Annotated in this window: 38 protein-coding genes and 2 pseudogenes (2 of these 40 only partly in view); 21 read left to right on the top strand and 19 right to left on the bottom strand. The window is 70.8% G+C overall.

Annotation, left to right across the window (positions count from 1 at the left end; all coding sequences use genetic code 11):
- The 4 genes from KM933_RS07205 to KM933_RS07190 all read left to right on the top strand — a co-directional run.
- Nucleotides 1-739, top strand: partial view of a glycoside hydrolase family 2 protein gene (locus KM933_RS07205; protein WP_221349312.1) — the final stretch only. The gene continues 1,739 nt to the left of window position 1, outside the view; 739 of the gene's 2,478 nt are visible here — the last part of the coding sequence; its start codon lies beyond the left edge, outside the window; the stop codon is at nt 737-739.
- A complete protein-coding gene (locus KM933_RS07200; protein WP_221349310.1) occupies nt 736-1,767 on the top strand; it encodes a LacI family DNA-binding transcriptional regulator in 1,032 nt (343 codons plus the stop codon). The genes KM933_RS07205 and KM933_RS07200 overlap by 4 nt, the downstream gene beginning before the upstream one ends.
- A 308-nt stretch (nt 1,768-2,075) precedes the next feature.
- Nucleotides 2,076-3,302 (top strand): thiolase family protein, encoded by a 1,227-nt coding sequence (locus KM933_RS07195; protein ID WP_221349308.1) that lies wholly within the window; start codon nt 2,076-2,078, stop codon nt 3,300-3,302.
- Nucleotides 3,299-5,425, top strand: a complete 2,127-nt coding sequence (locus KM933_RS07190; RefSeq protein WP_221349306.1) for a 3-hydroxyacyl-CoA dehydrogenase NAD-binding domain-containing protein — start codon at nt 3,299-3,301, stop codon at nt 5,423-5,425. Before KM933_RS07195 ends, KM933_RS07190 begins: the two co-directional genes overlap by 4 nt.
- Before the next feature lie 110 nt (nt 5,426-5,535).
- Here KM933_RS07190 and KM933_RS07185 read toward each other — a convergent pair whose 3' ends face one another.
- A complete protein-coding gene (locus tag KM933_RS07185) occupies nt 5,536-6,501 on the bottom strand; it encodes a glycoside hydrolase family 6 protein (RefSeq protein ID WP_221349304.1) in 966 nt (321 codons plus the stop codon).
- Between the two features lie 510 nt (nt 6,502-7,011).
- Between KM933_RS07185 and KM933_RS07180 the strand changes: the two genes are divergently transcribed.
- A complete protein-coding gene (locus tag KM933_RS07180) occupies nt 7,012-8,709 on the top strand; it encodes a glycoside hydrolase family 27 protein (RefSeq protein WP_221349302.1) in 1,698 nt (565 codons plus the stop codon).
- Nucleotides 8,710-8,835: 126 nt separating this feature from the next.
- Here KM933_RS07180 and KM933_RS07175 read toward each other — a convergent pair whose 3' ends face one another.
- Nucleotides 8,836-9,867, bottom strand: a complete 1,032-nt coding sequence (locus KM933_RS07175; protein WP_221349300.1) for a PLL family lectin — start codon at nt 9,865-9,867, stop codon at nt 8,836-8,838.
- Between the two features lie 56 nt (nt 9,868-9,923).
- Here KM933_RS07175 and KM933_RS07170 point away from each other — a divergent pair, with 56 nt between their 5' ends.
- The gene (locus tag KM933_RS07170; RefSeq protein WP_221349298.1) at nt 9,924-10,298 is read left to right on the top strand and encodes a PIN domain-containing protein; all 375 of its coding nucleotides are present in this window, start codon (nt 9,924-9,926) and stop codon (nt 10,296-10,298) included.
- A gap of 36 nt (nt 10,299-10,334) precedes the next feature.
- On the opposite strand, the gene KM933_RS07165 is transcribed toward KM933_RS07170, so the two are convergent.
- The 9 genes and pseudogenes from KM933_RS07165 to ngcE all read right to left on the bottom strand — a co-directional run bounded on the left by KM933_RS07165 (nt 10,335) and on the right by ngcE (nt 22,814).
- On the bottom strand, nt 10,335-11,846 hold the full coding sequence (locus KM933_RS07165) for an amino acid permease (RefSeq protein WP_221349296.1): 1,512 nt from the start codon (nt 11,844-11,846) through the stop codon (nt 10,335-10,337).
- Between the two features lie 168 nt (nt 11,847-12,014).
- Nucleotides 12,015-13,949 carry a 1-deoxy-D-xylulose-5-phosphate synthase gene (gene dxs / locus KM933_RS07160; protein WP_221349294.1) on the bottom strand — a complete coding sequence of 645 codons (1,935 nt, stop codon included), beginning with the start codon at nt 13,947-13,949 and terminating at the stop codon, nt 12,015-12,017.
- A gap of 319 nt (nt 13,950-14,268) precedes the next feature.
- On the bottom strand, nt 14,269-15,579 hold the full coding sequence (locus KM933_RS07155; RefSeq protein WP_221349291.1) for a sugar ABC transporter permease: 1,311 nt from the start codon (nt 15,577-15,579) through the stop codon (nt 14,269-14,271).
- Nucleotides 15,576-16,367, bottom strand: coding sequence for an ATP-binding cassette domain-containing protein (locus KM933_RS07150; RefSeq protein ID WP_221349289.1), 792 nt, complete (start codon nt 16,365-16,367; stop codon nt 15,576-15,578). The genes KM933_RS07155 and KM933_RS07150 overlap by 4 nt, the downstream gene beginning before the upstream one ends.
- 215 nt (nt 16,368-16,582) lie before the next feature.
- Nucleotides 16,583-17,736: pseudogene (locus KM933_RS07145) on the bottom strand (substrate-binding domain-containing protein).
- Nucleotides 17,737-17,869: 133 nt separating this feature from the next.
- Complete coding sequence (locus tag KM933_RS07140; protein WP_221349287.1) at nt 17,870-19,069, bottom strand: ROK family transcriptional regulator; 1,200 nt, start codon at nt 19,067-19,069, stop codon at nt 17,870-17,872.
- 209 nt (nt 19,070-19,278) lie between these two features.
- A complete protein-coding gene (locus KM933_RS07135; RefSeq protein ID WP_221349285.1) occupies nt 19,279-20,199 on the bottom strand; it encodes a carbohydrate ABC transporter permease in 921 nt (306 codons plus the stop codon).
- A gap of 145 nt (nt 20,200-20,344) precedes the next feature.
- Entirely contained in the window at nt 20,345-21,274 is a 930-nt protein-coding gene (locus KM933_RS07130) for a carbohydrate ABC transporter permease (protein WP_221349283.1), read from the bottom strand.
- A 91-nt stretch (nt 21,275-21,365) separates the two neighbouring features.
- Nucleotides 21,366-22,814: an N-acetylglucosamine/diacetylchitobiose ABC transporter substrate-binding protein gene (ngcE, locus tag KM933_RS07125; protein WP_221349281.1), complete on the bottom strand. Its 1,449-nt coding sequence runs from the start codon at nt 22,812-22,814 to the stop codon at nt 21,366-21,368.
- A gap of 592 nt (nt 22,815-23,406) precedes the next feature.
- Between ngcE and KM933_RS07120 the strand changes: the two genes are divergently transcribed.
- Nucleotides 23,407-27,246, top strand: a complete 3,840-nt coding sequence (locus KM933_RS07120; RefSeq protein WP_221349279.1) for a GH92 family glycosyl hydrolase — start codon at nt 23,407-23,409, stop codon at nt 27,244-27,246.
- Between the two features lie 672 nt (nt 27,247-27,918).
- Here the strand turns inward: KM933_RS07120 and KM933_RS07115 are convergent.
- Nucleotides 27,919-30,756 carry an aconitate hydratase gene (locus KM933_RS07115; protein ID WP_308013288.1) on the bottom strand — a complete coding sequence of 946 codons (2,838 nt, stop codon included), beginning with the start codon at nt 30,754-30,756 and terminating at the stop codon, nt 27,919-27,921.
- A 907-nt stretch (nt 30,757-31,663) separates the two neighbouring features.
- Between KM933_RS07115 and KM933_RS07110 the strand changes: the two genes are divergently transcribed.
- On the top strand, nt 31,664-31,876 hold the full coding sequence (locus tag KM933_RS07110; RefSeq protein WP_221349275.1) for a hypothetical protein: 213 nt from the start codon (nt 31,664-31,666) through the stop codon (nt 31,874-31,876).
- 302 nt (nt 31,877-32,178) lie between these two features.
- On the opposite strand, the gene KM933_RS07105 is transcribed toward KM933_RS07110, so the two are convergent.
- Entirely contained in the window at nt 32,179-36,135 is a 3,957-nt protein-coding gene (locus tag KM933_RS07105; protein WP_221349273.1) for an nSTAND1 domain-containing NTPase, read from the bottom strand.
- A 287-nt stretch (nt 36,136-36,422) separates the two neighbouring features.
- Between KM933_RS07105 and KM933_RS07100 the strand changes: the two genes are divergently transcribed.
- From KM933_RS07100 to KM933_RS07075, 5 genes are all read left to right on the top strand, one after another.
- Nucleotides 36,423-36,884: a hypothetical protein gene (locus KM933_RS07100; RefSeq protein ID WP_221349271.1), complete on the top strand. Its 462-nt coding sequence runs from the start codon at nt 36,423-36,425 to the stop codon at nt 36,882-36,884.
- A 543-nt stretch (nt 36,885-37,427) separates the two neighbouring features.
- Nucleotides 37,428-37,625 carry a DUF4236 domain-containing protein gene (locus tag KM933_RS07090; RefSeq protein WP_221349338.1) on the top strand — a complete coding sequence of 66 codons (198 nt, stop codon included), beginning with the start codon at nt 37,428-37,430 and terminating at the stop codon, nt 37,623-37,625.
- Between the two features lie 64 nt (nt 37,626-37,689).
- On the top strand, nt 37,690-39,219 hold the full coding sequence (locus tag KM933_RS07085) for a helix-turn-helix domain-containing protein (RefSeq protein ID WP_221349269.1): 1,530 nt from the start codon (nt 37,690-37,692) through the stop codon (nt 39,217-39,219).
- Nucleotides 39,220-39,995: 776 nt separating this feature from the next.
- Nucleotides 39,996-40,376 (top strand): effector-associated constant component EACC1, encoded by a 381-nt coding sequence (locus KM933_RS07080; protein ID WP_221349267.1) that lies wholly within the window; start codon nt 39,996-39,998, stop codon nt 40,374-40,376.
- Between the two features lie 6 nt (nt 40,377-40,382).
- A complete protein-coding gene (locus tag KM933_RS07075; RefSeq protein ID WP_221349265.1) occupies nt 40,383-44,285 on the top strand; it encodes a caspase, EACC1-associated type in 3,903 nt (1,300 codons plus the stop codon).
- 179 nt (nt 44,286-44,464) lie between these two features.
- On the opposite strand, the gene KM933_RS07070 is transcribed toward KM933_RS07075, so the two are convergent.
- The gene (locus KM933_RS07070) at nt 44,465-44,698 is read right to left on the bottom strand and encodes a hypothetical protein (protein ID WP_221349263.1); all 234 of its coding nucleotides are present in this window, start codon (nt 44,696-44,698) and stop codon (nt 44,465-44,467) included.
- A 23-nt stretch (nt 44,699-44,721) separates the two neighbouring features.
- Here KM933_RS07070 and KM933_RS39055 point away from each other — a divergent pair.
- The 3 genes and pseudogenes from KM933_RS39055 to KM933_RS07060 form a co-directional block, all read left to right on the top strand.
- Nucleotides 44,722-44,880 (top strand): annotated as a pseudogene (locus KM933_RS39055) (DUF1062 domain-containing protein); the annotation flags it as partial.
- A 386-nt stretch (nt 44,881-45,266) separates the two neighbouring features.
- Nucleotides 45,267-45,827: a hypothetical protein gene (locus KM933_RS07065; protein ID WP_221349261.1), complete on the top strand. Its 561-nt coding sequence runs from the start codon at nt 45,267-45,269 to the stop codon at nt 45,825-45,827.
- 185 nt (nt 45,828-46,012) lie between these two features.
- The gene (locus KM933_RS07060) at nt 46,013-46,762 is read left to right on the top strand and encodes a transporter substrate-binding domain-containing protein (RefSeq protein ID WP_221349259.1); all 750 of its coding nucleotides are present in this window, start codon (nt 46,013-46,015) and stop codon (nt 46,760-46,762) included.
- Nucleotides 46,763-46,888: 126 nt separating this feature from the next.
- Here KM933_RS07060 and KM933_RS07055 read toward each other — a convergent pair whose 3' ends face one another.
- Nucleotides 46,889-47,338 carry a DUF6299 family protein gene (locus tag KM933_RS07055; protein WP_221349257.1) on the bottom strand — a complete coding sequence of 150 codons (450 nt, stop codon included), beginning with the start codon at nt 47,336-47,338 and terminating at the stop codon, nt 46,889-46,891.
- A 233-nt stretch (nt 47,339-47,571) separates the two neighbouring features.
- On the opposite strand from KM933_RS07055, the gene KM933_RS07050 reads away from it, so the two are divergent.
- The 3 genes from KM933_RS07050 to KM933_RS07040 all read left to right on the top strand — a co-directional run bounded on the left by KM933_RS07050 (nt 47,572) and on the right by KM933_RS07040 (nt 49,334).
- Complete coding sequence (locus tag KM933_RS07050) at nt 47,572-47,793, top strand: DUF5999 family protein (RefSeq protein WP_221349255.1); 222 nt, start codon at nt 47,572-47,574, stop codon at nt 47,791-47,793.
- Between the two features lie 69 nt (nt 47,794-47,862).
- Nucleotides 47,863-48,714, top strand: coding sequence for a PaaX family transcriptional regulator (locus KM933_RS07045; protein ID WP_221349253.1), 852 nt, complete (start codon nt 47,863-47,865; stop codon nt 48,712-48,714).
- Nucleotides 48,715-48,881: 167 nt separating this feature from the next.
- Entirely contained in the window at nt 48,882-49,334 is a 453-nt protein-coding gene (locus KM933_RS07040; protein WP_221349252.1) for an ATP-binding protein, read from the top strand.
- A 38-nt stretch (nt 49,335-49,372) separates the two neighbouring features.
- Here the strand turns inward: KM933_RS07040 and argF are convergent, their stop codons facing one another.
- Both argF and KM933_RS07030 read right to left on the bottom strand, forming a co-directional pair.
- Nucleotides 49,373-50,380 carry an ornithine carbamoyltransferase gene (gene argF, locus KM933_RS07035; RefSeq protein WP_221349250.1) on the bottom strand — a complete coding sequence of 336 codons (1,008 nt, stop codon included), beginning with the start codon at nt 50,378-50,380 and terminating at the stop codon, nt 49,373-49,375.
- 159 nt (nt 50,381-50,539) lie between these two features.
- Nucleotides 50,540-51,766 carry an arginine deiminase gene (locus KM933_RS07030; protein WP_221349248.1) on the bottom strand — a complete coding sequence of 409 codons (1,227 nt, stop codon included), beginning with the start codon at nt 51,764-51,766 and terminating at the stop codon, nt 50,540-50,542.
- A 131-nt stretch (nt 51,767-51,897) separates the two neighbouring features.
- Between KM933_RS07030 and KM933_RS07025 the strand changes: the two genes are divergently transcribed.
- Nucleotides 51,898-53,031 carry an SPFH domain-containing protein gene (locus KM933_RS07025; RefSeq protein ID WP_260333165.1) on the top strand — a complete coding sequence of 378 codons (1,134 nt, stop codon included), beginning with the start codon at nt 51,898-51,900 and terminating at the stop codon, nt 53,029-53,031.
- Complete coding sequence (locus KM933_RS07020) at nt 53,028-53,924, top strand: diacylglycerol kinase catalytic domain-containing protein (RefSeq protein ID WP_221349246.1); 897 nt, start codon at nt 53,028-53,030, stop codon at nt 53,922-53,924. The genes KM933_RS07025 and KM933_RS07020 overlap by 4 nt, the downstream gene beginning before the upstream one ends.
- Before the next feature lie 91 nt (nt 53,925-54,015).
- Here KM933_RS07020 and KM933_RS07015 read toward each other — a convergent pair whose 3' ends face one another.
- Nucleotides 54,016-56,679 carry a polynucleotide kinase-phosphatase gene (locus KM933_RS07015; RefSeq protein ID WP_221349244.1) on the bottom strand — a complete coding sequence of 888 codons (2,664 nt, stop codon included), beginning with the start codon at nt 56,677-56,679 and terminating at the stop codon, nt 54,016-54,018.
- A protein-coding gene (locus KM933_RS07010) for a 3' terminal RNA ribose 2'-O-methyltransferase Hen1 (protein WP_221349242.1) crosses the window boundary here: on the bottom strand, nt 56,676-57,671 show its 3' portion. Its footprint extends 579 nt past the window's final position; only the last 996 of its 1,575 coding nucleotides appear in the window; its start codon lies beyond the right edge, outside the window — the gene reads right to left on this strand; its stop codon occupies nt 56,676-56,678. The genes KM933_RS07015 and KM933_RS07010 overlap by 4 nt, the downstream gene beginning before the upstream one ends.

The raw sequence follows: 57,671 nt of genomic DNA, 5'->3' as shown, positions 1-57,671 counted from the left end.
GCACTGGCGGTCGCACTGGCCGGTGTGCGCGGGCACGGTGCTGTGGCAGCTCAACGACTGCTGGCCGGTGACCTCGTGGGCGGCGATCGACGGGGACGGCCGCGAGAAACCGCTCTACCACGAGCTGAAGCGGCTGTACGCGGACCGGCTGCTGACCCTTCAGCCGCGGCCCGGAGGGCTCGTGCTGGCGGCCGTCAACCAGTCGGCCGGGCCGTGGGAGTGCCGGCCGGTGCTGCGGCGGATGTCGGTGGAGGGCGGGGTGGTGGCCGAGGCCCGCCCGGAACTGCCCGCCGTGGCCCGGGCGGTCGCGTGCCTGCGCATACCGGAGGGACTGGAGCCCGCCGGGCCCGGGGAGTTCCTGGTGGCGGACGCGGACGCGGACGGGGGCGGGGACGGGGGCGGGGGGACGGATGAGGGCGGGAACGAGGCCGGGGCCGGGGGCACGGGCGGGCTGCGGGCCCTGTATTTTCCCGCCGCCGACCGCGAGATCCCGTACCCCAAGCCGCTGTTCGACGTCGCGGTCGCGCCGGGGCAGGTCGTGGTCACCGCCCGTACGCTCGTCCGGGACCTGCTGCTGCAGGCCGACCGGCTCTCGCCCGCCGCCGCGGCCGACCGGGGGCTCGTCACCCTGCTGCCGGGCGAAGAGGTGACCATCGGGGTCCGCGGCTGGGAGACTCTGGGGCACCTGGACGCGGAGACCGTACGATCCGCCCTGTACTGCGTGGAGCCCGCACGATGACGACACCGTCCCGTGTCACGATCAAGGACGTCGCGGCCCGTGCCGGGGTGTCCAAGGGGGCCGTGTCACTGGCCTTCAACCGCAAGCCCGGCGTGTCCGACGCGACCCGGGACCGGATCTTCGAGGCGGCACGCCAGCTGGGCTGGGAGCCGAACCCCACCGCCCGGTCGCTGGCCGGCCGGCGCGTGGACGCCGTCGGCCTCGCGATCTGCCGGCCGGCCAGGCTGCTCGGGCTCGAACCCTTCTACATGGAGTTCGTCTCGGGCGTGGAGAGCGTGCTGACCGAGCACGCGTGCTCGCTGCTGCTGCGGCTCGTGCGCACGGTGGAGGAGGAGGTCGGGCTCCAGGACTCCTGGTGGCGGGGCAAGCACGTCAGCGGGTCGATCCTGGTGGACTTCCGGGCGGACGACCCCCGGGCGGCCGCCGTCCGGCGGCTCGGGATACCCGTGGTGGCCGTGGGGCACCCCTCGCTCACCGGCGGGCTCACCTCCGTGTGGACCGACGACGCCAGTGCCGTCACCGAGGCCGTGCGGTACCTCGCGGCGCTCGGGCACGTGCGGATCGCCCGGGTCGGCGGCACGGCCGCGCTCGGGCACACGGCGATCCGCACGGCCGCGTTCGACGCCGCCGCGCGGGCGCTGGGGCTGACCGGGGCGTCCCAGGTGGCGACGGACTTCTCCGGGGACGTGGGGGCGCGGGCGACGCGCTCCCTGCTGGCCGCGCCGGCCGCCGACCGGCCGACCGCGATCGTGTACGACAACGACATCATGGCGGTGGCGGGGCTCTCGGTGGCCGCCGAGATGGGCCTCTCGGTGCCGGGTGACGTGTCGCTGCTGGCCTGGGACGACTCGCAGCTGTGCCGGCTGACGCATCCGACGCTGTCCGCGATGAGCCATGACGTGCACGGGTTCGGGGCGGAGGTCGCCCGGACGCTGTTCGGCGTGATCACCGGGGACGGGGGCGCGGGGTCGCATGCGGTCCCCACACCGGTGCTGACCCCTCGGGGCTCGACGGCGCCGCCCCGGTGAGGGATCCCCCCGGGGGGGTGGGGTGGCGACCGGCGGGGGTCTGCGGGCGCGCCGTGGCCGGCCGCGCGGTTCCCCGCGCCCCTGAAGGGCGCTCTTCAGGGGCGCGGGGAACCGCGCGACGAGCCGCGACGCGCCCGTGGGTACGGCACGGCCCGCCCCCCTGCGGCCACACTGGAGGTGTGACCTTCACCGCTCCGGCCCATGGGGCTGGGCAGGCTGGTTACCCGTAAGTAGCATGGCAGGTGAGCGCGCGCTCAGGGCGTGTGTGCCGCGCAGTAGTGCCATCCCGCATCTGGAGGAGAGCCATCGTGCCTCGTACCGTCAGGGACGTCGTCTTCGTCGACGGCGTCCGCACCCCGTTCGGCAAGGCGGGCCCGAAGGGCATCTACCACGAGACCCGTGCCGACGACCTCGTCGTGAAGGCGATCCGGGAGCTGCTGCGCCGCAACCCCGGCCTCGACCCGAAGAAGATCGACGAGGTCGCCATCGCCGCGACCACCCAGATCGGCGACCAGGGTCTGACGCTGGGCCGCACGGCCGGCATCCTGGCCGGACTGCCCCAGTCCGTGCCGGGCTACTCCATCGACCGCATGTGCGCCGGCGCCCTGACCGCCGTGACGACCGCCGCCGGCTCGGTGGCGTTCGGCGCGTACGACGCCGTCATCGCGGGCGGTGTCGAGCACATGGGCCGCCACCCGATGGGCGAGGGCGTGGACCCCAACCCCCGGTTCGTCAGCGACAAGCTGGTCGACGAGTCGGCCCTCTTCATGGGCATGACCGCGGAGAACCTGCACGACCGCTACCCCACGATCACCAAGCTGCGCGCCGACGAGTACGCCGTGCGCTCGCAGGAGAAGGCCGCCAAGGCGTACGCCAACGGCAGGATCCAGCAGGACCTGGTGCCGATCTCGGTGCGCAACACCAACGCGGAGGTCGGCGAGACGGGCTGGGGCCTGGTCACCGCCGACGAGCCGATGCGCCCGGGCACCACCCTGGAGAACCTGGCGAACCTGAAGACCCCGTTCCGGGTGCACGGCCGGGTCACCGCCGGCAACGCGGCCGGCCTGAACGACGGCGCCACCGCCTCGATCATCGCCTCCGAGGAGTTCGCCCGCGAGCACGGCCTGCCGGTCCGGATGCGCCTGGTGTCGTACGCCTTCGCGGGTGTCGAGCCCGAGGTGATGGGCTACGGCCCGATCCCGGCGACCGAGAAGGCCCTCGCCAAGGCGGGCCTGTCGATCGAGGACATCAACCTCTTCGAGATCAACGAGGCGTTCGCCGTCCAGGTCCTCGCCTTCCTGGAGCACTACGGCATCGCCGACGACGACGCGCGCGTCAACCAGTACGGCGGCGCCATCGCCTACGGCCACCCGCTGGCCTCCTCCGGCGTCCGGCTGATGACCCAGCTGGCCCGCCAGTTCGAGGAGCAGCCCGAGGTCCGCTACGGCCTCACCACCATGTGCGTCGGCTTCGGCATGGGCGCCACGGTGATCTGGGAGAACCCGCACCACAAGGACGCCGGAGGCGACAAGTGAGCACCACCGAACTCCTGAAGGGCGCGGCCGCGCTGTTCCCCGACGAGGTCGTGACGTCGGCGCACGTGCGCCACCTCGACCTGCCGTCCGGCGCCGGGCGCTTCGCGCTCGTCACGCTGGACAACGGCCTGGACCACACCAAGCCGACCACCTTCGGCCCGGCCTCGCTGGCGAACCTGAACCTCGCGATCGACCAGGTCGAGAGGGAGGCCGCGGCCGGCGAGATCACCGGCGTCGGCATCACCGGCAAGCCGTTCATCTTCGCCGTCGGCGCGGACCTCAAGGGCGTCGAGGTCCTCAAGGAGCACCAGGACGCGCTGGCCATCGGCAAGGGCGGCCACGAGGTCTTCAAGCGGCTGTCCGCCCTCGCGGTCCCGACCTTCGCGTACTACAACGGCGCGGCCATGGGCGGCGGTGTCGAGGTCGGCCTGCACTGCACCTACCGCACGGTGTCCGCGTCGCTGCCCGCCTTCTCGCTGCCCGAGGTCTTCCTCGGCCTGGTGCCCGGCTGGGGCGGCTGCACCCTGCTGCCGAACCTGATCGGCGCGGACAAGGCCGTCTCGGTGATCATCGAGAACTCGCTCAACCAGAACAAGCAGCTCAAGGGCGCCCAGGTCTACGAACTGGGCATCGCCGACGCGCTGTTCGAGGGCGCCGACTTCCTGGAGCAGTCGCTGCTCTGGACGGCGGCCGTCCTCAAGGGCGAGATCGTCGTCGACCGTGCGGCCGTCGACCGCGGCGAGACCTGGGACCAGGCCGTCGACCGGGGCCGTTCGTTCGCGGACGGCAAGGTGCACGGCGCGGCCCCGGCCGCGTACCGCGCGCTGGACATCATCGCCGCCGCGAAGAACGGCGACCTCCAGCAGGGCTACGACGCCGAGGACCGGGCCCTAGCCGACCTGATCATGGGCGGTGAACTGCGCGCGGGCATCTACGCGTTCAACCTGGTGCAGAAGCGCGGCAAGCGCCCCGCGGGCGCCCCGGACAAGTCGCTGGCCCGTCCGGTCACCAAGGTGGGTGTCGTCGGCGCCGGCCTGATGGCCTCGCAGCTCGCCCTGCTCTTCCTGCGCCGTCTGGAGGTGCCGGTCGTGCTGACCGACATCGACCAGGAGCGCGTCGACAAGGGCGTGGGCTACGTCCACGCCGAGATCGACAAGCTGCTCGGCAAGGGCCGGATCCACCAGGACAAGGCCAACCGGCTGAAGGCACTGGTGACCGGCGTCCTGGACAAGGCCGAGGGCTTCGCGGACGCGGACTTCATCATCGAAGCCGTGTTCGAGGAGATCGGTGTCAAGCAGCAGGTGTTCGCCGAGGTCGAGGCGGTCGCCCCGGCGCACGCGATCCTCGCCACCAACACCTCCTCGCTGTCGGTGACGGAGATGGCGTCGAAGCTCAGGAACCCCGAGCGGGTCGTCGGCTTCCACTTCTTCAACCCGGTCGCCGTCCTGCCGCTGCTGGAGATCGTGCGGGGCGAGGCGACCGACGACGCGTCCCTGGCCACGGCCTTCGCCGTCGCCAGGAAGCTGAAGAAGACCGCGGTCCTGGTGAAGGACGCCCCGGCGTTCGTCGTGAACCGCATCCTCACCCGCTTCATGGGCGAGATCCAGAACGTCATCGACGAGGGCACGCCGGTCGCGGTCGCCGAGAAAGCGGTCGAGCCGCTGGGGCTGCCGATGTCGCCGCTGGTCCTGCTGGAGCTCGTCGGGCCCGCGATCGGGCTGCACGTCTCGGAGACCCTCAACCGGGCCTTCCCCGACCGCTTCACGGTCTCCCCGAACCTGGCGGCGGTCGTGAAGGCGGGCAAGCGCGGCTTCTACGTGTACGACTCCGGCAAGCCGGAGCTGGACCCCGAGGTCGCCGCGCTGCTGAAGCAGGGCGATGTCGTGCTGAGCGAGGAGCAGGTGCGCGCCCGGGTCCTGGACGCCGTGGCGCAGGAGATCGGGCTCATGCTCGACGAGGGCGTCGTGGCGGAGGCGCAGGACATCGACCTGTGCCTGATCACCGGTGCCGGGTGGCCCTTCCACCTGGGCGGCATCACGCCGTACCTGGACCGCGAGGGCGTCTCGGCCCGCGTCAACGGCAAGCCGTTCCTGGCCCCGGGCGTGGCGTCGGTCCCGGCGTAGCGGTTCCACCGCGCCGCACCGGGTGCCCCGCACGCCTCCCCGGCGTGCGGGGCACCCGGCTTTTCCCGCCCGGCCGCCTCCGCCCGTCCCGTCCCGTCCCGGAGGCCGGGTCAGTAGCCGTAGATCATCTTGTAGGCGACCTCGGGAAGGAACTGCCCGGCCGAGGAGCCGGCTCCCACGCCGCAGTTGCCGTCGGACTCACCCGGGACCTTGATCCACAGGAGCATCTCGGCGCCTCCGCCCAGCCGGGTGGGGGTGCCGATACGGCGGCCCGAGGGGTTGCACCACTGGCCGTTGGAGCCGTTGCCGTTGCGGCTGGTGTCCACGACGAACGGCTTGGTGTAGCCGTAGCGGGCGCCGAGTTCCCTGTTGACGGCGTTGCCGTACGCGGTGTTCTCGGCCGTGGTCAGGTAGTTGGAGACGTTGAGCGAGAAGCCGTGGGCCTGTCGGAGTCCCGCTTCGTGCAGGCGCTGGGCCATGGCCTGCGCACCCGCCCAGGCCGGGTTGCCGGCGTCGAGGTAGACCCAGGTGTTGGGGGCCTGGCGGCTGAACTCCGCGAGCGCGCCGGTGAGCATGGACTCGCGTTCGTCGATCTGGGCCTGGGTCATGCAGCCGTAGTCCCCGAGGGAGTCCGGTTCGAGGACGACGACGGCCGGGCGGGCCGCGATCCCGCCCGCGAACTGGGCGATCCAGTCCCGGTAGGCGGACGGCGAGGAGGCTCCCCCGGCGGAGTGCCCGCCGCAGTAGTCGCGGTGGTAGATGTTGTAGGCGACGAGGACGGGCAGCTTGTCCTGGGCGTCCGCCGCGCCCGCGTACGCGCCCGTGGCGGTGCCGATGGTGCCGCTCCAGGAGCCGAACCAGCGGGCCGTCGGCGTATTGGCGATGGAGGCGTTGACGGCGGAGGCCCGGCCGTCGCCGGGGTTGGCGGCGGCCCACCGCTTCGCGCTGGAGTCGGGGTCCGCGTAGAACCCGTTGGTCATGGTCGTCGGGTCGGCCGCGTGGGCGGACGGTGCGACGGCGAGCGCCAGGGACAGCGAGGAGAGTGCTGCCATCAGGGTGAGCAGTCTGCGGCGCATGACGGTACCTCGGCTTTCCGACAGGGATGCGTCCGGTGATCGGCGGGTCAGGGTGGGACAGGCGACGGGACAGTGATCGACGTGTGCATGACATTCACATGTGCGGTGCCCTCCTTCCGCGGGCGGCCGCTTTGCGTACGAGACTTCGAACACGGATCGGCTCGTCGGGCATTCTGGATGATAGAAGGCCGGTGGATCCCGTCAATGCCCTGCGCACGAATCGCCGATGATGTCGAAACATTCGAAGACGTTCGCTCTCGCGTCACCGCAGGCCGGTTGCCCGAATGATGCGCCTGCGCCATCTTCCACAAGCCCTCGTGGCCGGATCGCGGAGGCAGTCCTGTGACGGCTGTTGACATGTTCGACGACCTTCCTAGTATCCGTGGGGCTCCACTTTCCGAACGGCTCACGAAATTTCGAACCAACCATCTCCCTTCCGTTCAGTGTCATGGACGTGACACAAGCTCCCGTGTCACCCGCCCATGGCGCACTTCCACGAAGGAGCCCCTGGTGCCCAGACGGTCAGGCGGACGACTGCTCCGCCTCCTCGCGACCATCGTGCTGACGGTCGCCGCGTCCGTGACGGTCTCCGACCGGTCCACTGCCTCGGCCGCGCCCGGCAGCCCGGCGCTCACGCCGCCACTCGGCTGGAACAGCTGGAACAGCTTCGGGTGCGGGATCACGGAGACGCAGGTCCGCCAGGCGGCCGACGCGATGGTGTCCTCGGGCATGCGCGAGGCCGGCTACCGGTACCTGGTGGTCGACGACTGCTGGTTCGACCCGCAGCGCGACGCGGCGGGAAACCTGCGGTCCAGCCCGACCAAGTTCCCCGGTGGGATGAAGGCGCTCGGTGACTACATCCACAGCAGGGGACTGAAGTTCGGCATCTACCAGGTACCGGGCGAACGCACCTGCGCGCAGACCACCGGCGCCTATCCCGGATCGACGGGCAGCAGGGGGCACGAGGCCCAGGACGCGGCCACGTTCGCCTCGTGGGGCGTCGACTACCTCAAGTACGACTGGTGTTCCTCCAGCGGTACCCGCGACGAGCAGGTCGCGCGGTTCACGCTCATGCGCGACGCCCTGCGTGCCACCGGGCGGCCGATCGTCTACAGCATCAACCCCAACAGCTTCCACGCCATCACCGGTGCCACGTACGACTGGGGCGAGGTCGCCGACCTGTGGCGGACGACCGAGGACCTGCTCGACATCTGGCAGAACGGCAACACCAACAGCTATCCGATGGGCGTCGGCAACGTCCTGGACGTCACCGCGCCGTTGGCGGCGCAGTCGGGTCCGGGGCACTGGAACGACCCCGACATGCTGGTCGTGGGCCGTCCCGGACTGTCACTGACCGAGTCCCGCTCCCACTTCGCCCTGTGGGCGCTGCTGGGTGCCCCGCTCATGGCCGGCAACGACATCCGCACCATGTCCGCAGACGTCAGCGCGGTACTGCGCAACCCGCGTCTGCTGGCGGTGAACCAGGATCCGCTGGGCGCGGGCGGGCGCAGGGTGCGCGACGACGGCAGCACCGAGGTGTTCGCCAAGCCGCTGTCCGACGGCTCGGTCGCGGTGGGCCTGCTCAACCGGGGAGGCGATACGGCGACGGTCACCACCACCGTGGGGCAGGCCGGCCTGTCCGGCGGGCCGTTCACCCTCACCGACCTGTGGACCGGTGGTACGTCGGGCACCTCCGGGCAGATCTCGGCGAGCGTCCCCGCGCACGGCGTCGCCGTGTTCCGGGTGAGCGGTGGCAGTCCGCTGGCCGCCACCACCTCGCGGCTGCGCGGTACCGGCTCCGGCCGCTGCGCGGACGTGGACAACGCCTCCACCGCCGCCGGGGCCACCGTACTGATCTGGGACTGCCACACCGCGGCCAACCAGCTCTGGACCACGTGGGCGGGCGGCGAGATCCGCGTCTTCGGCGACAAGTGCCTCGACGCCCACAACCGGGGCACCACCGACGGGACCCGGGTCATCACCTGGCCCTGCAACGGCCAGGACAACCAGAAGTGGACCCTCGGCCCCGACGGGTCGGTCCGCAACGCGCACGCCGGGCTGTGCCTCGACGCCGACCGGGCCGGCACCGCCAACGGAACACCGCTGGTCCTGTGGACCTGCAACGGCCAGACCGGTCAGAGGTGGACCCGCCCGGGCACGGGAGGTACGGCACCGAGCAGCGCCCGTCCGGGCGGCCCGCACCGGTGACAGCGCTCCGCCGGGTTCGTACACCCGTGACGGCACGGTCTGCGCCGTCACGGGGGAACGCCGCGAAGTGACGCCGTCCGGGCGGGACGCCGGGGCCGGCAGGTGTCCCCGCGTGTCACCGACCGGCTAGACGCTTCGCCATGCCTCCAGCGCCAGGCCCGGTTCGGCCTTGCGGCGGGTCAGCAGGAGGGCGCCGGTGCCCGGGGCGAGACTCGCCGCGACCACCCTGCCCTCCGCGTCCTCGGTGAGCGCCACCGTCGCGTCGCCCGGCAGTTGCGGGCCGGAGTCGGTCCACCACGCCCCCGCGGCCTCCTGCTCGGTGGGGTACGCCGCGAACGCCACCCGCCCGCCCGCGGACCGCTGCGCGAGCAGCGTGCAGTCGACGTCGTCGAGCGTGCAGCGGATCGCGGACACCGCGCCCGGCCCCGCGCAGCCCAGGAGTTCCACGGGCTCCGTACCGGCCCGCCACGCGCACACCGTGTCGTTCTCGTCCGTGTAGAACAGCGTCACGTGCTCCTCGGAGGTGGCCAGCGCCCGCAGGGTGCCCGGCCGGACCCCCGTCTTCAGCGGCTCCTCGTCGAGCGCGGGGACGTGCCCCGGACCGGCCTGCGTCCAGCGCAGGATGCCGGCCGGTGAGGTCGCGTACAGCTCGACGAGCCCGGACGCCCGGGCCACGGCGGCGAGTTCGCCGGTGACCTCACGGCCCTTGAGGTCGCGCCAGGGGCCCCAGCCGCCGCGCTCCTTCTGGCCGCGCATGCTGACCCCGCCGCCCCGGTTGCGCACGAAGACGTGCGCGCGCCCCTGCGCGTCCACGGCGACGGCCGGTACACCGGTCTGCGCGCCCTTCGCGTTGGGGTGGCCGAGCCGGTTCCAGTCGAGCGCGGCGAGGTGCGGCCGGAAGTGGGTGGAGTGGACGAGCCCCGCCTCGCCGTCGCCGGTGGGGCGCCAGGAGACCAGGTGGGCGTAGCCGTCGGCGCCCTGGCCCACGGCGAGCACCGGGTTCACGCGCTGGTCGCCGCCGACCGCGCGGGGCGCCGTCCAGGGGCCGCCGGGGTACTGCTCCGCCCGGCACCGCACCGCGTCGTCCAGCGGAGCGTAGGCGCTGAGTCTGCCGTCCCGGCCGCGTATGAGCCAGGCACCGTTGAGTGTGCGGACCATTGACACTCCCCCACTGTAATCGGCCGGGTGGTCGCCCTCCGTGCGACCCTGGCCCCATGGATGCTCCCCCTCTGGTGATCGTCGACGCGGCCAACGTGGTCGGGTCGGTGCCCGACGGCTGGTGGCGCGACCGCCGGGGCGCCGCGGAGCGCCTGCGGGACCGGCTCGTCCCGTACGCCGCCGAGGGCCTGCCGGGTGTTCCCGGCCCCCTGGAGCTGGTCCTCGTCGTCGAGGGGGCCGCCCGCGGGGTGGCGTCCGTCGCCGGCGTACGGGTCGACGCGGCGCCCGGCAGCGGGGACGACCGCATCGTGGAACTGGTCGCCGGACACCCGGACCGCCCGCGCCTGGTGGTCACGGCCGACCGTGAACTGCGGCGCCGGGTGGCCGGGTTGGGCGCCGGGGTGACCGGCCCGCGGACCGTCCGCCCGTGATCCGCGCCCTTCGGGGCGGCACGGCTGCGGGACCGGTCAGCGAGTGCTGCCGCCCGGCGGACCCGCGGCCTCCTTCTGGTCCCGGCCGAGCCGGCTGTGCGAACGGCCGTACAGGAAGTACACCAGGGCGCCGAGGGCCATCCAGACGCCGAACCGCACCCAGGTCTCGGCGGGCAGGTTGAGCATCAGCCACAGCGAGGCGAGGACGGACACGACCGGCAGCAGCGGCACCAGCGGGGTGCGGAAGGCGCGGGGCAGCTCCGGGCGCGTACGCCGCAGGATGATCACGCCGATCGCGACGACGACGAAGGCGAACAGCGTGCCGATGTTCACCAGCTCGGCGAGTTCGCTGAGGCTGGTGAAGCCCGCGAGGACCGCGATGACCACGCCGAGCAGGATGGTCGGCCGGTGCGGGGTCCTGAACCGCGGGTGGACGCGCGAGAAGAAGCGCGGCAGCAGTCCGTCGCGGCTCATCGCGAAGAAGACCCGGGTCTGGCCGAGGAGCAGGATCATGCAGACGGTCGTGAGGCCGACGGCGGCGCCGAAGCTGATGAAGCCCGCGAACCAGGGGTGTCCGGTGGCCTTGAACGCGTCCGCGAGCGGGGCGTCCACGGAGAGCTTGCTGTAGTGCTGCATACCGGTCACGACGACCGCCACGGCGACGTACAGCGTGGTGCAGATGAGCAGGGAGCCGAGGATGCCGCGGGGCATGTCCCGCTGGGGGTTCCGGGTCTCCTCGGCTGCCGTGGCCACGACGTCGAAGCCGATGAAGGCGAAGAAGACGACGGAGGCGGCGGTGAAGATGCCCATCACGCCGAAGTTGGAGGGGGCCCAGCCGAACATCAGCTGGATGAGCGGGGAGTGCAGACCGCCGCCCGCCTCGACCTCCTGCGCCTTCGGGACGAACGGGTCGTAGTTGCTGCCCTTGACGAAGAAGGCGCCGGCGACGACCACGACCAGGACGACCGTCACCTTGATGGCGACGACGACCGAGGTGACCCGCGCGGAGAGCTTCATGCCCAGGACGAGGATGCCGGTGAGCACCAGCACGAGGGCGGCGGCGAGGATGTCGAAGCCGAAGCCGTCGGCCCCCTCCCGGCCGCTGAGGGCGGCCGGCAGCGTCCAGCCCGCGTTGTCCAGCAGCGAGGCGACGTACCCGGACCAGCCGACCGCGACCACCGCGGTGCCGAGCGCGAACTCCAGTACGAGGTCCCAGCCGATGATCCAGGCGGGCAGTTCCCCGAGGGAGGCGTACGAGAAGGTGTAGGCGGAGCCGGCCACCGGGACGGTGGAGGCGAACTCGGCGTAGCAGAGCGCGGCGAGCGCGCAGACGACCCCGGCCACCACGAAGGCCAGGGCGACGGCGGGGCCGGCGTTGTTCTTGGCGACCGTGCCGGTGAGGACGAAGATGCCGGTGCCGATGATGACACCGACGCCGAAGACCGTCAGGTCCAGGGCGGACAGGGATTTGTTGAGCGCGTGCTCCGGTTCCTCCGTGTCCTGGATGGACTGCTCGACCTTCTTCGTCCTGAAGAGGGTGCTGCTCACGAACGTACCTCCCACGCTTGTCGTCCTCGACATGATCGAGAGGGGGCGTACTCCGTATGCCCCGGCGCGTACGGCTTTCACGCGAACGGGCCGGTTCCACCACCGTAAAGGGTGGGGAACCGGCCCGCTCGGGTACGCCGGGTAGCGGACGCGTGGATTTCGGGTGTGTCAGTCGCGGGCGGGCTCCGCCGCGGCGTGCGACTGCGCCCGGGCCTGGTCGAACCTGCCGTCGAGCTCGGAGACCAGGCCGGTGACCTGCCGGGCGATGTCCGGTGCGGTCAGTCCGATCTCGGTCATGACCTCCTTGCGGGAGGCGTGGTCGAGGAAGCGCGGCGGGATGCCGAAGTCGCGCAGCGGGACGTCCACGCCCGCGTCGCGCAGCGCCTGGGCGACGGCCGAGCCGACGCCGCCGACGCGGGAGTTGTCCTCGACGGTGACGACCGTGCGGTGGCGCTCGGCGAGCGGGGCCATGGCCTCGTCGACGGGCTTGACCCAGCGGGGGTCGACCACGGTGGTGGAGATGCCCTGCTGGTCGAGGAGGCCGGCGATCTCCAGGCACATGGGGGCGAGGGCGCCGACCGAGACCAGGAGCACGTCCGGGGTCTCGGTGCCCGGCTCGCGCAGGACGTCCATCCCGCCGACGCGGCCCACGGCGGGCACGGCGGGGCCGACCGCGCCCTTGGAGAAGCGGACCACGGTGGGCGCGTCCGTGACCTCGACGGCCTCGCGCAGCTGGGCGCGGACCTGGTCGGCGTCGCGCGGCGCGGCCAGCCGCAGGCCGGGCACGACCTGGAGGATCGACATGTCCCACATGCCGTTGTGGGAGGCGCCGTCGGTACCGGTGATGCCGGCCCGGTCGAGCACGAAGGTGACGCCGCACCTGTGCAGGGCCACGTCCATCAGGACCTGGTCGAAGGCGCGGTTGAGGAAGGTCGCGTAGACGGCGAAGACGGGGTGCAGTCCGCCGGCGGCGAGACCGGCGGCCGAGACGGCGCCGTGCTGCTCGGCGATGCCGACGTCGTAGGTGCGGTGCGGGAACGCGTCCGCGAACTTCTTCAGGCCGACCGGCTGCAGCATCGCCGCCGTGATCGCGACGATGTCCTCGCGCTCCCGGCCGAGCGCGACCATCTCGTCGCCGAAGACGGAGGTCCAGTCGGCGCCCGAGACCTTGACGGGCAGGCCCGTGTCGGGGTGGATGGGGCCGATGCCGTGGAAGCGGTCCGCCTCGTCGCTCAGGGCGGGCTGGTAGCCGCGGCCCTTCTCGGTGAGGCAGTGCACGATGACCGGGCCGCCGAAGCGCTTGGCGCGGGTCAGCGCGGACTCCAGGGCCTCCATGTCGTGCCCGTCGATGGGCCCGACGTACTTCAGGCCGAGGTCCTCGAACATGCCCTGGGGGGCGATGAAGTCCTTGAGGCCCTTCTTGGCGCCGTGCAGGGTCCCGTAGAGGGGCCTGCCGACGACCGGGGTGCGCTCCAGGAGGTCCTTGCCGCGGGCCAGGAAGCGCTCGTAGCCGTCGGTGGTGCGCAGGGTCGCCAGGTGGTTGGCGAGGCCGCCGATGGTGGGCGCGTACGAGCGCTCGTTGTCGTTGACGACGATGACGAGCGGGCGGTCCTTGGCGTCGGCGATGTTGTTGAGCGCCTCCCAGGCCATGCCGCCGGTGAGCGCCCCGTCACCGATGACGGCGACCACGTGGTGGTCGTCCCTGCCCAGCACCTCGTTGGCCTTCGCGAGGCCGTCGGCCCAGCCGAGGACCGTGGAGGCGTGGGAGTTCTCGATGACGTCGTGCTCGGACTCGGCCTGCGAGGGGTAGCCGGACAGGCCGCCCTTCATCTTGAGCTTCGAGAAGTCCTGGCGGCCCGTGAGCAGCTTGTGGACGTAGGACTGGTGTCCCGTGTCCCACAGGATCCGGTCCTTGGGTGACTCGAAGACCCGGTGCAGGGCGATGGTGAGCTCGACGACACCGAGGTTGGGGCCGAGGTGGCCGCCGGTCTTGGACACCGCGTCGACCAGGAAGGTCCTGATCTCCTCGGCGAGCTGGTCCAGCTGCTCCGGGCTGAGCCGGTCCAGATCGCGCGGTCCCTTGATGCGGGTCAGCAGCGGCACCCGTGCCTCCTTGCAGTAGTGCGATCGAGCGTTGCGGGGCCTGTCGAGTCTAATGTTCCGTCTTCGCCGCCGACGCCCGGGCTGTGCGTCGTGCGTCACGCGACCGGCCGTAAGCCGTCCTGTCGTCCACCTCCCCCGCCAAACGCCCCAGAACACACAAAAGTGCCCGGTACCTTCACAGGTACCGGGCACCGGTGCGCTCCGAAGGGGCGCGGGGCTGTCACGTCTGCGGCTGCGCCGCGGGGCGCGACCGGCCACGACGGCCCGGCAGCCCCCTGCGAACAGCAAGCCCCGCCAGCGTCGGGGCAACGGCGGAGCGTTACGCGCGGCCGGCCGTCTTCTGCGTCTTGCGCGTCACCGAGTCGATGACGACCGTGGCCAGGAGCACACCACCGGTGATCATGTACAGCACCGGTGTCGCGGTGCCCTCAAGGGCCAGGCCGTACTGGATCGAGGTGATCACCATGACACCGAGCAGCGCGTTCCAGGTGCGCCCGCGGCCGCCGAAGAGGCTGGTGCCGCCGATGACGGCCGCCGCGATGACGTTCATCAGGAGGTCGCCCGCACCGGCGCTCTGGTTGGCCGCGGCGATCTTCGAGGCCCAGAAGAGACCGCCGACGGCGGCGAAGAAGCCCGCCAGGGCGAAGACCGAGATGCGGATCGCCGTGACGTTGATACCGGCACGGCGGGACGCCTCGACGCTGCCGCCGAGCGCGAAGATCTTGCGGCCGTAGCCCGTGCGGCGCAGCACGAAGTCGGTCGCGACCAGGACCACCAGGAACAGCAGCAGCGCCAGCGGGAGGCCCTTGTACTGGTTGAACATGATCGCGGCGGCGAACGCGACGACCGCGAGCAGTGCCGTGCGCATGATCAGGTCGCCGAGCGGCCGGGACGGGATGCCCGCGGCCTCGCGGCGGCGGTTGTCCAGGAAGCTGGTGACGAAGAAGAGCACCACGGCGACGGTCGCCAGACCGTAGGCGGCGGCGACGTCCGAGAAGTAGTACGTGGTCAGCTTGCCGACCACGCCCTCGCCGTCGATGTTGATGGTGCCGTTCTCGCCCAGGATCTGGAGCATGAAGCCGAGCCAGAACAGCAGGCCGGCCAGGGTGACCGCGAACGCGGGGGCGCCGATCCTGGCGAAGAAGAAGCCGTGGACCGCGCCGATGGCCGCACCGCTGACGAGGGCGATGAGGACGGCCAGCCACTCGTTCATGCCGTGCGTGACGCTGAGCACGGCGGTGATGGCGCCCGCCACACCGCTGACCGAGCCGACCGACAGGTCGATCTCGCCGAGCAGCAGCACGAAGATGATGCCGACGGACATCATGCCGGTGGCGACCATCGCGACGGCGATGTTGTTGAGGTTCTCGGCGGAGAGGAAGGCCGAGTTCAGGCTCTGGAAGACGATGCAGATGACGAGCAGGCCGATGACCACCGGGACGGATCCCAGGTCACCGCCCTTCATCTTGCGCTTGAACTCGCCGACGTAGCCGGCCAGGCCCTGCTCGCGCACGAGCAGCCGGGGGTCGACCACGGTCACCGCGGCCGCGGCGGCCTCGGGGTTCGCGACGACCGGCTCGCCCTCGGTGGCGGAGGTCTTGTCGGTGGCGGAGGTCTTGTCGATGCTCACTTCTGGGCCTCCGCGTTGCTGCGCGCCGCACGGCGGGTCACGGCGTTCTCCGTGGCACCGGTGATGGCGGAGATGATCTCTTCCTGCGAGGTGGTCTTGACCTCGAAGACACCGTTGTTGCGGCCGAGCCGCAGCACGGCGACCTTGTCGGCCACGGCCTTCACGTCGGCCATGTTGTGGCTGATGAGGAGGACGGCGTGGCCGCGCTCGCGCAGCCGCTCCACCAGGTCGAGGACCTGGGCGGTCTGCTCCACGCCGAGGGCCGCGGTGGGCTCGTCGAGGATGACCAGCTTGGGCTCGCCGAGCATGGAGCGGGCGATGGCCACGGTCTGGCGCTGACCGCCGGAGAGCGAGGCGATCGGGATGCGCACGCTGGGGATGCGGATCGACAGCGTCTGGAGCAGTTCGCGCGAGCGGCGCTCCATCTCGACCTCGTCCAGAATGCCGCGCTTCTTCAGCTCACGGCCCAGGTAGAGGTTGCCGACGACGTCGATGTTGTCGCACAGCGCGAGGTCCTGGTAGACGGTCGCGACTCCCAGGTTCTGGGCGTCGTGCGGCTTGTTGATCTGGACGGCCTTGCCGTCCCATTCGATGACACCCTCATCGATGGGGTGCACGCCGGCGATCGTTTTCACCAGCGTGGACTTTCCGGCGCCGTTGTCGCCGACCAGGGCGACCACCTCGCCGGCGTGGATCTCGAGCTCTACGTCGGTGAGGGCCTGTACGGCACCGAACCGCTTCGAGACCCCGCGCAACGCCAGGACAGGCGTAGCGGACACGTTGACCATCTCCTTCGCCGCCTGACCCGGCGGGAGGTTGTGCAGAAGAATTGGGGGGGTGAAGTGTTCCGTCCGGCGCCCCGCCCTAGCTTGCGGGGCTGGTGGATGCGGGGCGCCGGAGGGGCTTCTGGTGGGACCGTCCCTGGTGGGCCTGCGGCCCGTACGGAGATTCGGTGACGTGAATTCCCGTACGTCGTAAGGGACTTGCCATGACCGGGCGGGGCCTACTTCACGCCGGCCTTGTCACAGGCGGACTTGAACTTGGCGGTGCAGATCTCGTCCACCGTGTAGATGGCGTCCTTGATCACGGTGTCGTTGATGTTGTCCTTGGTCAGCGAGACGACCGGGACGAGCACCGACGGGACGCCCTTGGTGGTGGGGCTGTCGACCGAGTCCTTGGCGATGGAGTCGAGCTTCTCGCCCTTGGCGAGGGCGACGGCCATCTGCGCGGCGACGTCCGCCTCCTGCGGGTAGGACTTGTAGACGCTCATGAACTGCTCGCCCGAGACGATGCGCTGCACGCCCGCCAGCTCGGCGTCCTGGCCGGTGACCGGCGGGAGCGGGGAGACGCCCGCGGCCTTCAGGGCGGTGATGATGCCGCCCGCCATGCCGTCGTTGGCGGAGTAGACGCCGACGATCTTGTNCCCGCCATGCCGTCGTTGGCGGAGTAGACGCCGACGATCTTGTCCTTGCCGATCGACGAGATGGCGCCTTCCATGTTGGCGTTGGCGTTCTCCGGCTTCCACTCCTTGGTGTCGTACGACTTGGCGATGTCGACCTTGCCCTCCAGCTCGGAGAGCGCGCCCTTCTTGAAGAGGGCGGCGTTCGGGTCGGTGACCGCGCCGTTCATCATGACGATCTTCGAGGAGGTCTTCGCCTTGTCGCCCAGGGCCTCCAGGAGCGCCTTGCCCTGGACACGGCCGACCTCTTCGTTGTCGAAGGAGGTGTAGGCGTCGATCGGGCCCTCGGCCAGGCGGTCGTACGCGACGACGGGGATGCCGGCGTCCTTGGCCTTCTTGACGCCGCCCGCGATGGCCTTGGAGTCCACCGCGTCCACGATCAGCACGTCCACCTTGTTGGTGATCATCGTGTCGACCTGCTGGGACTGCGTGGTGGCGTCCTGCTTGGCGTTGGCGTAGACGACCTCGCCCTTGTCGTTCGTGAGCTCCTTGACCTTCTTCTCGATCAAGGGCTTGTCGAACTTCTCGTACCGGGCGGTCTGGTTCTCCGGAAGGAGGAGGCCGACCTTGATGTTGTCGCCCTTGGCGGCGGGCTTCGAGGAGTCGTCGCTCTTGTCGCCGGACTCCTCGGCGCTGCCACAGGCAGCCAGCGAGACGGCCATCGCACCAGCGGCAACGGCAAAGGCGGCGCGACGCATACGCGTGTTCACTTCAGAAACCTCCCTGACGAGGCCGCGACGTTGCGGCCGAGGTGGCTGGAAGTCAACTCGGCTGTCAGTGCGACGTCAAGAAGTAAATCCTTAACGGAATGGCAACGCTGCCATCCGTTATCTAAGTGAAGGCAGGTGTGGCGGCAGTGAGCGATCCATCCAAAAGGGTCGAATCGCCCATCTCCCCGAGGGCCAGCGCGAGGGCCCCGAGGACCTCCGCCCGACCGCCAAGTGCCCCTGGGAGTACGGACAGTTGGCGTGCCGCGCTGGGGATCGCGTAGCGGCCGACGGACTCCCTTATGGGTCCCAGCACCAGCTCCCCGGCCTCGGCGAGATCGCCGCCGAGCACCACCCGGCTCGGATTGAGCAGATTGCACAGGTTTGCAACTCCGCTGCCGATATGTCGGCCGACGTCGGCGATCACCCGGCGGCAGCCGGGGTCCCCGCCCCGCGCGAGCCGCACGACGCCCTCCATGGTCAGGTCCGTGCCGTGGCTGGACTGGAGGAGGGGCAGCACGTAGCGCGCCGCCGTGAAGGTCTCCAGGCAGCCCCGGTTGCCGCAGCGGCAGACCGGCCCGGACTCGTCGAGGGTGATGTGCCCGATCTCCCCCGCCGTGCCGCCCGGGCCGCGGTAGATCTTGCTGTCGATCACGAGCCCGGCGCCCACACCACTGGCGACCTTGATGTACGCGAGGTCCCTGACACCCCTGCCGCTGCCCCAGACGAGCTCGCCGAGGGCGCCCAGGTTGGCGTCGTTGTCCACGTGCACGGGGACCCCCAGCCGCTCCCGCAGCTCCTCGGCGGGCCTGGTGCCGGTCCAGCCCGGCAGGATCGAGGTGGAGCCGAGCGTGCCGGACTCGACGTCGATCGGACCGGGCACGCCGAGCCCCACCCCCGCGATCTTCGCCCGGTCCACGCCGGTGGCCTCGATGAGCCGGCTGACCAGCTGTTCCGCCCGGTCGAAGCCCTGCGGGGCGGAGGCGTCCACGTCCAGCGGCTCGGACTCCTCGGCCAGCACCTGGTGCGCGAGGTTGCCGACCGCGACGCGCAGGTGCGTATGGCCGAAGTCGACGCCGATGACGATGCCGGCGTCACCGCTGAGGCTGACGCTGCGGGCCCTGCGGCCGCCCGCCGAGGTGGGGGTGACCTCGACCGTTCCGCCGTCCTTGAGCTCCCGGACGATGTTGGAGACGGTGGCCGCGGACAGCCCCGTCGTCCTCGCGATCTCCGCCTGCGTGAGCGACCCGGCCAGGCGCACCGCACGTACGACCCGTTCGAGATTGGCTCGGTGCAGCGACGACTGCGACCCCGGAGTCTCCACGACGACCTCCTGCGTACGGGGCCGCCTCGGTGAGGCCCCGTCTATGTCCAACTAGTGAACTCTAAGCTGAGCCGTTTGGGTTGCCTCCCGTCAAGAGGTTGAGCAAAGGGGGTACGAAAGGGGGTACGTCCGGGTGTCCGCTCACGGCGAGGGCGGCCCCGTACGCCATTACGGGACCACCCTCGCAAACCGAACCGACGGCCGGGCCGCTACTTGAGCGCCCCCGCCGTCAGCCCCTGCACCACCTGGCGCTGGAAGACGATGTACGCCGCGAGCACCGGCAGCATCGCCATCACGAGGCCCGCGAACAGCCCCGACCAGTCACCTTTGTAGCCCTGGCTGACGGCGAGCTGGACGAGGCCCTGGGTGAGCACCTTGCGGTCGGGCTCGGTGTTGAGCACCGTCGGCAGCAGGTACTGGTTCCACTGCCCCAGGAAATTGAAGATGGTGATGCTGATCAGGCCGGGCTTGGCCATCGGCAGCATCACCTGGAAGAACGTCCTGGTGTGCGAGGCGCCGTCCACGAAGGCCGCCTCGGCCACCGAGGTCGGCAGGGTGCGGAAGAAGGACGTCATGAAGAACACGGTGAACGGCAGCGAGTACGCGATGTAGACCAGCACGAGCCCGGGCAGCGTGTTCAGCAGCGAGAGGTTCTGCATGACGTAGAACAGCGGGACCAGCGCCAGGATGACCGGAAAGCTCATCCCCCCGATGAAGAGGAAGTAGATGAAGCGGTTCCCGGGGAACTCGAAGCGCGCGAGGACGTACGCCGCCATGGAGCCCAGCAGCATGGTGCCGAGGAGCGAGCACCCCACCACGATGACCGTGTTGAGGAAGTAGTCGCTCATGTTCGCCGAGGTCCAGGCGCGCGACCAGTTGTCGAAGTGCAGCGTGTCGGGCAGCGCCCACGGCGAGCTGAAGATGTCCTTGTCCGTCTTGAACGAGGTCATCACCGCCCACAGCAGCGGCATCACGACCATGAACGCCCAGAGGACGAGCATGCCGTGCGAGAAGATGTTGAGGGTCCTGCCCTCGGTCGCCTTCTCCCGCGGCCCGGGCGCGGGCGCGCTCTTCGTGACGGGCGCTCCCTCTCCGGTGGTGCCGGCGGGAGGCGTGTCGGTCGTCTTCACTCGTGGCCTCCTCGCGGCGCGGTCGGTGCGGTCGGTACGGTCGGTGAGACCGGTGCGGTCGGTGAGACCGGCAGGGCAGGCGGGGTCTGCGGGGCCGACAGGGTCCGCGTAATCGGCGGGGCCGACGGGGCCGACGGGGCCCGCATCAGTACTCCAGCCGCTCACGCCGGCCCATCCGCATCACGACCGCCACGAACAGCAGCGTCACGACGAGCAGGGCGACACCGACCGTCGTCGCGTAGGCGGCCTGGCCGTCGCGGAACGCCTTCTGGTAGACGTACAGCGGCAGCACGGTCGTCGAGTAGTCGGGGCCGCCGCCGTTCGGTCCCACGGTCATGATCTGCACGACCGCGAAGGACTCGGCGCCGAGCGCCAGGATGCCCATGTAGGCCCAGCCGGACTGCACGGTGTCCCAGAGCAGCGGCAGGGTGATCCTGAAGAACGTCGTGATGCGGTTCGCGCCGTCCAGCAGCGCCGCCTCGTAGTAGTCCTTGGGGATCGAGGCCATTCCCGCGGAGAAGAGCACCACGAAGAAGCCGACGGTGCACCAGACGAGGACCGCGAAGACGCACCACAGAGCCAGATCGGGGTCACCGAGCCAGTCGGGCTGGACATCGTCCAGACCCACCGCCTGCAGACCGGAATTGATCGCTCCGCTGTTGGGGTTGTACGCGAACTGGAACAGCAGCGCGACGATCGCGATCGACAGCACCTGGGGAAAGAAGTAGACCACCTTGTAGAAGGAGGATCCGCGCACTCCGGCGATCGCGGCGTTCTTCCGGCGCCGTCCGCCGACATTCAGCATGAAGGCGAAGAAGAGCGCCATGGTGAGGGTCACCAGGGGCAGCAGCAGGACGAACAACACGCTGTGCTGCAGCGATTTCCAGAAGACCTCGTCGTCGAACAGTCTCGTGTAGTTCTTGAAGCCCACCATTTCGAACTCGGGACTCAGACCGCTCCAGTCCGTGAACGAATAGTAGATGGACTGGACGAAGGGCCAGATCACGAACAGGCTGTAAAGGGACAGGGGGGCTGCCAGGAACCCCACGATGAAACGGTATTTGCCGTGTTGCATTCCTACCGACCCGATCTTCCCGCGGGGGCTGCCGTCGACGCCGCACACCGAGGGCCGGGCCCCGGACACCGTCCGGGGCCCGGCCGCGCGCTCACTGGTGCTTGTAGTGCTGGATGCTGTCGTCCTTGGCCGCGTCGTCCGCGTAGCCCTGGATCTTCTTGATGGCCTCGGCCGGGGTGAGCCGGCCCGCCATCATCTCGCCCAGGCCGCCGACGCCGATCTTCTCCTTCTGGAGGGCCACGTACCAGTCCTGGATGCGCGGGTTGACCACGTTGTCGCCGGCCTTCTCCAGGGCGGCGACACCCGACGTCAGACCCGGCGTCAGCTCGATGCCGTCGGTGCCGCCGTTGAAGGCGGTCAGCGACTTGACGGAGGAGGTGAAGTTCTTCGACGACGCCTCGCTGAGCATGATGCGCAGCTGCTCCATGCCGCCCTCGGTGTTCCTGGCCTTGGCCGGGACGATGAAGGGCTCACCGCCGGAGGCCCAGATGGCGCCGAAGGGCAGCTTGTCCGAGCTGTCGATGCCGCTGGGCGCGTTCACGGCGAGGTCGAAGTCCTTCGGCATGGTCTTGGCCGCCTCGTTCTCCACCCAGGACCCGTTCGGGATGAAGAGCGCCTTGCCCTCGGTCCAGGCGGTCTGGGACTGGATGTGGTCCAGGCCCGGGGTGCCCCTGAGGATGTAACCCTTCTTGTAGAGCTCGTAGTACGCCTCGAAACATGCCTTGACCGCGGGGTGCTTCCAGGCGTTCGGTTCGAGGTTGTCGATGGCGTCGAGGACCTCGCGCCCACCGACCTTGGCGATCATCGGGTAGAGCGAGAAGGGGATGTAGTACGGGTGCTTGCCCGCGTACGTCCAGCCCGCGATGCCCTTCTTCTTCGCCTTCGCGCAGACCGCGAGCATGTCGTCCCAGGTCTCCGGGTACGTCGCGTCGAGGGACGCCAGCGCCTTCTGCGAGTACCACACGCCGTAGACGGTGTACGCGTAGTACATGATCCAGACCGGGTCGCCGTCGAACTGGCCCATCTCGACGATGCCGGGGCGCAGGGTGTCCCGGACCTTCTTGGCCGGGTCGTCGACGGAGGGTGCGTCGAGGAGCGGGGTGAGGTCGGCGAGCTGCTTCTTGCCGACCAGGACGCCCATGTCCATCTGCTCGGCACCGGAGTTGTCGATCAGGTCCGGCGGGGTGCCCTGGTTGAAGCGCGGCTGGAGGACCGACTGGATCTTCTGGGTCGAGGAGAACTTGACCTTCGCCTCGGGGAAGTTCTTCTCGTAGACCGCCTTGGCGTCCTCGGCGTACTCCGTGCCGAAACCGCCGTCGAAGATGACGATCTCCAGCGGCGCGCTCCCGTTGACGGCGAGCGGGTTCTCCTTGGTCTTCTTGCCCTTGTCGACCTTCTCGTCGTCACCGCCGTCGCCGCTGGCGCACGCCGACAGGAAGCCCGTCGTGGGAACGGTGATCAGTCCGAGCGCGGCGGACCGCTTGATCAGGTCGCGGCGGCCGAAACCCCCGCGGTCGTTGTGCGCGGAAGTGGATCCCATGCTCAAGTCCTCACCTTCATCAGGACTCAGGCGGTGAACCGGACCCTCCCCGGCACCGCGGTCGGTACTGCATTACCCGGGGAATTCCCCGGCCCCGGAAGGAAAAGCAGGTCGGACGGGTCGCCCGGCGCCTTCACAAGGGGACGTCAGTAGAGCTGGATCGTGCCTGGAACACCGGGAGCCACGGAAATGCACGGCAATTCCACTGGTCACCGCGCTCCCTCGTCCCCGGCTTTCGCCCGCCCGCGACCGGTCGAACGACTGGGCGGACGCGACAGGTATAGTCCACTTCCCGCCAGCGGATCAAGATCGAATGCACAGTTGGCCGACCTCTTTCCCGAAGTGAGACCTCGCGGAAATATGAGCTGTCCGGAGGCTTGCCGCACAGGTACCCATCAGGCAGCGATCAGCGCCCGAACAGGAAGCCGACAGGTGGGACCGCAGCGGCCGGCGTCGGGCCGGCTGCCGGCACCGGCCCCGTACGTCACGCACAACGCCCTTGACATCACTTGCCCCTTGACTCCCTACTGGACCTGCGCAGCGAAGTTGACAACGTTGTCCAGGCGCACGTGACAGAGGAGGGTGCCGGCGCATGCACCACAGATCTCGGCAAGGGTCTCCGCACGGATCCCGGCTCGGAACCCGGCAGGGATGGGGTTCCACGGCGGTCCTCGGAGCGGCCGCCTTCGCACTGGTGGTGTCCTCGCAGGGCGCCGCCGTCGCCCGGCCCGCTGAGGCGGCCGCCAAGGAGCGGGAGTTCGGGTCCTCCTTCGAGGCGGGCGAACCCGCACCCGACTGGCTCAACACGGTCGACACCTCGGCCGACGGCACCGAGCGGGCGTCGGGGGTCGACGGCGGCTTCAGCACCGGCATCCCCGGCAATGTGACGGACCACGTCACGGACGTCCGCGCGAGCGGCGAGAACACCGGCGGCGGCGAGGTGAAGGAGAACCTCGCCGACGTCGAGCCCGGTACCAAGTGGCTGACCTTCGCGCCCACCGGCTGGGTGGAGTTCGAACTGGACGCCCCCGTCGACCTGGTGACGTACGCGCTCACGTCGGCCAACGACCACGACGAGCGCGACCCCGCCGACTGGACCTTCCAGGGCTCCGCGGACGGCAAGGAGTGGAAGACCCTCGACAGCCGGACGGGCGAGTCCTTCGGCGAGCGGTTCCAGACCAAGTCGTACGACCTGTCGGAGCCCGCGCGGTACCAGCACTTCCGGCTGGAGATCAGCAAGAACAACGGCGCCTCCGACGCCACCCAGCTCGCCGACGTCCAGTTCTCGACGGGTGGCGGGGAGGATCCCGTCCCCGAGGACATGCTCTCCCTGGTGGACCGCGGTCCGAGCGGCTCCCCGACGGCCAAGTCGGGCGCGGGCTTCACGGGCAAGCGGGCCCTGCGGTACGCGGGCACGCACAAGACGGACGGCCGCGCCTACTCGTACAACAAGGTCTTCGACGTGAACGTGGCCGTGGGCCGCGACACCGAGCTGGCGTACCGGATCTACCCGTCGATGGCGGACGGCGACCTGGACTACGACGCCACGAACGTGTCGGTGGACCTGGCCTTCACGGACGGCACCTACCTGAGCGACCTGCGCGCCCAGGACCAGCACGGGTTCGCGCTGACGCCGCAGGGCCAGGGCGCCTCCAAGGTGCTGTACGTCAACCAGTGGAACAACGTCGTCTCGCGGATCGGCTCGGTCGCGGCCGGCCGGACGGTCGACCGCATCCTGGTCGCGTACGACTCCCCGAAGGGCCCCGCGAAGTTCCGCGGCTGGCTGGACGACGTGAACCTGAGCGTGAAGAAGCCCGAGAAGCCGAAGGCGCACCTCTCGGACTACGCGTCGACCGTCCGCGGCACGAACTCCAGCGGCAGTTTCTCGCGCGGCAACAACTTCCCGGCGACGGCCGTGCCGCACGGCTTCAACTTCTGGACGCCGGTGACGAACGCGGGGTCGCTGAGCTGGCTCTACGACTACGCGCGCGGCAACAACGCGGACAACCTGCCCACCGTCCAGGCGTTCAGCGCGAGCCACGAGCCCAGCCCCTGGATGGGTGACCGGCAGACCTTCCAGGTGATGCCGTCGACCGCCTCGGGCACCCCGGACACGGGCCGCACCGCCCGCGCGCTGCCCTTCAGGCACGAGAACGAGACCGCGCGCCCGCACTACTACGGCGTGACGTTCGAGAACGGGCTGAAGACGGAGATGGCGCCGACGGACCACGCGGCCGCCATGCGGTTCACCTTCCCCGGTGACGACGCGAACGTCCTCTTCGACAACGTCACCGACCAGGCCGGCCTCACCCTCGACAAGGAGAGCGGCACCTTCACCGGCTACTCGGACGTGAAGTCCGGCCTGTCGACGGGCGCCACCCGCCTCTTCGTGTACGGGACCTTCGACGCGCCCGTGAAGGAGGGCAGCTCCTCCGGGGTCAAGGGCTACCTGAAGTTCGAGCCCGGCGCCGACCGCACCGTCACCCTGCGCATCGCCACGTCCCTGATCAGCATCGACCAGGCCAAGGACAACCTCCGCCAGGAGATCCCGGACGGCACGTCCTTCGAGGCGGTCAAGTCCCGCGCCCAGAAGCAGTGGGACAGGATCCTCGGCAAGGTCGAGGTCGAGGGCGCGACCCCGGACCAGCTCACGACGCTGTACTCCAGCCTCTACCGGCTGTACCTGTACCCGAACTCCGGTTTCGAGAAGGTCGGCGGGAAGTACCGGTACGCCTCGCCGTTCTCGCCGATGCCGAACCCGGACTCGCCGACGCACACCGGTGCGAAGATCGTCGACGGCAAGGTGTACGTCAACAACGGCTTCTGGGACACCTACCGGACGACCTGGCCGGCCTACTCGCTCCTCACGCCCGGCCAGGCCGGTGAGATGGTCGACGGCTTCGTCCAGCAGTACAAGGACGGCGGCTGGACCTCCCGCTGGTCCTCCCCCGGCTACGCGGACCTGATGACCGGCACGTCCTCCGACGTGGCGTTCGCGGACGCGTACGTGAAGGGCGTCGACTTCGACGCGGAGTCGGCGTACGACGCGGCCGTGAAGAACGCGACCGTCGTGCCGCCCTCCTCCGGCGTGGGCCGCAAGGGCATGGCCACCTCGCCCTTCAAGGGCTACACGAGCACCGACACGCACGAGGGCCTGTCGTGGGCGCTGGAGGGCTACCTCAACGACTACGGCATCGCGAAGATGGGCGAGGCGCTCTACAAGAAGACCGGCAAGAAGAAGTACAAGGAGGAGTCCGCGTACTTCCTGAACCGCGCCCAGGACTACGTCAACCTCTTCGACCCGAAGGCCGGCTTCTTCCAGGGCCGGGACGCCAAGGGCGACTGGCGGGTGGAGTCGGAGAAGTACGACCCGCGCGTGTGGGGCCACGACTACACCGAGACCAACGGCTGGGGCTACGCCTTCACCGCCCCGCAGGACTCGCGCGGACTGGCCAACCTGTACGGCGGCCGCTCGGGACTCGCCGGGAAGCTGGACACGTACTTCAGCACCCCGGAGACCGCCTCGCCCGACCTCAAGGGCTCCTACGGGGGCGTCATCCACGAGATGATCGAGGCCCGCGACGTGCGGATGGGCATGTACGGGCACTCCAACCAGGTGGCCCACCACGTGAACTACATGTACAACGCGGCCGGCCAGCCCTGGAAGACCCAGAAGAACGTGCGCGAGGTCCTCTCCCGCCTGTACACGGGCAGCGAGATCGGCCAGGGTTACCACGGCGACGAGGACAACGGCGAGCAGTCGGCCTGGTACCTCTTCTCCTCGCTCGGCTTCTACCCGCTGGTCATGGGCAGCGGCGAGTACGCGATCGGTTCACCGCTGTTCAAGAAGGTGACCGTGCGCCTGGAGAACGGCCGCAAGCTCGTCGTGAAGGCCCCGAGGAACAGCGCGAAGAACGTCTACGTGCAGGGCCTGAGGGTCAACGGCAAGTCCTGGAAGTCGACCTCGCTCCCGCACGACGTCGTCTCCCGGGGCGGGGTGCTGGAGTTCGACATGGGGTCGAAGCCGTCCTCGTGGGGCACCGGCAGGAACGCGGCGCCCGTGTCGATCACCCAGGACGACGAGGTGCCGTCGCCCCGCAGTGACGCGGTGAAGGGCGAGGGGGCGCTGTTCGACGACACCTCGGCGACGAACGCGACCGTCGCGTCCGCGGACCTGCCGACCGCCGGCCCCGTCAAGGCCGTCCAGTACACGCTGACGTCGGCCGAGGGCGCCAAGGCCCCGAAGGGCTGGGCCCTGCAGGGCTCGTCCGACGGGACCACGTGGAAGGACCTCGACAAGCGCTCCGGCCAGTCCTTCACCTGGGACCGGCAGACGCGGGCGTTCTCGGTCGCGGCACCCGGCACGTACGCGAAGTACCGCCTGGTCCTCGACGGCGAGGCGACGCTGGCGGAGGTGGAACTGCTGAGCTGACGCACGCGCGGCGTGCGGCAGGGCCGGCCGCCGGTGCACGGGCCGGGGTCCGGTCGCCGGTGGCCCGGTCGCCGGGGTCCATTCAGCCGCTCGTACCTCAGAAGCGGCTCAAGCTTTCAAGTGGGCTGGCCGCCCTGTCCGTTGGAGGAGTACAGTCGTATGCGAACCGGGGGACAACGTTGTCGCGCCCCGGTCCACCCGAACCTCACCCACCCGGCCAGGCACCCCCCGACCTGCCCGGCTCGCGGACCCGGTGGATTACGGCCACCGGGTCCGCCCTGAGCGGCGTCCGGGGCGAACGGCCCCGGACCGGTCCGGCCCGCCGCTCAGCCCGGTCGTGTGAGGTGGGAGCGGCCACGGGCGGGTTCCGGTCCACCGGTGTGGGAGCGCTCCCACCCCACGTGCCGTCGAAGCTAGCGCGGACGGGTACGGCTGTAAACGGCTGACGCGGATGGGCCGCGTCCGGGTTGGTGCGGCCCGCGTGCCGGATCCGTGCCCGGACCCCTGTCCCTCCCCTTGCCCCTGCCCCTGCCCTTGCCCTTGCCCTTGAGCGGACGGTCCGGGCGGCCCGCGGCGGACGGCAAGGGCCGCACCCCTTTTCGGGAATGCGGCCCTCGACTGCCCTGTCCTGCTCTGCCCTGCCGTGCGGCCTGTCCGGCCGCCTGCCGCCGCCTACTTACGGATCAGGCTGCGCAGGACGTACTGCATGATGCCGCCGTTGCGGTAGTAGTCCGCCTCGCCCGGGGTGTCGATGCGCACGACCGCGTCGAACTCCACGCCGGTGTCGGTGGTGACCTTCACCGTGCGCGGGGTGGTGCCGTTGTTGAGCTCCTCGACACCGGTGAAGGAGAAGGTCTCCTCACCCGTGAGGCCGAGGGTCTCGGCGGTCTGGCCCTCCGGGAACTGGAGCGGCAGGACGCCCATGCCGATGAGGTTCGAGCGGTGGATGCGCTCGTACGACTCGGCGATGACGGCCTTGACGCCGAGCAGCGCGGTGCCCTTGGCGGCCCAGTCGCGGGACGAGCCGGAGCCGTACTCCTTGCCGGCCAGGATGGCCAGCGGGATGCCCTGCTCGATGTAGTTGCGCGAGGCGTCGTAGATGAACGACACCGGCGCGTCCGGCTGGGTGAAGTCGCGGGTGTAGCCGCCCTCCGTGCCCGGCGCGATCTGGTTGCGCAGGCGGATGTTGGCGAACGTGCCACGGATCATGACCTCGTGGTTGCCGCGGCGCGAGCCGTAGCTGTTGAAGTCACGGCGCTCCACACCGTGCTCGGTGAGGTACTTGCCCGCCGGGGTGTCGGCCTTGATGGCGCCGGCCGGGGAGATGTGGTCGGTGGTGACCGAGTCGCCCAGCTTGGCGAGCACCCGCGCGCCGGTGATGTCGGAGACCGGGGTGGTCTCCATCGTCATGCCCTCGAAGTACGGGGGCTTGCGCACGTAGGTGGACTGCGGGTCCCACTCGAAGGTGTCGCCGGTGGGGATCGACAGCGCCTGCCACTGGGCGTCGCCCGCGAAGACGTCCTGGTAGGACTTGCTGAACATGTCCTCGCCGATGGCGTTCGCCACGACGTCGTTGACCTCGGCCTCGGTCGGCCAGATGTCCTGGAGGTAGACCGGCCTGCCGTCCTGGTCGGTGCCCAGCGCGTCCTTGGTGATGTCCACCTTCATGGACCCGGCGAGGGCGTACGCGACGACCAGCGGCGGGGAGGCCAGGTAGTTCATCTTGACGTCGGGGTTGATCCGGCCCTCGAAGTTCCGGTTGCCGGAGAGGACCGAGGTGACCGCGAGGTCGTTGTCGTTGACGGCCTTGGAGACCTCCTCCGGCAGCGGGCCGGAGTTGCCGATGCAGGTGGTGCAGCCGTAGCCGACGAGGTTGAAGCCGACCTTGTCGAGGTAGGGGGTGAGGCCCGCCTTGTCGAAGTAGTCGGTGACGACCTTGGAGCCCGGCGCGAGCGTGGTCTTGACCCAGGGCTTGCGGGTCAGGCCCCGCTCCACGGCCTTCTTCGCGACGAGCGCGGCGGCGACCATGACGTACGGGTTCGAGGTGTTGGTGCAGGAGGTGATCGCGGCGACGGTGACGGCGCCGTGGTCGATCTCGTACGTCGAGCCGTCGGGGGCGGTCACGGTGACCGGGTTCGAGGGACCGTCGCCCGCGACGGCGGCCGCGTGCTGCGGGGAACCGGAGGCGCTGTCGCCGCCGTTGCCGTAGGCCGGGGCGTCACTGGCGGGGAAGGACTCGTCGCTCGCCTCGTCGACGGAGGAGGCCACGCCGTGCGGCTTCTCCTGGGCCGGGACACCCGGCTTGCGGTCGTCGCCGCCCGTGACACCGGCCTCGACGTAGTTCAGCACGTCGGCGCGGAACTGCTCGGCGGCGTTCGCGAGGACGATGCGGTCCTGCGGGCGCTTCGGGCCGGCGATGGAGGGGACGACCGTGGAGAGGTCGAGCTCCAGCTTCTCGGAGAAGTCGGGCTCGGCGGCCGGGTCGAGCCAGAGGCCCTGCTCCTTGGCGTACGCCTCGACGAGCGCGACCTGCTTCTCGTCGCGGCCGGTCAGGCGCAGGTACTTCAGGGTCTCGTCGTCGATCGGGAAGATGGCGGCGGTGGAGCCGAACTCCGGCGACATGTTGCCGATGGTGGCGCGGTTGGCCAGCGACGTGGCGGCGACGCCCTCGCCGTAGAACTCGACGAACTTGCCGACGACACCGTGCTTGCGCAGCATCTCGGTGATGGTCAGCACGAGGTCGGTGGCGGTGGTGCCGGCCGGCAGCTCACCGGTCAGCTTGAAGCCGACGACGCGCGGGATCAGCATGGAGACCGGCTGGCCGAGCATCGCGGCCTCGGCCTCGATGCCGCCGACGCCCCAGCCGAGCACACCGAGGCCGTTGACCATGGTGGTGTGGGAGTCGGTGCCGACGAGGGTGTCGGGGTACGCCTGTCCGTTCCGGACCATGACCGTACGGGCCAGGTGCTCGATGTTCACCTGGTGGACGATGCCGGTGCCGGGCGGGACGACCTTGAAGTCGTCGAACGCGGTCTGGCCCCAGCGCAGGAACTGGTAGCGCTCCTTGTTGCGGCCGTACTCCAGGTCGACGTTCTGCTTGAAGGCGTCGTTCGTGCCGAACTTGTCGGCGATCACGGAGTGGTCGATGACCATCTCGGCCGGCGAGAGCGGGTTGACCTTCGCCGGGTCGCCGCCGAGCGCCTTGACGGCCTCGCGCATGGTGGCGAGGTCCACGACACAGGGCACGCCCGTGAAGTCCTGCATGATCACGCGGGCGGGCGTGAACTGGATCTCCTGGCTGGGCTGGGCCTGCGAGTCCCATCCGCCGACAGCGCGGATGTGGTCGGCGGTGATGTTCGCGCCGTCCTCGGTACGGAGCAGGTTCTCCAGCAGGACCTTGAGGCTGTACGGAAGGCGGGCCGAGCCTTCCACCTTGTCCAGCCGGAAGATCTCGTACGACTCGTCGCCCACACTGAGCGTGCTACGGGCGTCGAAGCTGTTCGCCGACACGACAGTCTCCTTCATTGATGTGCGCGTACCACCGCATCCTGCCGCCACGCCCCCCTGGCCGATCCGCTAAGGTCAGGCTAAGTTAGGTAACCCTTACCGTCACTTACCGGTCCGGGCGGCTGCGGCACGCCTCGGCAGATATCTCGATGTCGAGATAACTCTAGTACATGACCGTCGAACGGTCATGCCCCGAGGGTGTCGTCCGCTCCCATCCGGTCGAGTCGTCCACTCGGCGAACACGATCGCTTCGCCTCCCGTCTCGACGAAGCCGGACCCGGAGGGAGACGTACCGGGAGTGCCGGGTGGCCGTACCCGGCTGGAGTGCGTCACGCGAAGACGTACGTCGAGCTGCTGTACGTGAACGCCGCGCATAAGCGGCGACGGAGGCCGTTGCCGGACCGTGCAGCGGCTCGGATCGACTCCACCCCCGGAGTCGCCGCGCGTTCCTCACCGCGGACCCGCCGCCGGAAGTGCGGCCCGGCGGGCGGCCGGCCGCCCGCCTTCGACAAGGTCCGGCACCGACGGCGCAGCGCGATCGAGCGGTGCGCCGGCAAGCGGGAACAGTTCCGGTCGGCGACCGGCCGTCGACGACTCGGCCCTCCGGACCGCAACCCCGCCGTGCACATCCGCCCGGCGACGTGAACGCGCCACCGGGTAAAGCCCGACCGTGACGCTACGACCTTGTCGACATCAAACATATATTCACACAGATGCCGCACAGGAGAACATTTGCAGTCAATTAGCCCGCGCGGCAAGCCGTGACTGTGATGCCGTGGGCGAGCTGAGCGCAACCCCGCGCTTCCGGCCGTTTGTACGTGCTTTGTTGCCATCCGCACGCACCTGAGCTGTCCCTGCTGTCCGTGCTCGCTACATCTGGACCAAGGGTGCACGTACAGGGAGAGGGCTCATGGTTCTGTCGATCAACGTGACGGTTCTCCTGGCGGTCATCATCATCGTCAGGCTCCGGCGCCGCACGCAGGCGCGGAAGCGGTCGGACGAACAGCTGACCGTGCTGATCGTGCTGGTCTTCGGGGTGCTGGTCGCCCCGACGGCGTTCGGGCAATGGATTGCCGATACGGTCGGGCAACTCGCTGCCGGCATCAACGACTCAGGCCGCTGAGAACGCTTTAGGGCGTCCCGCACGCGCCGGCGGGTGCGATCTCCGCTTCGATCCATGTTCCGGGACCGTACCGGGGTGGCTACGGTGGCTCCTACGTCGCCGGAGCTGTCTTCGGACCAAGTCATGCGGGTGATTGCCACACTGGAGGCGGCGTGGACCCATGGCAACGACGCGTTGGCCGTCCCGGTCGGGAGTGGGCATGTGGAGCGGCTGCCGAGGGTACTGGTTGCCGAGCACGGCGCCGGCAGAGTGCAGGGCATGGTGCCGGCCGTCACCGGCGTCGCCGGCCTTGAGGGAGCTGATCACGGAGTCCGGTTCGGGCACATGGTGTGAGGTGGCTGGTCCGCAAGGTACACCGAGCGTTCCTTCGCAGTCAGGTCCCGGCCGACTGCTCGGCAGATTTCGCTGATCGCCTCGGTGGGGGTGGGCAGGGCCACGTTCCAGCGCCGTACGGTTTGGTCGGCGCTGCTGGTGGTCAGGGTGTGCCCGTCCGGGCTGAACGCCAGCGAGAGCGGGGTGCCTGTGTGTTTGGAGAGAGTGGCCAACGCGCCACCGGTATCCGCGTCCCACAGCCGCACGGTGTGATCTCCGCGGCTGCTGGTGGCCAGGGTGCGGCCGTCGGGGCTGTACACCACCGTGGTCACCTCACCACCGTGCCCGGACAGGCCCTCTCGACCGCGGCCGGTCCTGGTGTCCCACAGCCGTACAGTGTCGTCTTCTGCACCGCCAGTGGCCAGGGTGCGGCCGTCGGGGCTGTACACCACCGTGGTCACCTCACCACCGTGCCCGGACAGGCCCTCTCGACCGCGGCCGGTCCTGGTGTCCCACAGCCGTACAGTGTCGTCTTCTGCACCGCCAGTGGCCAGGGTGCGGCCGTCGGGGCTGTACACCACCGTGGTCACCTCACCACCGTGCCCGGACAGGCTCTCTCGACCGCGGCCGGTCCTGGTGTCCCACAGCCGTACCGTGCCGTCCTCGCCGCCGGTGGCCAGAGTACGGCCGTCCGGGCTGAATGCCACGGAGGTCGCCGGGACGGTGTCCTGGAGCAGATTCCTGCGGAAGTGCCCGGTGGTTGCGTTCCACAGTTGCACTCCGGTGTTGTAGCTGCCAGTGGCCAGGGTGCGCCCGTCCGGACTGAACGCCACCGAGTTGACCGAGGGCACGGTGTGTTTGTCCAGGCGTGCGCGGAGGCGGCCGGTGGCGGTGTTCCACAGGTCCACCCCCGGACGGGAGCGGCTGGCCGTGGCCAGTGTGGTGCCGTCCGGGCTGAATGCCATCGAGTCCGCGTTCTTGGTGTGCCCGTCCAGGATCGCGCGAAGGCGACCGGTGGTCACATCCCACAGCCGCACTGGCTCAACGCCTATGTTGCCAGCGGCCAGGGTCAGCCCGCCCGGGTTCAGCTCCATCAAGTCAGCTTCCTTGAACCGCCTGGTAAGAAGGTCCCGGGGCTGGTTGGCGCTCATGTCCCACAGCCGCGCCGTACCGTCCTTGTCCCCGGTGGCCAGGGTGCGCCCGTCCGGACTGAACGCCAACGAGCTCACACCGCTGGCATGTCCGGGCAGGCTCCTTTGGAACCGGCCGATGTCGGTGTCCCACAGCCGTACAGGTTGCGCACCGAAGCTACCGGTGGCCAGGGTGCGCCCGTCCGGACTGAACGCCAACGAGCTCACACCGCTGGCATGTCCGGGCAGGCTCCTTTGGAACCGGCCGATGTCGGTGTCCCACAGCCGTACAGGTTGCGCACCGAAGCTACCGGTGGCCAGGGTGCGCCCGTCCGGACTGAACGCCAACGAGCTCACACCGTAGCCAATTTCGGGCAGGCTCCTTTGGAACCGGCCGGTGTCGGGGTTCCACAGCCGTACGGTGCGGTCGACGCTGCCGGTGGCGACAGTCCGCCCGTCCCGGCTGAACGCCAGCGAGATCACGGCGCCTTGGTGGCCGGCCAGAGCGGCTCGGGTGCGACCGGTGTCGGTGTTCCACAGCCGCACGATGCGGTCGTCGCCGCCGGTGGCCACGGTACGGCCGTCCGGACTGAACGCCACCGAGTGCGCCGCCACGGCAGCCTCGGGGGATTTCTCACGGAGGCGGCCGGTAGCGGTGTCCCTCAGCCGCAGTATGCCGTCGCCGCCGCCAACGGTGGCCAGGGACCGGCCGTCGGGACTGAACGCCACCGAGCGCGCACCGTCGGCGTCGATGCTTTTACGCAGTCGGCCGGTAGCCGCACCCCACAACCGCAGCGTGCCGTCGCCGCCAGCAGTGGCCACGGTCCGGCCGTCGGGACTGAACGCCACCGAGCGCGCACCGTCGGCGTCGATGCTTTTACGCAGTCGGCCGGTAGCCGCACCCCACAACCACAGTATGCCGTCGCCGCCAACGGTGGCCACGGTCCGGCCGTCCGGACTGAACGCCACCGAGGCCACCGGGCCGGAGTGCCTGGTGAGCCGGTTTCGCAGGGGCACGGCAGCAGCGTTGTAGAGGCTTTCCACAGCTTGGGAGGTCGGGCTGGTCCGGTAAGCATGGATGGCCAGCAATGAGGCAAGGTCGGAGTTGGAGCCGTCGAAGGCAGCGGACTGTGCGGCCAGCTGCCGGGACAGGGCGACCTGCCAGGCGGCGTCGGCGACCTGTCTCCGCTGTTCACCGATCCGGCTCTGATGCGACGCGATCAGGCCCGCGGTGACGGCCAGGACCAGCAGCACCGACAGCGTCGCGGTAAGGCCCCGCAGTCGCCGTGTGGTGCGGGCCGCGGTGCGTTCCTCCTGCTCGCGTGCGGCGAGGCCGGCGGTGAGGAAGTCGTGTTCCAGCAAGGTCAGGTCTCCGGGAAGCGTGTCGCCGAAGTGTTCCTCCGCCGTCGCCAGACGGATTCCTCGGTACAGCGCCCCCGCGTCTCGCCCCAGCTCGTCCCAGGCGTGTGCCGCTTCGGTCAGCCGACGGTGGGTGCGCAGGCGTTCGCGGGCCTCGCCGATCCAGCCGGACAGGCGGGGCCAGGCGGTGATCAGGGCCTCGTGGGCCAGGTCGACGGCGTCGTCGTCGAGGGTGAGGAGACGGGCTCGGGCGAGGTGGTCGAGAACCACGGCGACCTCGTCGACGGGCGCGAACCCCAGTTCGGTGCGGTTGATCGGGCGCCGGGTGTCCTGGAAGCCCTCGCCGGGGGCGATCAGCCGCAGCAGGATCAGCCGGGCCAGCTCCGCGTGGTCGGGGGACAGCCGGGTGTAGATCTCCTCGGCGGTCTGTGCGATGGCGCCGTGCACACCGCCCGCCGCCTCGTATGCCTCCATGGTGAGCACCCGGCCGCGGCGCCGCCGCCAGGTCTCCCGCAGGACGTGCGAGAGCAGCGGCAGGCCGCCCGGCTCGCCGCTCACTTCTTCTACGAGGCGGGCGGTCAGCTCGCGCTCGACGATCAGTCCGGCCGCCTGCGCGGGCTTGACGACGGCCTCGCGAAGCTCGGCCGGGCTCATCGGTCCCACCAGCAGGTTGGCTTCCCGCAGCGCGTCGGCGAGCTCGCGATGTTCGGCGCAGCGTCCGTAGAAGTCGGCGCGTACGCCCAGGACGACACGCAGCCGGCTCCCGGGCTCGGCGGCGGCCAGCAGACGGGCGAGGAAGCCGGCCCGCTCGCCGGTGTCGCGGCAGAGGGTGAAGACCTCCTCGAACTGGTCCACCACTAGCCAGGTGTCCCCCTCGCCCGGTACCGGGTCGCACACGGTGTCGTGGGTGCGCAGCGGGTGCTCGCCCGGTGTGAGGATCCGCACCGCCTGCGGCCGGTGCGGCCCGCCGAGGCTGCGCAGGCGGGGAATCAGTCCCGCCCGCAGCAGGGACGACTTGCCGCTGCCGGACGGCCCGAAGACCGCGAACACGCGGTGCCCCGTCACCGCACGGACCAGTGCGTCGGTCATCTCGTCCCGACCGAAGAAGAGCTCCGCATCGTCCACATCGAAACGGGCCAGGCCACGGTAAGGGGAAGGAATGGTCCCGTCCCCCACGAGGTCGGCCACCCGGGCCTGCTCCGTGACCGCCTCGAGCCAGCGCCGCTCCCACTCCTGCGCATCGCCGCCGCATGCCTGCACATAGGCGAGGGCCACCGGCAGGGAGGGCAGTTGCTCTCCCTTGGCAGCTCTGGACAGGGTGGTGACCGAGATCTCCACCTGCCGGGCCATCTGCCGGTAGGTGATGTCGCCTGCTTCCTGTCGTAGCTTGCGCAACTCGAACGCAAAACGCTGAACCGGTCCCCGCCCAGGATCGAGGTCCGTCTCCGGACGCCCCATAGCGCTTCCTTCCCCCGTGCCGCCACCCGTGACCGGCAGCGGCGTCTCATCTCAACACCCGCCCCACCACCGCGAAAGACGCCATCTCGCCAACCCGGGCTTGTGACCTGCTTTGTTTCACGCCCGGGATACAGCTGTGCAACAACCCCCAGCCCGATGAACTCGGTCCAGGACGCCCCCAGCGGCCGTCCTGACGGAGAAGCGGGGCATGCGAACCGCTCCGGTTCACATGGCCCGTGGACACATGGCCCCAATCGCATACCGGGAAGCGGAGGTTTCCGACACTCATGAAACTCATGAGAAAGACAGCCATGGTGGTGTGTGCCACTGCGACGGCCGTCATGACATTCACCTCGCCGGCCAGTGCCGTCACGCTCAGCTTCTACGCCAACGGCCCAGCCGACACAAGCCGTGGGTGTGAGATGACAACGAAGGCGTGGGGTACCTACAACTACTACGCGAATGGCGGAGTGAAGGGCGGCTACCAGGCATACGCCGGCGGGTTCGACGCATCGGAGGGCGATCGGTGCCCGGATGGGTACGGCGCTGCTCTGCACCTGACCTACTACAAGTGGGACGGCAACTCGTGGGAGTCCAAGACTGCCGATCCGATCAAGGTGACCACCGGCGCCGGCGACACCGTGTCGCGCAGCTGGACTTTCAAGGACGTGCGCGATGTGAAGGTCTACAGCTGTCGGCTCAACAGCTCCGGTGGGGTCTCGGCATGCACCCGAGCAACCATGTACTAGGCCCGCCGGGCGCTTGATGTTGATTCGCACCGATCGTTTCAACATGCTTCGCCTGGTTTCACCACCGACACGCACGGCCTGAGACGCATGGAAGCTCCCTACTGGTAGGGAGCTTCCATGCCATTGCTGAGACGACATCTCATTTGGTGAGTCCGTGGTAGCAGATCGGTAGCAGATGAGGGGGCAGGCAATGCTGGTGAAGGCCAGGAATTGCTCGGCTTTGCGTCCGTAGCGGCGGTGCAGTCGGCGACATCCGGTGAGCCAGGACGCCGTGCGTTCGACGGTCCAGCGGTGGCGGCCCGGGTGGGTCGAGGACTCGATGCCCCTGCGGGCGAACACCGGCCGGACCCGGCGCCGGACCCGACCCCCACCGACCCCCCGGCCTGCCCCCCACCGGACCCTCCACCGGCCCCCGCTCGACCCCCACCCCCTCACCCGGCTCCCAACCGGGCCGGGCCGCGAGGCCGTTCGGCGTACCGGTCGGCTTCCGGGGTATCCGGGAGCGGACGACAGTGGACGAGAGTGGACGACGAGGAGGCCCCCATGGCGCTCACCTTCCGCAAGAGCTTCCGGATCATGCCGGGCGTGCGGCTGAACATCAACAAGAAGTCGTGGTCCATCACCACGGGTGGCCGCAACGGACCGAAGCAGACCCACAGCAGCACGGGACGCCGGACCACCTCCATGGACCTCCCGGGCCCCTTCGGCTGGCGCAAGACCACCAACACCAAGCGCCGCTGAGGCGTCGCCGCCTTTCACCACTCCCCCGAGTTGCCTCATCTCATATGCGAGATAACCTGCCGTCATGGCAGACGACTATCTCGTACGCATCGGCAAGCTCATCCGTGACGCCCGCCAGCATCGGGGCTGGACACAGACGCAGCTTGCCGAAGCGCTCGGCACCAGTCAGAGCGCGGTGAACCGTATCGAGCGCGGCAATCAAAACATCAGCCTTGAGATGATCGCTCGAATCGGTGAAGCACTGGACAGCGAGATCGTCTCGCTCGGCTATGCGGGTCCGATGCATCTGCGCGTGGTGGGCGGGCGCCGGCTCTCCGGCTCGATCGACGTGAAGACCAGCAAGAACGCGTGCGTGGCGCTGCTCTGTGCGACCCTCCTGAACAAGGGCCGCACGGTGCTGCGCCGCGTCGCGCGCATCGAGGAGGTGTACCGCCTTCTGGAGGTGCTGGCCTCCATCGGGGTGCGCACGCGGTGGATCAACGACGGCGTGGACCTGGAGATCGTGCCGCCGGCCGAGCTGGACATGGCGTCGATCGACGAGAGCGCGGCCCGCCGCACCCGTTCGATCATCATGTTCCTCGGCCCGCTGCTGCACCGCACCGACGGCTTCAAGCTGCCGTACGCGGGCGGCTGCGACCTGGGCACGCGGACCGTCGAGCCGCACATGATCGCGCTGCGGCGGTTCGGCCTGGACATCGCGGCCACCGAGGGCATGTACCACGCGCGGGTGGACCGCGGGGTGACCCCGGGCCGCCCCATCGTGCTGACCGAGCGTGGCGACACGGTGACCGAGAACGCGCTGCTGGCGGCCGCCCGCCACGACGGCACGACCGTGATCCGCAACGCCTCCTCCAACTACATGGTCCAGGACCTCTGCTTCTTCCTGGAGGCCCTCGGCGTCCGGGTGGAGGGCATCGGCACCACGACGCTCACCGTGCACGGCGTGCCGAACATCGACGTGGACGTGGACTACTCGCCGTCCGAGGACCCGGTCGAGGCGATGAGCCTGCTGGCCGCGGCGGTCGTCACGGAGTCCGAGCTGACCGTGCGCCGGGTGCCGATCGAGTTCCTGGAGATCGAGCTGGCGGTCCTGGAGGAGATGGGCCTCGACCACGACCGCACACCGGAGTACGTCGCCGACAACGGCCGTACGCGCCTGGTGGACCTGACCGTGCGCCCCTCCAAGCTGGAGGCGCCGATCGACAAGATCCACCCGATGCCGTTCCCGGGCCTGAACATCGACAACGTCCCGTTCTTCGCGGCCATCGCGGCCTCCGCGCAGGGCCAGACGCTGATCCACGACTGGGTGTACGACAACCGCGCGATCTACCTCACCGACCTGAACCGGCTCGGCGGCCGCCTCCAGCTCCTGGACCCGCACCGCGTCCTGGTCGAGGGCCCGACCCGCTGGCGGGCCGCCGAGATGATGTGCCCGCCGGCCCTGCGCCCCGCGGTGGTGGTCCTGCTGGCGATGATGGCGGCGGAGGGCACGTCCGTGCTCCGCAACGTGTACGTGATCAACCGCGGCTACGAGGACCTGGCGGAGCGGCTGAACTCGGTGGGGGCGCAGATCGAGATCTTCCGGGACATTTGATGCCGGGATGCCGCCGCACCTCGTTTGACCTGTGACTTGGCGCGCCAGGGAGGAGTGCGGCGGCATCTCTGGGGCTTCTCTGGGACTTCGGGTCCGCGGTGGGCTACGAGTCCGGGAGGCCGGCTGTGCCTCGGCCGCCTGCCGGGCGACCCGGTCCGCAGTCGTCCGGCGCCAGTGGGAGAAGCTCGGGCGGCTGACGCCGAGGATGCCGCACAGCCGCTTCACGCCGTAGCGGCGCTGGCGGTCGGCGACACACTGGAAGCGGTTCACCAGCGCGTTTCCCGGCGGAACACTTCGCCGCCTTCCGCAGGATCTCGCGTTCCTCCTCCAGCTCACGGACCTTCTGGCGCAGGGCTGCGTTCTCCGCTTCCAGCAGGGTCGGTGGCCGGACCGGTACCTGCGTCCGGCGCCTCCGGGGCCGACTCACTCCGGCTGCCCTCACCCAGTTCCGCAGCATCTCAGGGTTGATCCCCAGATCAGCGGGGTGACCCCCAGATCAGCGAAGGCCACACGGACGTCCTGAACACCAGCGATGCCCGCTGATCGTCGCCGGGTCGGCGGTGCGGTGGGCGGTCGCCCCGCTCCCGGGCGCTGCGGGCAGAACGGTCCGGGCGGAAATCACCTCGTGTGGGACGGTGCGGGACTCGGCCATCGGCCACCGGGTTCAGGTCAACGGCTGCGCAGACCAGGCTCGTCGGACCGTCACCGTCAGTGCCGGACGCTAGTGTCGTTCGCCCGGCAGGAAGCCGGTGAGCCCAGGGGGAGCACGAACCGCCATGCCCGAGAACCACACCGGATACCGGATCTCCGTCGTCGACGAGGACCCGCTGCGCGCCCGCAAGGACGCCCGCGAACTGCTCGGCGTGCTCACCGAGGCGGACTCCACCGCCAGGCTGGACCTGCCCGCACCCGGCAGCCTGGAGGGAACCTTCGGCAAGGGCGGCGCGTCCGCCGAGACCGTCGGGCTGCTGCTGAGCGGCGGTTCGTTCGTCGCCGCGCTGGTGCAGGTGTGGCTGGCGCGGATCCCGCAGCGCACCATCGTGGTCAAGCGGCCCGACGGGGCGGTCCTGCACGTCACCGGCAAGGAGGCCCGCGAGGACGACACGCTGGTCGAGCGCTTTCTCGCGGGCGGCGGCGACGGCACGGCGGCGGGCTGAGCGGCGATGACCGACAACGACCGCCACGCGTTGCTCGTCGGCGTCTCCACGTACGACAGCGAGGCGTACCAGGAGCTCCCGGCCGTGCGGGCCGACCTGCACTACATGCGGGCGGTGCTGGAGAACACCGAGATCGGGATGTACAACGAGTGCGCGGTGGCCGCCGAGCCGACGCGCGCGGAGATGCTGCACGCCGTCGGGACGTTCCTGGAGGCCCGGCAGCCCAGTGAGACCGCGCTGCTCTACTTCAGCGGGCACGGCGAGTACTGCGAGCAGGACGGCCAGCTGTACTTCCTGACCCGGGACACCGACCCCGCCGACCTGCCGGGCACGGCCGTGCCGGCGGAGTTCCTGGAGCGGACGCTCCAGTCCTGCCGGGCCGCCTCCAAACTGGTCCTGCTGGACTGCTGCTCCAGCGGTTCCGTCGTCCAGGGCTGGACCGCCAAGGGCCCGGCGGGGCAACCGGACCGGCCCGCGCCGAGCACCCTGCTGCGGCCGACCGGCGTGTACTTCATCACCGCGTCCGACGCCCTCCAGGCGGCCTCCGCGATGGCGCCGCCGGGGTCGGACCTCGGCACCTCCCGGTTCACCGGGGAGATCGTCGAAGGGCTGCGCAACGGCCGGATCAAGGGCGGCGGCTGGATCACCCCGGACGACCTCTTCGACTACCTGACCGCCCAGATGGCCCGCGAGGGCGTCCCGGAGGAGCAGCGGCCCACCAAGTCCACCATCAGGGCCACCCGGAGCCTCCCCTTCGCCCGGTCGGTGGCACGGCCCGTACGCCTTCCTGCGCTCCCCCACGACGCCACCGAAGCCGCCCGGCGCTCCCCCGCGCTGCTCAAGGCCCGGGAACTGGCCGAGGCGGACGAACGGGACGGCGTCGACCCGCAGCGGCTGCTGCGGTACTACGCGGACTGCCTCACCGCGCAGGCGGCGGCCGGGATGCGGCCCGACCGGGACGGCGGCCGGAACACGAAGTACTTCCTGCTGGCCCAGGGCGAGGAGACCGTCCAGTCGGGCCGCGGACCGCACATCGTCGCGCCCGGATCGCTGCCCCGGCCCCAGGGCGGTCGGACCGGGTCGGGCACCGAGGCGGGGACGCGGCAGGAGTACTGGTACGGGTATCCGGCGATCACGCTCCCCTCGCGGGACGGCGGCCGGGGGCGGCGTGCGACGGTCGAGCTGGCGCCGCTGCTCGTCCAGCAGATGGAGCTGGCGCCGGACGAGGACGGCCGGGACGTGCTGCGGCCCAGCGGCGTGCCGTCCCTGCACAGCGGCGTCGTCTCGGAACTCCTGGACGCGGGCGACGCGGCCGACCTGGTGGCCCGCTGGCAGCCGGCCTGGCAGGAGGGCAACGACGCCCAGATGCTCCGTGCCGTGAGGGAGCTGCTGGAGGAGCTGGGGCTGCCGGAACTCGAACCGCTGGACCCGTCGGCGCTCAGCGAGCGCACGGTCATGCAGGCGCTGCGGCCCGGCGCGCACAATGCGGCCGTGCTGCTGGTGCCGTCCGGTGCGGAGGCCATGGCCACCCAGGCACTGGTGGACAACCTGCTGGAGATCTCCACGCGGACCGCGCAGATCAAGGGCACCGCCCTGGACGCACTGCTGGACGGCCGGGTCCGGCAGGCGCCGGCCACGACGGCGGTCTCGGCGAACCCGGTGACACCCGTCGCCCCGGGACCGTGCAACGAGAGCCAGGAGCAGGTGATCTCCTCGGCGATGACCCAGCCGCTGACGGTGGCGACCGGGCCGCCCGGCACGGGCAAGAGCGAGGTCGTCACGGCCGTCGTCACCACCTGCGTCGCCGCCGGGCAGTCGGTGCTGGTCGCCTCCACGAACAACGAGGCCGTGAACGTCGTCGCCCAGCGCTGCGACGACATCGCGCCCGGTCTGCTGATGCGCACGGGCAACGCGGAGGCTCTGGAGCGGGAGGCGGCCAAACTGGAACGGCTGCTCGCCGCGCCGGCCGGAGCGCCACGACGCGGATCGGCCACCGTGGGCGGCGAGCTGCGCAACACCCGGGGAGCGGCCGACCGGCTGCGGGCAGAAGCGACCCGGCGCGTCGGTGAGGAAGCGCGCCTGCTGGAACTGTTCCGCGAGCGGGAGGAGCGCGCCGCCGCCCTGGAGCTGCCCCTGCCCTGCCTCGAAGCGGTCTGGGCGGCGGCCCCGGACGGCCGAGCCCCGCTGGACCGGTGGGCGGACCGGGCGCGGGGGGCGGCCGCGGCCCGCTGGTGGCAGCTCGGGGCGTGGCGGCGCGGACGGGCGCTCTCCGTGCTGGCCGCGGCGGGGCCGGGGCGGTCCGAGGGGGCCGGACCGGTGTGGCCTGCCTGGGCCGCGGAACGACCGGTGCCACCCGAACTGCTGGAGTCGCTGGCCGAGGTCGTGTCGGTGGAGCGGGAGGTGCGGGAACTCGTCCGCGAGCACGGGCAATGGGACGAGAACGGACTCAAGGCGGCCCGGCTGGCCACGGCTCAGGCGCTGACCGGCCTGTCGGCGGAACTGTCCCGCACGCTGTCCGCCGAGGCCCTCGGCCGCGCGACCGGACTCATGAACCAGCGGCTCCAGGCACTGCGGCGCCGGGCCGGCTACCAGCGCAGCCAGAAGAACCTGATGACGCACATCAAGGGGTGGGCCGTCAGCACCCACTCGGTGCGGCAGCTGGAACTCACCCCGAAGCTGTTCGACCTCGTCGTCATCGACGAGGCCAGCCAGTGCTCCATCCCCTCGGTGCTGCCGCTGCTCTTCCGGGCCCGCCGGGCACTGATCATCGGTGACCCCATGCAGCTCGGGCACATCCCCGGCGTGTCACCGCAGCAGGAGCGGCAGGCACGGAGGCGGGCCGGGCTGAGCGCCGCCCAACTGGAGCACCACCGCCTCACCTATCACGTGCACTCCTCATACCACGCGGCCGAACAGCACGGCGAGGGCACGCTGTTCCTCGACGAGCACTACCGCTGCCACCCGCGGATCGCGGACGTCGTCAACGGCCACTGCTACGGCGGCCGGTTGCGGGTGCTGACCGACGTGCGGCGCCAGGTACCGGCGCACGACCCGGTGGGAGCAACCGACCCGGCACCGGTTCTCGGCTGGGTCGATGTCCCCTCCGGAAGCTCGGCCCGCGGCGGCGACGGGCGGTCCTGGCGCAACGCGGCGGAGGCGGAGACCGTGCGGCACGTCGTCGACGGACTGCTGGCGGAGATCGAACCGGACGCGACGGTGGGAGTGGTCACGCCGTTCCGCGCGCAGAAGGAGGCGCTGGCCCGGATGTGGCGGGACGACGACCGGGTCCGGGTCGGCACCGTCCACACCTTCCAGGGCGGACAGCGCGACGTGATGGTGCTCAGCCCGGTGGCGGCGCCCAACACCCCACCCCGGACCACGCACTGGGTCGCGAGCCAGGTCAACCTGTGGAACGTGGCGGTCACCCGGGCCAAGTCGCAGCTGATCACCGTCGGCGGCCTCTCCTTCTGGCAGGAGCAGAGCGGCCTGCCGGCCCTCCTCGCCACTCGCTCGGTGCCGCTGGGAGCGGGCGACGACGGCGCTCCGGCCGAAGCCGGCCCGCCCGGCCCGGTGGTCAAGGCCCACGAGGACTCCGCCGACCGCCTGCAGCGTTACCTGACCGGACGGGGGATCACCGATCTGGAGCGGACCGTGCTGGTGGGTGGGCACCCGGTGGACCTGCTGTTCACCGACGCCGGCGAGAACACGGCGGTGCTCATCGACCCCGGACCGGAGCCCGGTGCGGACCCCGCGCGGCACCTCAGGCTCCTCCACGCGCGAGGTGACCTGCTCACCGGCCTGCCCGCCGGGGGCCACGGCGCCAAACCCTGCCCGGTGAGCCGGACGGTGCGGGTGCCCGCCTGGCGGATCCTGTCGGGCGAGGCGGCGCTGGCACCGCTGTTCGACTGAGCCGCGCACAGGAGGGCCGGGCTCCTCGGAGCCCGGCCGTCGGGCGGCGTCGGGGGAGCGGTGGAGGGGGAGGCGGCGCGTCGTCGTGCCGGGAATCCTCCCTCCCCCGCACCGGGCCCGGCATGGCACCTGCCGGTTCCCGTCGGCGAGTGCGGCCGCCAGGACGGGGCCGATCCGGGTCAGTGCCTCGGGCGCATCATCCGCAGCTGGGTGGTGGTGATCTCATGGGTCGTGACGCGGCCGCCGATGTGCGGACGCCACTCGTCGGCCAGTGCGTCCGGTCCCGCCGTGTACAGCAGCAGATCGCCGCCGAACCGGCCGGGGGTGAAGCGGTCGCGGAGCCGGCTGCCGTGCCGGACGGCGGCGGTCATCCGGGCGATCGTCTCCTCGGGCAGGCTGACATCGCCGATCACCCACGCGACCGCCTCCTCCAGCCGCGGCGCGGATCCCCGTCCGGCCGGTACGGCTGGTCGCTGAGGGCTGCGGTCTCTCACGGGCCGAGGTCGAGAGACTGATCACGGACGGGAAACTCGTCCCGTCGGTCGGGCTGGGGGGCGGGCTCTCCGGCGACTTCACCTTCATGCTCAAGCGCTGAAGGCGTCGCCGGGGCCGGTGGAGCACGCCCGGAGGCCGGCCGGACGCGGCCGGACGCGTTCGACGGCGGCAGGGTGTCTCGCGCAGGCGTACGGCTCTTTTCGCACCCCTGGTCACCGTTCGATCACCATCGTCCCGGGACGGTGACCGGCTCTTGTTTTCCGTCCTGGCCACCGGCCGCCCCTTGGAATGATCGGACCTCCACCAGCCGGGGAGGGGCCGTCATGCCGATCACAACGGGGCCACCGCGCGATGCCCGCCGCTGACGCCACCCCACCTGCCACGCCGCCTTCCCCTCCCACTTCGCCTTCACCTTCGGCTCCGGGTGCGGCTGCGGCTGCCGCCCAGCCCGTCACGGTCCTCTCCGCCGTCGCCCATCTGCTGTCGGTGATCGCTCTCGGCCTTGAGGCGTTCATCTGGTACTCCTGGGGAACCGGGGAGTACCGGAGCCTGATCGCGGTGCTCCTGGCCGGGGTGGCGGCGGGTCTCGTCGCGGTCGGCTTCACCCCCGAGCTGCACCGGATCCTGCTCCGGGCCGTGCCCACCGTCGTGGTCGTGGTGGGCCTCGTCCTCGGCGGCGTCCGTTTCCACGACGAGAACAGCGACCTCGGTGTCACCGTCAGGACCAAGGACGCCGAGGACATGGCGGACGGCGACGTCGCCACCTTCACCGTCCCCACACCGGGAGACCGCGCGTACCTCCGGCTGACCCTCAGGGGCCGGGACCTCCCGTCCGGCGGCTCCCCCTGTGTCTTCCGCAGCGAGGTGGGCATCAGCGGCGGGGCCCGGAACGGCGAGCAGGACGTCGCGTTCGACCGGCAGACGCTCACGGCCAGGATCCCCCTGAGGACGGGCGGCGACTCCGTCGCACTGCGGGTGGAACTGCGGACGGGTCCGGCCTGCCGGATCTCCCTCGAACCCGATGAAGCGATCCTCACGAACGAGTGAACCGAGGAGGTCTCCAGGTGAGATCAGTTCCCCGTCTTGTCAGTACGGTGACGTGTTCACTGCTGCTGCTCGCGCTTGCGCCGGCCTGTGATTCCGCCGGAGAGAAAGATCCCGGGAAAGGAAGCTCCGGAAAAGCCTCGGAGTCACCGGAACCCGCACGCGCGGCCGGCGGCTTCCCGAAGGGCATGTCCTACGGAGCCAAGTTCGAACAACCGGGATTCAACGAATACGACGTGCGGAACCACCGGGGGCAGGGGTTCGAGAACGATCTCGCGCAGTACCTGGAGGGCGAGCTCGGCATCACCCTGCTGCCCCACGACATTCCCTCCAAGGACCGCGAGTCCTATCTCCAGGAGAGAACCGACGCGTTGGTGATCGCCACCTACTCGATCACCGACGAGAGGAGGAAGAAGGTCGATTTCGCGGGCCCGTACTTCGTGACCCCGCAGGGCCTGCTCGTACGGCAGGACGACCACAGCATCAAGGAGCGCAAGGACACCGCGGACAAACAGATCTGCACCGCGTCGGGCTCGACCTCCACCCCGGGCGCGAAGAACCCCCTCGACGAGAACGCCCGGTTCGTCACCGCCCAGGACTACCGGAAATGCGTGGACAAGCTGCTGGACGGCAATGTGGACGCCGTCTGGACGGACAAGGTGATCCTGTACGGGTTCGTCCAGCGCCTCCCGGGCAAGGTCCGGGTCGTGGACGACATCGAGGTGGGTTCGGAGCAGCTGTACGGAGTCGGCCTCCCGCTGCACCAGCCGGAGAGGTGCCACCGGGTGGTCGAAGCGCTGCGCGGATTCCTCAGGGACAAGTGGCGCGCGTTCTTCCAGGCCCACTTCGAGGAACTGGTGAAGAGCGACCCGTTCTTCGAAACCCACTACAAGCCGAACCCGGACGACCTCGACGAGGCCTCCTGCCGGTCCACGTGAGCGGACGCGCGGTGCGACCCGCTCCGCGGGGCAGGGAGGGCGGACCGGGGCATGGCGCGTGCGCGGTGCCGCCCACCCGGGTCGGCTCGGCTCAGGTCGAGCCAGGTCACATCAGGTCGAGCCAGGTCAGCCGACGAGTGTCACGTCCTGTTCGCGTGCCGCGTGGAACACCGGCAGCGGCAGGCCGCCGGAGCGCAGTTCCATCAGCGTCGCCTCGACCTTCGCGGCGCCCCGTTCGAAGCGGCCCGATTCCGTGCGGCCGGTGTTCTTCCAGCGGCGCAGGGTGCCGTCGCAGACCGCGGTGGTGCCGCCGACGCCCTTGCGGGCGCCGTCCTTGCCCTGGCGCAGGGAGGAGCTGACGAAGACCGGACCGGTGCCGCCCGTGCACCGGTAGGTGCCGGACAGGGTGACGGTGCCGTCCGCGGCGAGACGGCCGGTCGGATCGACCGTCACCGTGTCCGCCGGACCGGCCGATCCGGCCGGCCGGGGCAGGGCGGTCGCGGACGGGGCGGCGAGCAGCAGCACAGCCGCCGCGGCGGCTGTGCCCATGGCCTGGTGCAAGCGGGTCGGGCGCATCGGAGTACCTCCTGGAGTGGGAGCCTCCACAGGTACCGGCCCGGCGCGTCCGCGGGTGTGACCCTCACTCCTTTGGTGGCGAGTCCGCACCGGTCGTCCCGGACCCGTCCGCGTGTTGTCCGCGTGTTGTCACGCTTGCCGGCCGGCTGTTCCGATGAGTTCGCGGCGGGCGCATGGTCTATCCGTACGGGCGACGAAAACGCCGCTCGACTCCTCGCAGGTGGAGGCCCCTCATGTGTTCTCACCAGCCTTCGTGCCCGTCCGCCGGCCGCACCGACCGTTCTGCCCGCACCGACCGCACCGACGCGCACATCGTCTCCGCGCACCCCGAGCAGGGCTGGTACCTGCTGTGCGACGGCGCGATCGTCTTCGACGACACCGGGGCGCTGCTGCCCGACGGGCGGGTCGTCGGTCCGCACCGGGTGCCGGTCGGGCACCTGGCCGTCGCCGCCTGACCGTCCCACCGCTCGACCACGCCCGACCAGCTGACCGACCGCCCGACCGCCCGACGGTGACGATCTAGAGTGATCGACGTGTCCGAGCAGCACGCCCCCCGTCCCCGGTCCCTCATCGTCACCTTCTACGGCGCGTACGGCCGCTTCGCCCCCGGCCCCGTACCCGTGGCCGAGTTGATCCGGCTCCTGGCCGCGGCAGGCGTGGACGCGCCCTCCGTACGGTCGTCGGTGTCCCGGCTCAAGCGCCGCGGGCTGCTCCTGCCGGCCCGGACCGACGCGGGCGCCGCCGGATACGTGCTGTCGCCGGACGCCCGCCGGCTCCTCGACGACGGCGACCGCCGGATCTACGCCGCCGCACCGCCCGGGGACGACACCTGGGTGCTCGCCGTGTTCTCCGTCCCTGAGTCCGAGCGGCAGAGACGCCACGTGCTCCGCTCGCGCCTGGCCGGTCTCGGCTTCGGAACGGCCGCCCCCGGCGTGTGGATCGCCCCGGCCCGTCTCTACGAGGAGACACGGCACACGCTGGAACGGCTGCGGCTGGACACGTACGTGGACCTGTTCCGCGCCGAGCACCTCGGGTACGCGGCGACGGCGGAGGCGGTCGCGCGCTGGTGGGACCTGGCCGCCGTCGCCAAGCAGCACGACGCGTTCCTGGACCGCCACGCGCGCGTGCTGCACGACTGGGAGGCGCGGGACGACACCCCCGCCGAGGAGGCGTACCGCGACTATCTCCTCGCCCTGGACTCCTGGCGCCATCTCCCGTACGCCGATCCGGGGCTGCCTCCCGCGCTGCTGCCCCAGGGGTGGCCGGGCGCCCGTTCGGCAGCCGTCTTCCGGGCCCTGCGCGAGCGGCTGCGGGACGCCGGAGCGGCCTTCGCGGGCGTACCGGCGGGACCCCGCAGGTGGGAACGGGCGGGCTGAGCCGCATCCCGGGTCGCCGGGGGAACGCTCACGTTGCGGGGCGCGTCGCCCGTATATCCGGACGGTCGGCCCCACGCCAGGCCGAACGTCCCGGAAAGAGCCCGCCGAGGGCCTCTGTCGGAGTGCGACGTACCATTCCTAAAGTTGAAAGCAGGACATCCTGCTCCATGAACGGATCCGCCTTGCACGAATCCCACGCCCCGGCCTCCTGGCGCATCGCCCTGCCGCACACCGCCGCGGCCGTGCCGGTCGCCCGTGCCCTGGTGCGTACCGCGCTCGCCGAGATCGAGCACCCCGCGGACAGCGACACCGCGGAGCTGCTCACCGCCGAGCTGGTGGCCAACGCCGTGGAGCACACCACGGGCGACGCGCCCATAGAGCTGGTCGTGGAACTGCTGCCCACCGACTGCCGGGTCGAGGTCCACGACCCCGACCCGGCCCCGCCTGGCGACCTCACGGTCCCCGGCCCCTCGTACGAGCCCGACCCCTGGCAGGAGCACGGCCGCGGCCTGCTGCTGATCCGTACCCTCAGCTCCTCGTGCGGCCACCGCCCCACGGAGTCCGGCAAGGCGGTCTGGTTCCGGGTCCCGGTGGTACCGCGCCCGCGCAGGCCCTCCTAGCGGCGGCCACGGGGGGCGTGACAAGGGCGTGACGGCGTTCAGGCCAGGGTCGCCACCAGTACCGCCTTGATCGTGTGCAGCCGGTTCTCCGCCTCGTCGAAGACGACCGACCGGTCCGACTCGAAGACCTCGTCGGTGACCTCCAGCGAGTCCAGGCCGTGCCGCTCGTGCATCTCGCGGCCGACCTTGGTGCCCAGGTCGTGGAAGGCGGGCAGGCAGTGCAGGAACTTGACGTCGGCGTTGCCGGTGGCCCGCAGGACGTCCATCGTCACCGCGTACGGGCCGAGGGCGGCGATGCGCTCGTCCCAGACCTCCTTGGGCTCCCCCATCGACACCCACACGTCCGTGGCGACGAAGTCGGCCCCCAGGACACCCTCGGCGACGTCCTCGGTGAGCGTGATCCGCGCCCCGCTGCGCCCGGCCAGTTCGCGCGCCCGGGCCACGACCTCCTCGGCGGGCCAGTAGGCCCGGGGCGCGACGATCCGTACGTCCATGCCGAGCAGCGCGCCGGTGACGAGGTACGAGTTGCCCATGTTGAAGCGCGCGTCGCCCAGGTAGGCGAAGGCGATCCCGTCCAGCGGCTTGGTGCAGTGCTCGGTCATCGTGAGCACGTCGGCCAGCATCTGCGTCGGGTGCCAGGCGTCGGTCAGGCCGTTGTAGACGGGCACGCCCGCGTGGGCCGCCAGCACCTCGACGTTCTCCTGGCTGTCCCCCCGGTACTGGATGGCGTGGTACATCCGGCCGAGCACCCGCGCGGTGTCCTTCACGGACTCCTTGTGGCCCATCTGCGAGCCGGACGGATCGAGGTACGTGGTCGACGCGCCCTGGTCCGCCGCCGCCACCTCGAAGGCGCAGCGCGTGCGCGTCGACGTCTTCTCGAAGACCAGCGCGATGTTCCTGCCCCGCAGGTACCGGGTCTCCGTCCCGGCCCTCTTCGCCGCCTTCAGCTCGGCGGCGAGCCCGAGCAGGCCGTGGATCTCCTCCCGCGTGAAGTCCAGTTCCTTCAGGAAGTGGCGGCCTGCGAGGGCGTACGGGGGTGTCGCCATGGGGGCGCTCCAGGGTCACGTAAACAAGGACTCTTGGAATTCTATACGACGTTCCACATTTCTATACAGTCCGGCCCACCCGGAACCACGCCGGTCGAGTCAGGTCGGGCCGGGTCAGGCCAGGTCAGGTCAGGTCAGGTCAGGTCAGGTCAGGTCAGGTCAGGTCACGGGGTCCCGCTGGACCGGGCAGCTCATGCAGCGCGGGCCGCCCCTCCCCCGCCCCAGCTCGCTGCCCGGGATCTCGACGACCTCGATACCCTGCTTGCGCAGGTGCGTGTTGGTGGTCTGGTTCCGCTCGTACGCGACGACGACGCCCGGCTCGACCGCGAGGACGTTGCAGCCGTCGTCCCACTGCTCGCGCTCGGCGGCGTGGACGTCCTGGGTGGCGGTGAGCACCCGGATCCGGTCCAGTCCGAGCGCGGCGGCGATCGCCCGGTGCATGTGCTCCGGCGGGTGGTCGGTGACCTTCAGCTCCTTGTCCCCGACGCCCGGTTCGATGGTGTACGAGCGGAGCATGCCGAGGCCCCCGTACTGGGTGAAGGTGTCGCCGTCGACCATCGTCATCACCGTGTCGAGGTGCATGAAAGCCCGCCTCTTGGGCATGTCGAGCGCCACGATCGTCTGCGCCGACCCGGCGGCGAAGAGCTTGTGCGCGAGCATCTCCACGGCCTGCGGGGTCGTCCGTTCGCTCATGCCGATGAGCACGGCGCCGTTGCCGATGACGAGCACGTCGCCGCCCTCGATGGTGGACGGGTAGTCGGCCTGCCCCTCGGACCACAGGTTGAACGTTTCCTCCCGGAACAGGGGATGGTGCCGGTAGATCGCCTCGAAGTGCACGGTCTCGCGTCTGCGGGCGGGCCAGCGCATGGCGTTGATGGAGACGCCGTCGTAGATCCAGGCGGAGGTGTCGCGGGTGAAGAGGTGGTTGGGCAGCGGCCCGAGCAGGAAGTCGTCCAGGTCCATGACGTGGAAGCGCACGGACGTCGGTTCGGGGTGCGCCTCCAGGAACTCCCGTTTGGTCATCCCGCCGATCAGCGCCTCGGCGAGTTCGCCCGCGGGCAGGTCCTCGAAGGCCGCGCGCAGGTGGTCGGTGGCGAGCGGTCCGTACTCCTTCTCGTCGAAGACCCGGTCGAGCACGAGCGACCTGGCCCGCGGGACGGCCAGGGTCTCGGTCAGCAGGTCACCGAAGAGGTGGACGGTGACACCGCGGTCGCGCAGGACGTCCGCGAAGCCGTCGTGCTCCGCGCGCGCCCGGCGCACCCAGAGCACGTCGTCGAAGAGCAGGGCGTCCTTGTTGCTGGGGGTGAGCCTTTTGAGCTCCAGATCCGGCCGGTGCAGGATGACGCGGCGGAGCCGCCCGGCCTCGGAGTCGACGTGGAAAGCCATGACTTCATCCTGACCGCGAAGGGGCCGGTTGACCCGCGGGCGGACACTTTATTCGACCTCCTGTTCTCGTCTTCTTGACGATAATCGGAGTACCTGGATATCGTCGAACGGACGAGAAACGAGGGGGTCCGATGGCCGACATCACCCGGCGCCTGGGCTGGCGCCACCTGCGCGGCGCTCCGACGGCGCACATCCGCCACCACCGCGACGGGCAGCTGCTGCACGACGGTCCCGGACTCAGCTTCTGGTACCGCGCGCTGAGCGCCGCGCTGTCCGAGGTGCCGGTGGACGACCGTGAGCTGGCGATGACGTTCCACGCCCGTACGTCCGACTTCCAGGACGTGGCGGTGCAGGCCACCGTGACCTACCGGGTCAGCGACCCGGCGCTCGCCGCGGCCCGCCTGGACTTCTCCGTCGACCCCGACACCGGGGTGTGGCGGGGCGCGCCGCTGGAGCAGCTGGGCACGCTGCTGACCGAGACGGCCCAGCAGCACGCCCTGGACGTGCTGGCCCGTACGACACTGGCCTCGGCGCTGGTCGACGGCGTGGCGGCGGTACGGGAGCGGGTCGCGGCGGGGCTGGCCGCGGAGCCGCGACTGCCCGCGACCGGCATCGAGGTGGTCGCCGTGCGCGTGGTGGCGCTGCGTCCGGAGCCCGAGGTGGAGCGGGCCCTGCGCACCCCGGCCCGCGAGCAGATCCAGCAGGAGGCGGACCGGGCGACGTACGAGCGGCGGGCCGTGGCCGTCGAGCGGGAGCGGACGATCGCCGAGAACGAGCTGGCGAGCCAGATCGAACTCGCGCGGCGCGAGGAACAGCTGGTCGAGCAGCGCGGTACGAACGCGCGCCGCGAGGCGGAGGAGCACGCGGCGGCGGACGCGGTACGCGCCGGCGCGGAGGCCGCCCGCTCGGTGAAGCTGGCCGCGGCGGAGGCCGAGCGGTCCGTACGGCTCGCGCGGGCCGAGGCGGAGGCCGCGCGCGAGGTGGGCCAGGCACGGGCCCAGGCCCAGGCCGCCTGGCTCGCGGTGCACGTCGAGGTCGACGTGGCCACCCTGCACGCGCTGACCGGGACACGGCTGGCGGAGAACCTGCCCAGCATCGACAGCCTGACCGTCTCGCCGGACGTGCTGACCGGCCTGCTGGCCAAGCTCGGGATGCGGGCCCCGGACGGGAACCGGGACCGGGGCCAGGACCGGGACCGGGACCGGGGCCAGGACCGGGACCGGGACCGGGGCCAGGACCGGGACCGGGACCGGGACCGGACATGAGCCTCGCCCCGCGGGTCGTGATCGTGCACCGCACCACGGAGTACGAGGAACTGGTGGCCCACCACGGCACGCACGGACAGGCCGCCTTCTTCCTCTCCTCCCGCGGCCGGGACATCGGGGAGGTCGCCGAACGCCACCACCGCACCCGGCGCGCACTGGCGGACGTGACCTCCGCGATCCCGCTGACGTGGCGGCAGAGCCGGGTCGAGCGGGCCGATCTGGACCGGTTCCTGTTCGCGCCGGAGGACGTGGTGGCCGTGGTCGGCCAGGACGGGCTGGTCGCGAACGTGGCCAAGTACCTCGACGGACAGCCGGTGGTGGGCATCGACTCGGACCCGGGCCGCAACCCGGGTGTGCTGGTCCGCCACCGGCCGGCGGACGCGGGCGGACTGCTGCGCGCGGCCCTCGCCGCCGGCACCGGTACGGACGAACTCACCATGGTCGAGGCGGTGGCCGACGACACGCAGCGGTTGCTCGCCCTGAACGAGATCTACCTGGGCGCGGCCGGGCACCAGACGGCCCGGTACCGGCTGGAGCTCGACGACGGGGCCGCCGTCGAGGCCCAGGCCTCGTCCGGGGTCCTGGTGGGGACGGGGACGGGGGCGACCGGGTGGATCCGGTCGGTGTGGGAGGGCCGGGGCGGGTCCTTGCCCCTGCCCCTGCCCACGGAGGACCGGCTGGTGTGGTTCGTCCGCGAGGCGTGGCCCTCTCCCGCCACCGGGACGTCCCGGGTCGCCGGGACACTGTCCGCCAGGTCCCGGCTCACCCTCACGGTCGAATCGGAACGGCTCATCGCGTTCGGGGACGGGATGGAGGGGGACGCGCTGGAACTCACCTGGGGACAGGCGGTGCGGGTGGGGGTGTGCGGGCGGCGGCTGCGGCTGGTGGGGTGAGGGGTGCGGGTGAAGGGCTGCGGGTGAGGGGTTGCGGGTGGGAGGTGCCCCGGACGGGCCGGCCGGGCCGGCCCGCCCGGGGGCGAACCCCCTACAGCCGGGGATCCACCGGTTCGGACTCCAGGGCCAGCACCCCGAACACCGCCTCGTGCACCCGCCACAGCGGCTCCCCGTCCGCGAGCCGGTCCAGGGCCTCCAGGCCCAGGGCGTACTCGCGAAGGGCCAGCGAGCGCTTGTGGTTCAGGGAGCGGCTCCGCAGGCGGTCCAGGTTCTCGGGGCGGGTGTACTCCGGCCCGTAGATGATCCGCAGGTACTCCCGGCCCCGGCACTTGATGCCTGGCTGCACCAGCCGCCCCTGCGCCGAGCGCACCAGCGCCCCGAGCGGCTTGACCACCATGCCCTCTCCCCCGCGCCCGGTCATCTCCAGCCACCAGTCGACGCCGGCCCGCACCGAGTCCGGGTCGCCCGTGTCGACGTAGAGGCGCCGGGTGGTCGCCAGCAGCCCCGACGCGTCGGCCGTCACCAGCCGGTCGATCAGCGCGAGCTGCTCGTCGTGCGGCACGCCCGCCAGGCTCCGCCCCTGGACGGCGAGTATCTGGAAGGGCGCGAGCCGCACCCCCTCCAGACCGGACGTGGGCCAGCAGTACCGCCGGTACGCGTCGGTGAAGGCGGCCGCGTCGGCGGCCCGCTCCCGCTGCCTGACCAGCAGGTCCCCCACGTCGACGCCACGCGCCGCCGCTCCCTCCAGGGCGGCCAGCGCCCCCGGGAACACCGCCCCGGCCGCGGCGCCCACCGCGGCGTACTGCGAGCGCAGCAGTCCGGACGCCTTCAGCGACCAGGGCAGCAGCTCGGCGTCGAGCAGCACCCAGTCCGTCCCCAGCTCCTCCCACAGCCCGGCCTCCGTGACGGCGTCCCGGACCCGCCCGAGTATCCGCTCGGTGAGGGAGACACCCTCGGCGGAGCCCTCCGCCGACTCCGGGGAGGAGTCCGGGGAGGAGTCCGGGAAGAAGGGACGCCCGGTACGGGTGTACAGCGCGCCGGTCACCCCCGCCGCCCCGAACCGGTCCCGTGCCGTCCCTTCGTCCCGGCACACCAGTGCCACCGCCCGCGACCCCATGTGCTTCTCCTCGCACACGACCCGCGCGACCCCGTCCGCCCGGTACTGCTCGAAGGCTTCGGCCGGGTGCTCCAGGAAGAGTTCGTCAGCGGCTCCGCCGCGGGTGTCCACCCGCGAGGTCGCGGTGGGTGCCATGGTCGGCGGCAGGTACGGCATCAGCCGCGGGTCCACGGCGAAGCGGCTCATGACCTCCAGGGCCGCGGCCGCGTTCTCCTCGCGCACGGAGACGCGCCCCGCGTGCCGGGTCTCGACGACCCGGCGGCCGTGCACGTCCGCGAGGTCCAGGGGCCGCCCCTCGTGCCCGCCCGGCGCCTCGGAGGCCAGCGGCCTGACCGGTTCGTACCAGACCCGCTCGGCCGGTACGTCGACCAGTTCGCGTTCCGGATAGCGCAGCGCGGTGAGCTTGCCGCCGAACACGGCCCCGGTGTCCAGGCAGATGGTGTTGTTCAGCCAGGTGGCCTCCGGCACGGGGGTGTGGCCGTAGACGACCGCCGCCCGGCCCCGGTAGTCCTCGGCCCACGGGTAGCGCACCGGCAGCCCGAACTCGTCGGTCTCGCCGGTGGTCTCGCCGTACAGCGCGTGCGAGCGCACCCGGCCCGACGTACGGCCGTGGTACTTCTCGGGCAGTCCCGCGTGGCAGACGACGAGTCTGCCGCCGTCCAGGACGTAGTGGCTGACGAGCCCGTCGATGAACTCCCGCACCCGCTGCCTGAACTCCTCGCTCTCGCCCGCCATCTGCTCGACGGTCTCGGCGAGGCCGTGGGTGTGCCGGACCTTACGGCCCTTGAGGTGGCGGCCGTACTTGTTCTCGTGGTTGCCCGGCACGCACAGGGCGTCGCCCGAGGCGACCATGGACATCACCCGGCGCAGGACGCCCGGGGAGTCGGGGCCGCGGTCGACGAGGTCGCCGACGAACACGGCCGTACGCCCTGCGGGGTGCACGCCGTCCGCGTAGCCCAGCTTGCCCAGCAGCGACTCCAGTTCGGAGGAGCAGCCGTGGACGTCGCCGATGATGTCGAACGGCCCGGTGAGGTGGGTCAGGTCGTTGTACCGCTTCTCGGTGCGGACCTCGGCGGCCTCGGCCTCCTCCGCGCCCCGCAGGACGTGCACCTTCCGGAAGCCCTCGCGCTCCAGTCCCCGCAGGGAGCGCCGCAGCTCGCGGATGTGCCGCCGGACGACCCGGCGCGGCATGTCGGCGCGGTCGGCGCGCGCGGCGTTGCGCGCGGCGCACACCTCCTCGGGCACGTCGAGCACGACGGCGATGGGCAGGACGTCGTGCTTCCTGGCCAGCTCGACCAGTTGCCTGCGGCTCTCCTGCTGCACGTTGGTGGCGTCCACGACGGTGCGCCGGCCCGCCGCGAGCCGCTTGCCCGCGATGTAGTGCAGGACGTCGAAGGCGTCGCCGCTGGCGCTCTGGTCGTTCTCGTCGTCGGCGACGAGGCCCCGGCAGAAGTCCGACGAGATCACCTCGGTCGGCCTGAAGTGCTTGCGGGCGAAGGTGGACTTGCCCGATCCCGACGCGCCGATCAGCACGACGAGGGAGAGGTCGGTGACGGGCAGCGTACGCACCCGGCTCCCGGTGCCGGTGCCGGTGTCAGTCCCGGTCCCGGACTCGTTCTCGGACTCGGACTCGGTCATGCGGCCTTCTCCTCCTTCGTGTTCCGGGCGGTCGTGGTCGTGGCGGACGTGCCGGTATCGGTGCCGGTGCCGGTGCCCAGCGTGAAGACGGCCATCTGGGTCGGTGGCCCCACCTCGGGGTCGTCGGGCCCGACCGGTACGAACTCCACGCCGTACCCGTGCCGTCCGGCCACCGTGCCCGCCCAGTTCCCGAACTCCTCGCGCGTCCACTCGAACCGGTGGTCGCTGTGCCGGACATGACCGGCCGGGAGAGTCCCCCAGCGGACGTTGTACTCGACGTTCGGCGTCGTCACGATCACCGTCCTGGGGCGCGCGGCACCGAACACCGCGTACTCCAGGGCGGGCAGCCGCGGCAGGTCGAGGTGTTCGACGACCTCGCTGAGCACCGCGGCGTCGTACCCCTTGAGCCGCTTGTCGGTGTACGCCAGCGACCCCTGGACGAGCCGGACGCGGCCGGCCTGCCGCTCCCCCATGCGGTCCAGCTTGAGCCGCCGCGAGGCGACGGCGAGCGCCCGCATCGACACGTCGACCCCGACGATCTCGGTGAAGCGCACGTCCTTCAGCAGCGCCTGCACCAACTGGCCCTGCCCGCAGCCGAGGTCGAGCACCCGGGCGGCGCCGGCGTCCCGCAGAACGGCGACGATCGCCTCCCGGCGCCGGACGGCGAGCGGTACCGGCTCCTCTGCGGCGTCCGTCCGCCCGTCGTCGGTGCCCGTCCGCTCGGCCCCTTCGGCCTCCTCGACCTCCTCGACCTCCTCGACCTCCTCGACCGCGTTGTCGATCTCCTCGACCGCGCTGTCGTCCGTCTCGGCGAGCCGTACGAGTTCCAGCCGCTCCATGGCCTGCCGGGTCAGCGACCAACGGCGCGACAGATAGCGGCTGGTGATCAGCTTCTGCTCCGGGTGGTCCGGCAGCCAGCCCTCCCCGGCCCGCAGCAGCTTGTCCACCTCGTCGGAGGAGACCCAGTAGTGCTTGGCGTCGTCGAGCACCGG

The organism is Streptomyces beigongshangae (assembly GCF_019710745.1).
Lineage (GTDB): Bacteria > Actinomycetota > Actinomycetes > Streptomycetales > Streptomycetaceae > Streptomyces > Streptomyces beigongshangae.
This window is presented reverse-complemented; position numbering and strand designations above follow the sequence as displayed.

Bases quoted from the DNA above. Each gene is read 5' to 3' on its own strand.
- KM933_RS07200 (WP_221349310.1), top strand. From the start codon at position 736: ATGACGACACCGTCCCGTGTCACGATCAAGGACGTCGCGGCCCGTGCC.
- KM933_RS07185 (WP_221349304.1), bottom strand. From the start codon at position 6,501: ATGCGCCGCAGACTGCTCACCCTGATGGCAGCACTCTCCTCGCTGTCC.
- KM933_RS07175 (WP_221349300.1), bottom strand. From the start codon at position 9,867: ATGGTCCGCACACTCAACGGTGCCTGGCTCATACGCGGCCGGGACGGC.
- KM933_RS07170 (WP_221349298.1), top strand. From the start codon at position 9,924: ATGGATGCTCCCCCTCTGGTGATCGTCGACGCGGCCAACGTGGTCGGG.
- KM933_RS07150 (WP_221349289.1), bottom strand. From the start codon at position 16,367: ATGGTCAACGTGTCCGCTACGCCTGTCCTGGCGTTGCGCGGGGTCTCG.
- KM933_RS07130 (WP_221349283.1), bottom strand. From the start codon at position 21,274: ATGCAACACGGCAAATACCGTTTCATCGTGGGGTTCCTGGCAGCCCCC.
- ngcE (WP_221349281.1), bottom strand. From the start codon at position 22,814: ATGGGATCCACTTCCGCGCACAACGACCGCGGGGGTTTCGGCCGCCGC.
- KM933_RS07120 (WP_221349279.1), top strand. From the start codon at position 23,407: ATGCACCACAGATCTCGGCAAGGGTCTCCGCACGGATCCCGGCTCGGA.
- KM933_RS07110 (WP_221349275.1), top strand. From the start codon at position 31,664: ATGGTTCTGTCGATCAACGTGACGGTTCTCCTGGCGGTCATCATCATC.
- KM933_RS07105 (WP_221349273.1), bottom strand. From the start codon at position 36,135: ATGGGGCGTCCGGAGACGGACCTCGATCCTGGGCGGGGACCGGTTCAG.
- KM933_RS07100 (WP_221349271.1), top strand. From the start codon at position 36,423: ATGAAACTCATGAGAAAGACAGCCATGGTGGTGTGTGCCACTGCGACG.
- KM933_RS07090 (WP_221349338.1), top strand. From the start codon at position 37,428: ATGGCGCTCACCTTCCGCAAGAGCTTCCGGATCATGCCGGGCGTGCGG.
- KM933_RS07085 (WP_221349269.1), top strand. From the start codon at position 37,690: ATGGCAGACGACTATCTCGTACGCATCGGCAAGCTCATCCGTGACGCC.
- KM933_RS07080 (WP_221349267.1), top strand. From the start codon at position 39,996: ATGCCCGAGAACCACACCGGATACCGGATCTCCGTCGTCGACGAGGAC.
- KM933_RS07075 (WP_221349265.1), top strand. From the start codon at position 40,383: ATGACCGACAACGACCGCCACGCGTTGCTCGTCGGCGTCTCCACGTAC.
- KM933_RS07060 (WP_221349259.1), top strand. From the start codon at position 46,013: ATGTCCTACGGAGCCAAGTTCGAACAACCGGGATTCAACGAATACGAC.
- KM933_RS07055 (WP_221349257.1), bottom strand. From the start codon at position 47,338: ATGCGCCCGACCCGCTTGCACCAGGCCATGGGCACAGCCGCCGCGGCG.
- KM933_RS07050 (WP_221349255.1), top strand. From the start codon at position 47,572: ATGTGTTCTCACCAGCCTTCGTGCCCGTCCGCCGGCCGCACCGACCGT.
- KM933_RS07040 (WP_221349252.1), top strand. From the start codon at position 48,882: ATGAACGGATCCGCCTTGCACGAATCCCACGCCCCGGCCTCCTGGCGC.
- argF (WP_221349250.1), bottom strand. From the start codon at position 50,380: ATGGCGACACCCCCGTACGCCCTCGCAGGCCGCCACTTCCTGAAGGAA.
- KM933_RS07030 (WP_221349248.1), bottom strand. From the start codon at position 51,766: ATGGCTTTCCACGTCGACTCCGAGGCCGGGCGGCTCCGCCGCGTCATC.
- KM933_RS07025 (WP_260333165.1), top strand. From the start codon at position 51,898: ATGGCCGACATCACCCGGCGCCTGGGCTGGCGCCACCTGCGCGGCGCT.
- KM933_RS07020 (WP_221349246.1), top strand. From the start codon at position 53,028: ATGAGCCTCGCCCCGCGGGTCGTGATCGTGCACCGCACCACGGAGTAC.
- KM933_RS07015 (WP_221349244.1), bottom strand. From the start codon at position 56,679: ATGACCGAGTCCGAGTCCGAGAACGAGTCCGGGACCGGGACTGACACC.